Origin of the sequence: Flavobacterium sp. ALJ2 (assembly GCF_015594725.1) — a bacterium.
GTDB lineage: Bacteria > Bacteroidota > Bacteroidia > Flavobacteriales > Flavobacteriaceae > Flavobacterium.
This window is the reverse complement of the sequence record NZ_JADNRC010000010.1, coordinates 57,672-115,342: the sequence shown is the minus strand read 5'-3', so window position 1 is coordinate 115,342 and position 57,671 is coordinate 57,672. Positions and strand designations below refer to the sequence as shown.

General features: G+C 32.1%; 55 protein-coding genes and 4 tRNA genes (2 of these 59 cut by a window edge). 35 read left to right on the top strand and 24 right to left on the bottom strand.

All coding sequences use genetic code 11. The features are described from left to right. The 16 genes from IUY40_RS13015 to moaA form a co-directional block, all read left to right on the top strand. On the top strand, positions 1-533 hold the final stretch of the coding sequence (locus IUY40_RS13015) for an MFS transporter (protein ID WP_195737293.1). The gene continues 943 nt to the left of window position 1, outside the view; the window shows 533 of its 1,476 coding nt (coding positions 944-1,476); the start codon falls outside the window, past its left edge; the stop codon is at positions 531-533. Between the two features lie 20 nt (positions 534-553). After that, on the top strand, positions 554-2,146 hold the full coding sequence (locus IUY40_RS13010) for an MFS transporter (RefSeq protein WP_195737292.1): 1,593 nt from the start codon (positions 554-556) through the stop codon (positions 2,144-2,146). Positions 2,147-2,174: 28 nt separating this feature from the next. Further along, the gene (locus IUY40_RS13005) at positions 2,175-3,227 is read left to right on the top strand and encodes an MFS transporter (protein WP_195737291.1); all 1,053 of its coding nucleotides are present in this window, start codon (positions 2,175-2,177) and stop codon (positions 3,225-3,227) included. Between the two features lie 94 nt (positions 3,228-3,321). Further along, positions 3,322-5,538 (top strand): molybdopterin oxidoreductase family protein, encoded by a 2,217-nt coding sequence (locus IUY40_RS13000; RefSeq protein ID WP_195737290.1) that lies wholly within the window; start codon positions 3,322-3,324, stop codon positions 5,536-5,538. Between the two features lie 18 nt (positions 5,539-5,556). Further along, entirely contained in the window at positions 5,557-6,126 is a 570-nt protein-coding gene (locus tag IUY40_RS12995; RefSeq protein ID WP_039112845.1) for a 4Fe-4S dicluster domain-containing protein, read from the top strand. A gap of 11 nt (positions 6,127-6,137) precedes the next feature. Then, positions 6,138-6,650, top strand: coding sequence for a Rieske (2Fe-2S) protein (locus IUY40_RS12990; protein WP_086895093.1), 513 nt, complete (start codon positions 6,138-6,140; stop codon positions 6,648-6,650). 24 nt (positions 6,651-6,674) lie between these two features. Next, positions 6,675-6,923: a DUF6755 family protein gene (locus IUY40_RS12985; protein WP_195737289.1), complete on the top strand. Its 249-nt coding sequence runs from the start codon at positions 6,675-6,677 to the stop codon at positions 6,921-6,923. A 203-nt stretch (positions 6,924-7,126) separates the two neighbouring features. Then, positions 7,127-8,299, top strand: a complete 1,173-nt coding sequence (gene glp, locus IUY40_RS12980; RefSeq protein WP_195737288.1) for a gephyrin-like molybdotransferase Glp — start codon at positions 7,127-7,129, stop codon at positions 8,297-8,299. A gap of 8 nt (positions 8,300-8,307) precedes the next feature. Beyond that, positions 8,308-9,054, top strand: coding sequence for a sulfite exporter TauE/SafE family protein (locus IUY40_RS12975; protein ID WP_195737287.1), 747 nt, complete (start codon positions 8,308-8,310; stop codon positions 9,052-9,054). A 182-nt stretch (positions 9,055-9,236) separates the two neighbouring features. Beyond that, the gene (locus IUY40_RS12970; protein WP_195737286.1) at positions 9,237-9,818 is read left to right on the top strand and encodes a molybdenum cofactor guanylyltransferase; all 582 of its coding nucleotides are present in this window, start codon (positions 9,237-9,239) and stop codon (positions 9,816-9,818) included. Next, entirely contained in the window at positions 9,815-10,609 is a 795-nt protein-coding gene (gene cobA, locus IUY40_RS12965; protein ID WP_195737285.1) for a uroporphyrinogen-III C-methyltransferase, read from the top strand. The genes IUY40_RS12970 and cobA overlap by 4 nt, the downstream gene beginning before the upstream one ends. Then, positions 10,606-10,842, top strand: coding sequence for a MoaD/ThiS family protein (locus IUY40_RS12960; RefSeq protein WP_195737284.1), 237 nt, complete (start codon positions 10,606-10,608; stop codon positions 10,840-10,842). The genes cobA and IUY40_RS12960 overlap by 4 nt, the downstream gene beginning before the upstream one ends. Positions 10,843-10,853: 11 nt before the next feature. Further along, positions 10,854-11,930 (top strand): HesA/MoeB/ThiF family protein, encoded by a 1,077-nt coding sequence (locus tag IUY40_RS12955; protein ID WP_195737283.1) that lies wholly within the window; start codon positions 10,854-10,856, stop codon positions 11,928-11,930. A gap of 222 nt (positions 11,931-12,152) precedes the next feature. Beyond that, complete coding sequence (locus IUY40_RS12950; RefSeq protein WP_195737282.1) at positions 12,153-12,584, top strand: molybdenum cofactor biosynthesis protein MoaE; 432 nt, start codon at positions 12,153-12,155, stop codon at positions 12,582-12,584. 3 nt (positions 12,585-12,587) lie between these two features. Then, positions 12,588-13,502, top strand: a complete 915-nt coding sequence (gene moaCB / locus IUY40_RS12945; RefSeq protein WP_195737281.1) for a bifunctional molybdenum cofactor biosynthesis protein MoaC/MoaB — start codon at positions 12,588-12,590, stop codon at positions 13,500-13,502. Continuing rightward, complete coding sequence (moaA, locus tag IUY40_RS12940) at positions 13,489-14,496, top strand: GTP 3',8-cyclase MoaA (protein WP_195737280.1); 1,008 nt, start codon at positions 13,489-13,491, stop codon at positions 14,494-14,496. The genes moaCB and moaA overlap by 14 nt, the downstream gene beginning before the upstream one ends. A 261-nt stretch (positions 14,497-14,757) precedes the next feature. Here the strand turns inward: moaA and IUY40_RS12935 are convergent, their stop codons facing one another. The 4 genes from IUY40_RS12935 to IUY40_RS12920 all read right to left on the bottom strand — a co-directional run bounded on the left by IUY40_RS12935 (position 14,758) and on the right by IUY40_RS12920 (position 18,802). Then, the gene (locus tag IUY40_RS12935; protein WP_195737279.1) at positions 14,758-15,432 is read right to left on the bottom strand and encodes a hypothetical protein; all 675 of its coding nucleotides are present in this window, start codon (positions 15,430-15,432) and stop codon (positions 14,758-14,760) included. A gap of 233 nt (positions 15,433-15,665) precedes the next feature. Then, positions 15,666-16,934 carry an alginate export family protein gene (locus IUY40_RS12930; RefSeq protein WP_195737278.1) on the bottom strand — a complete coding sequence of 423 codons (1,269 nt, stop codon included), beginning with the start codon at positions 16,932-16,934 and terminating at the stop codon, positions 15,666-15,668. A gap of 422 nt (positions 16,935-17,356) precedes the next feature. Continuing rightward, entirely contained in the window at positions 17,357-18,046 is a 690-nt protein-coding gene (locus IUY40_RS12925; protein ID WP_195737277.1) for a response regulator transcription factor, read from the bottom strand. Between the two features lie 171 nt (positions 18,047-18,217). Then, the gene (locus IUY40_RS12920) at positions 18,218-18,802 is read right to left on the bottom strand and encodes a DUF4202 domain-containing protein (RefSeq protein ID WP_195737276.1); all 585 of its coding nucleotides are present in this window, start codon (positions 18,800-18,802) and stop codon (positions 18,218-18,220) included. A 218-nt stretch (positions 18,803-19,020) separates the two neighbouring features. Here IUY40_RS12920 and IUY40_RS12915 point away from each other — a divergent pair, with 218 nt between their 5' ends. Continuing rightward, positions 19,021-19,818, top strand: a complete 798-nt coding sequence (locus tag IUY40_RS12915; RefSeq protein WP_195737275.1) for an META domain-containing protein — start codon at positions 19,021-19,023, stop codon at positions 19,816-19,818. Between the two features lie 326 nt (positions 19,819-20,144). On the opposite strand, the gene IUY40_RS12910 is transcribed toward IUY40_RS12915, so the two are convergent. After that, entirely contained in the window at positions 20,145-21,413 is a 1,269-nt protein-coding gene (locus IUY40_RS12910) for a DUF2130 domain-containing protein (protein WP_195737274.1), read from the bottom strand. Between the two features lie 450 nt (positions 21,414-21,863). On the opposite strand from IUY40_RS12910, the gene IUY40_RS12905 reads away from it, so the two are divergent. Continuing rightward, positions 21,864-22,571: a class I SAM-dependent methyltransferase gene (locus IUY40_RS12905; protein WP_195737273.1), complete on the top strand. Its 708-nt coding sequence runs from the start codon at positions 21,864-21,866 to the stop codon at positions 22,569-22,571. Between the two features lie 143 nt (positions 22,572-22,714). On the opposite strand, the gene IUY40_RS12900 is transcribed toward IUY40_RS12905, so the two are convergent. The 4 genes from IUY40_RS12900 to IUY40_RS12885 all read right to left on the bottom strand — a co-directional run bounded on the left by IUY40_RS12900 (position 22,715) and on the right by IUY40_RS12885 (position 25,716). Next, complete coding sequence (locus tag IUY40_RS12900) at positions 22,715-23,695, bottom strand: zinc-dependent alcohol dehydrogenase family protein (protein WP_195737272.1); 981 nt, start codon at positions 23,693-23,695, stop codon at positions 22,715-22,717. Positions 23,696-23,702: 7 nt separating this feature from the next. Further along, positions 23,703-23,981, bottom strand: a complete 279-nt coding sequence (locus IUY40_RS12895; RefSeq protein WP_195737271.1) for a putative quinol monooxygenase — start codon at positions 23,979-23,981, stop codon at positions 23,703-23,705. After that, the gene (locus tag IUY40_RS12890; protein WP_195737354.1) at positions 23,978-24,589 is read right to left on the bottom strand and encodes an NAD(P)H-dependent oxidoreductase; all 612 of its coding nucleotides are present in this window, start codon (positions 24,587-24,589) and stop codon (positions 23,978-23,980) included. Before IUY40_RS12890 ends, IUY40_RS12895 begins: the two co-directional genes overlap by 4 nt. A gap of 140 nt (positions 24,590-24,729) precedes the next feature. After that, entirely contained in the window at positions 24,730-25,716 is a 987-nt protein-coding gene (locus IUY40_RS12885; RefSeq protein ID WP_195737270.1) for an aldo/keto reductase, read from the bottom strand. Between the two features lie 100 nt (positions 25,717-25,816). Between IUY40_RS12885 and IUY40_RS12880 the strand changes: the two genes are divergently transcribed. Next, a complete protein-coding gene (locus tag IUY40_RS12880; RefSeq protein ID WP_195737269.1) occupies positions 25,817-26,659 on the top strand; it encodes an AraC family transcriptional regulator in 843 nt (280 codons plus the stop codon). Positions 26,660-26,707: 48 nt separating this feature from the next. Here the strand turns inward: IUY40_RS12880 and IUY40_RS19480 are convergent, their stop codons facing one another. From IUY40_RS19480 to IUY40_RS12865, 3 genes are all read right to left on the bottom strand, one after another. Continuing rightward, positions 26,708-27,649 (bottom strand): hypothetical protein, encoded by a 942-nt coding sequence (locus IUY40_RS19480; RefSeq protein ID WP_229335549.1) that lies wholly within the window; start codon positions 27,647-27,649, stop codon positions 26,708-26,710. 98 nt (positions 27,650-27,747) lie between these two features. Then, on the bottom strand, positions 27,748-28,509 hold the full coding sequence (locus tag IUY40_RS12870) for a C40 family peptidase (protein ID WP_195737268.1): 762 nt from the start codon (positions 28,507-28,509) through the stop codon (positions 27,748-27,750). Positions 28,510-28,575: 66 nt separating this feature from the next. Next, on the bottom strand, positions 28,576-29,754 hold the full coding sequence (locus IUY40_RS12865; protein WP_195737267.1) for an acetyl-CoA C-acyltransferase: 1,179 nt from the start codon (positions 29,752-29,754) through the stop codon (positions 28,576-28,578). A 239-nt stretch (positions 29,755-29,993) separates the two neighbouring features. On the opposite strand from IUY40_RS12865, the gene IUY40_RS12860 reads away from it, so the two are divergent. The 4 genes from IUY40_RS12860 (at position 29,994) to IUY40_RS12845 (ending at position 30,390) form a co-directional block, all read left to right on the top strand. Then, positions 29,994-30,077: transfer RNA gene (locus IUY40_RS12860), tRNA-Ser, on the top strand. A 17-nt stretch (positions 30,078-30,094) separates the two neighbouring features. Next, positions 30,095-30,169, top strand: a tRNA-Pro gene (locus tag IUY40_RS12855). Between the two features lie 28 nt (positions 30,170-30,197). Beyond that, positions 30,198-30,271 (top strand) — tRNA-Arg (locus IUY40_RS12850). Positions 30,272-30,316: 45 nt separating this feature from the next. Then, a tRNA-Arg gene (locus tag IUY40_RS12845) sits at positions 30,317-30,390 on the top strand. Positions 30,391-30,477: 87 nt separating this feature from the next. Here IUY40_RS12845 and IUY40_RS12840 read toward each other — a convergent pair. Next, positions 30,478-30,615, bottom strand: a complete 138-nt coding sequence (locus IUY40_RS12840; protein ID WP_229335548.1) for a transposase — start codon at positions 30,613-30,615, stop codon at positions 30,478-30,480. A 438-nt stretch (positions 30,616-31,053) separates the two neighbouring features. On the opposite strand from IUY40_RS12840, the gene IUY40_RS12835 reads away from it, so the two are divergent. From IUY40_RS12835 to IUY40_RS12820, 4 genes are all read left to right on the top strand, one after another. Then, a complete protein-coding gene (locus tag IUY40_RS12835; protein WP_195737266.1) occupies positions 31,054-32,082 on the top strand; it encodes an META domain-containing protein in 1,029 nt (342 codons plus the stop codon). A gap of 342 nt (positions 32,083-32,424) precedes the next feature. Then, positions 32,425-33,657 (top strand): hypothetical protein, encoded by a 1,233-nt coding sequence (locus tag IUY40_RS12830; RefSeq protein WP_195737265.1) that lies wholly within the window; start codon positions 32,425-32,427, stop codon positions 33,655-33,657. Then, positions 33,648-34,679, top strand: coding sequence for a hypothetical protein (locus IUY40_RS12825; RefSeq protein ID WP_195737264.1), 1,032 nt, complete (start codon positions 33,648-33,650; stop codon positions 34,677-34,679). The genes IUY40_RS12830 and IUY40_RS12825 overlap by 10 nt, the downstream gene beginning before the upstream one ends. A gap of 165 nt (positions 34,680-34,844) precedes the next feature. Further along, positions 34,845-36,371 (top strand): MFS transporter, encoded by a 1,527-nt coding sequence (locus tag IUY40_RS12820; RefSeq protein WP_195737263.1) that lies wholly within the window; start codon positions 34,845-34,847, stop codon positions 36,369-36,371. Between the two features lie 345 nt (positions 36,372-36,716). Here IUY40_RS12820 and IUY40_RS12815 read toward each other — a convergent pair whose 3' ends face one another. Further along, complete coding sequence (locus IUY40_RS12815) at positions 36,717-37,013, bottom strand: hypothetical protein (protein ID WP_195737262.1); 297 nt, start codon at positions 37,011-37,013, stop codon at positions 36,717-36,719. A gap of 150 nt (positions 37,014-37,163) precedes the next feature. On the opposite strand from IUY40_RS12815, the gene IUY40_RS12810 reads away from it, so the two are divergent. Then, positions 37,164-37,817 (top strand): M15 family metallopeptidase, encoded by a 654-nt coding sequence (locus IUY40_RS12810; protein WP_195737261.1) that lies wholly within the window; start codon positions 37,164-37,166, stop codon positions 37,815-37,817. A 2-nt stretch (positions 37,818-37,819) separates the two neighbouring features. Here the strand turns inward: IUY40_RS12810 and IUY40_RS12805 are convergent, their stop codons facing one another. From IUY40_RS12805 to IUY40_RS12790, 4 genes are all read right to left on the bottom strand, one after another. Then, positions 37,820-38,386 carry a hypothetical protein gene (locus tag IUY40_RS12805; RefSeq protein WP_195737260.1) on the bottom strand — a complete coding sequence of 189 codons (567 nt, stop codon included), beginning with the start codon at positions 38,384-38,386 and terminating at the stop codon, positions 37,820-37,822. 4 nt (positions 38,387-38,390) lie between these two features. After that, the gene (locus IUY40_RS12800) at positions 38,391-39,569 is read right to left on the bottom strand and encodes a class I SAM-dependent methyltransferase (protein WP_195737259.1); all 1,179 of its coding nucleotides are present in this window, start codon (positions 39,567-39,569) and stop codon (positions 38,391-38,393) included. Positions 39,570-39,571: 2 nt separating this feature from the next. After that, positions 39,572-40,663: an AI-2E family transporter gene (locus IUY40_RS12795; protein WP_195737258.1), complete on the bottom strand. Its 1,092-nt coding sequence runs from the start codon at positions 40,661-40,663 to the stop codon at positions 39,572-39,574. Positions 40,664-40,793: 130 nt separating this feature from the next. Continuing rightward, the gene (locus IUY40_RS12790; RefSeq protein WP_195737257.1) at positions 40,794-41,708 is read right to left on the bottom strand and encodes a zinc metalloprotease; all 915 of its coding nucleotides are present in this window, start codon (positions 41,706-41,708) and stop codon (positions 40,794-40,796) included. Positions 41,709-42,026: 318 nt separating this feature from the next. On the opposite strand from IUY40_RS12790, the gene IUY40_RS12785 reads away from it, so the two are divergent. Further along, a complete protein-coding gene (locus IUY40_RS12785; protein WP_195737256.1) occupies positions 42,027-42,260 on the top strand; it encodes a hypothetical protein in 234 nt (77 codons plus the stop codon). 128 nt (positions 42,261-42,388) lie between these two features. On the opposite strand, the gene IUY40_RS12780 is transcribed toward IUY40_RS12785, so the two are convergent. Genes IUY40_RS12780 through tsaD form a run of 4 tightly spaced genes read right to left on the bottom strand, consistent with a single transcriptional unit; the run spans position 42,389 to position 45,305 of the window. Further along, entirely contained in the window at positions 42,389-42,886 is a 498-nt protein-coding gene (locus tag IUY40_RS12780; protein WP_195737255.1) for a TrmH family RNA methyltransferase, read from the bottom strand. A gap of 10 nt (positions 42,887-42,896) precedes the next feature. Continuing rightward, positions 42,897-43,535 carry a DUF4159 domain-containing protein gene (locus tag IUY40_RS12775; RefSeq protein ID WP_195737254.1) on the bottom strand — a complete coding sequence of 213 codons (639 nt, stop codon included), beginning with the start codon at positions 43,533-43,535 and terminating at the stop codon, positions 42,897-42,899. A gap of 33 nt (positions 43,536-43,568) precedes the next feature. Next, positions 43,569-44,279, bottom strand: coding sequence for a 16S rRNA (uracil(1498)-N(3))-methyltransferase (locus IUY40_RS12770; protein WP_195737253.1), 711 nt, complete (start codon positions 44,277-44,279; stop codon positions 43,569-43,571). A 3-nt stretch (positions 44,280-44,282) separates the two neighbouring features. Further along, positions 44,283-45,305, bottom strand: coding sequence for a tRNA (adenosine(37)-N6)-threonylcarbamoyltransferase complex transferase subunit TsaD (gene tsaD / locus IUY40_RS12765; RefSeq protein WP_195737252.1), 1,023 nt, complete (start codon positions 45,303-45,305; stop codon positions 44,283-44,285). 206 nt (positions 45,306-45,511) lie between these two features. Here tsaD and IUY40_RS12760 point away from each other — a divergent pair, with 206 nt between their 5' ends. The 5 genes from IUY40_RS12760 (at position 45,512) to IUY40_RS12740 (ending at position 53,729) form a co-directional block, all read left to right on the top strand. Then, positions 45,512-49,972 carry a translocation/assembly module TamB domain-containing protein gene (locus IUY40_RS12760; RefSeq protein WP_229335546.1) on the top strand — a complete coding sequence of 1,487 codons (4,461 nt, stop codon included), beginning with the start codon at positions 45,512-45,514 and terminating at the stop codon, positions 49,970-49,972. A gap of 292 nt (positions 49,973-50,264) precedes the next feature. Further along, positions 50,265-51,251, top strand: coding sequence for a 6-phosphofructokinase (gene pfkA / locus IUY40_RS12755; RefSeq protein WP_195737251.1), 987 nt, complete (start codon positions 50,265-50,267; stop codon positions 51,249-51,251). A gap of 95 nt (positions 51,252-51,346) precedes the next feature. After that, positions 51,347-52,351 carry a type I glyceraldehyde-3-phosphate dehydrogenase gene (gap, locus tag IUY40_RS12750; RefSeq protein ID WP_195737250.1) on the top strand — a complete coding sequence of 335 codons (1,005 nt, stop codon included), beginning with the start codon at positions 51,347-51,349 and terminating at the stop codon, positions 52,349-52,351. A gap of 136 nt (positions 52,352-52,487) precedes the next feature. Beyond that, entirely contained in the window at positions 52,488-53,339 is an 852-nt protein-coding gene (locus IUY40_RS12745) for an N-acetylglucosamine kinase (protein WP_195737249.1), read from the top strand. A 15-nt stretch (positions 53,340-53,354) separates the two neighbouring features. Beyond that, positions 53,355-53,729, top strand: coding sequence for a methylglyoxal synthase (locus IUY40_RS12740; RefSeq protein ID WP_195737351.1), 375 nt, complete (start codon positions 53,355-53,357; stop codon positions 53,727-53,729). 312 nt (positions 53,730-54,041) lie between these two features. On the opposite strand, the gene IUY40_RS12735 is transcribed toward IUY40_RS12740, so the two are convergent. Both IUY40_RS12735 and IUY40_RS12730 read right to left on the bottom strand, forming a co-directional pair. After that, the gene (locus tag IUY40_RS12735) at positions 54,042-54,422 is read right to left on the bottom strand and encodes a RidA family protein (protein WP_195737248.1); all 381 of its coding nucleotides are present in this window, start codon (positions 54,420-54,422) and stop codon (positions 54,042-54,044) included. Positions 54,423-54,470: 48 nt separating this feature from the next. Continuing rightward, positions 54,471-57,173 (bottom strand): putative LPS assembly protein LptD, encoded by a 2,703-nt coding sequence (locus tag IUY40_RS12730; RefSeq protein ID WP_195737247.1) that lies wholly within the window; start codon positions 57,171-57,173, stop codon positions 54,471-54,473. Positions 57,174-57,255: 82 nt separating this feature from the next. On the opposite strand from IUY40_RS12730, the gene IUY40_RS12725 reads away from it, so the two are divergent. Next, positions 57,256-57,671: the beginning of an N-acetylmuramoyl-L-alanine amidase gene (locus IUY40_RS12725; protein ID WP_195737246.1), read on the top strand. Its footprint extends 724 nt past the window's final position; the window shows 416 of its 1,140 coding nt (coding positions 1-416); its start codon is at positions 57,256-57,258; its stop codon lies off the right edge, out of view.

The following is a 57,671-nucleotide window of genomic DNA, read 5'->3' as shown; positions in this document are numbered from 1 at the left end:
ATGGTATTGTTACCGAGGTTTCTGTCGATGCTATAATCGTAAATGGAAAAGAACATAAAATCAATCCCAAAGCAACTTCAACAGATGATGATACAGCAATTTTTCCAGTAAAAAATTCTTGGCAGGAAATTGTTGTAGAACAAAATCAAGAAGTAAAAAAGAAAGAATTGCTAGCTCAGGGAATTACTCAAATTAAATTTAGCGCCAATCTTTGGGTCTATGTGATTTTGGTAATCCTAATAGGTATTTCATGGGGAATTGGTAAAGCAGCAGTTTATAAACACATCCCAGAATATTTTCCTAATGAAGTAGGAGTTGTTGGCGGAATGGTAGGTTTAATAGGTGGATTAGGTGGATTTGTAGGTCCAATTATCTTTGGTTACCTCCTTAATTATACTGGACTCTGGACCAGTTCCTGGATATTTATTTTCATAGTATCAGTGCTGTGTTTGTTATGGATGCACCGAACAATTATAAACGCAATGAGATCAAAATCACCAAATTTTACCAGAGAGATAGAAGATAAGCATTAAAAAATTAAATAAGATAGAATATGAAAACTTGGTTAGACAAATGGGAGCCCGAAGATGAAGCATTTTGGAGTTCTACCGGAAGTAAAATAGCATGGAGAACTTTAACAATAACAACACTTACTTTAATATTATCATTTGCTTCATGGTTTATGATGAGTGTTATTGCAGTTAAACTGCCTGGATTAGGGTTTCGTTTTACTAAAGATCAGCTTTTTTGGTTAACAGCAATTCCTGGATTGGCGGCAGGATTTTTAAGAATTATTCACACTTTTATATTACCAATATTTGGAACAAGACATGTGGTATCTTTTGCCACGCTTATTAAATTAATTCCTGTAATTGGAATTGGTTTTGCAGTAATGGATACAAATACACCATTTTGGATATTTGCAGTATTAGCCTTTACAACAGGTTTTGGAGGGGGAGATTTCTCCTCTTATATGCCAAGTACGAGTTTATTTTTTCCTAAGAGACTAAAAGGTACAGCTCTTGGGATTCAGGCAGGGATAGGAAACTTTGGTGTTTCGGTAGCACAATTTGTTACACCACTTATTATAAGTGTCAGTATTTTTGGAGCTGCGTCGGTATTTACAAGTATCGATCATAAAGAAGCAATCGTTGTATTTCAGAATGCTAGTATTGAAAAACAAAAAGAGGTTTTTGCAGCTTTAGATCCTGAGGTACAAGCGAGAATATTGACAAACGTAAAGAAAACGGTTATTGACTCCGTAAGCGCATCAATTAAGTCAGATGATAAAGTGGCTCTTTTTGCTTCATTGCCTTTAAAAGCAAAAGCTAAGGCTATTGCAAATGCAAACCCAAAGATGGCTGAAAAAATATTAAATGATATCAGTCCTAAAAATAATGCGGTTAAAAACACAGAAATATACTTACAGTCGGCGGCATTCTGGTATGTTCCTTTCTTAATCATATTATCAATTATTAGTTGGTTCTATTTAAGAAGTATTCCTATGAAAGCTTCTGTTAGAGAACAAATGGACATTTTCTCCAATAAACACACTTGGTATTGCACCATTACTTATGTGATGACTTTTGGAACATTTGCAGGTTTATCAGCAGCGTTTCCTTTAATGATTAAGTTCTTATATGGAGATTTTCCTAATGCACCAGATCCATTAGTTTATGCGTTTTACGGGCCTCTTATTGGATCAGCAAGTAGAATTGCTTTTGGTTTTATTGCTGATAAAGTGGGTGGAGCTATCCTTACTACAATTACAGGTTTAGGAATTTTGGCTGGATCAATTATATTAGTTACAGAAGGATTAGTAGCGCCAACAAGTATGGATCAATTCCCACTTTTTGTAACAGTAATTTTAGCAATGTTCTTTTTTACAGGAATAGGAAACGCTGGTACGTTCAGACAATACCCAATTATTTTTGCAGAAAACCAACGTCAGGCAGCAGGAGTTATTGGTTGGACAGCAGCAATCGCAGCATTTGGACCATTTATCTTTTCTAAATTAATCGGAAACAATCTTTCTGCTAATGGTACTGTAAATCAATTCTTTATTGGAGTTGCAATTTTCACTATCTTAGCTACAGGTATAAATTGGTGGTTCTATAATCGTAAAGGTTGTGAGAAACCGAGTTAAAAAGTAATTCATTAAATTTTAATTAAGAATGAAAAATAAAACGTTTAATACCAAAGCTTTACTTGTTGCAACTCTAGTATCTGCGCTAACTATAATACTTGTGTTTTACGGGTCTAGACAACTACAAAATTTTGATGCTGCATTAGTTACTTATTTATTCGGTACAGTGTTCGCCTTTTTCGGAATTGTATATCGTTATTCGGTTTGGATACAACGCCCACCTACATGGATGTATTTTAAGCGAAGCATCAAGTTCCTATTTACAGGAAAAATAGTCGAACATTTATGGTTTTTAGGAAAAGAATCGGTAGAGAATATAGTTGTTCAGAAATTTATTTACCCAAGAAGTAAATACCGCTGGATAGCTCACTTTTGTATTGCATTAGGGTGTATGTCGGCATTTGCAATCACCATTCCGCTTACGTTTGGATGGATACATTTTACATTGGCACCCGATTCAATTTCAATTTACGAAGCTCATTTTTTTGGTTTCAAAATGATGAATTTCAAAATAGGGTCTTTCATGGCATTTATGATTTTTCATGCTTTAAACTGGTCATCTTGGTTGGTTATAATTGGATCAGTTTATTATTTGCGAAGACGATTAACAAATCCGGGTTTAATAGCTACACAAACTTTTGAAGGAGATTTATTGCCACTTATTTTATTGATTGCAATATCAGTTACAGGATTATGTCTTACCTATTCTTATCAGTTTATGAAAGGATTTGCATTTGATTTCTTAGCTGTGCTTCATGCTGTAACGGTAATTATGTTTTTGATATGGATTCCTTTCGGGAAGTTTTTTCATATCATCCAGCGCCCAGCGCAAGTAGGTGTCCATATTTACAAGAAAGAAGGAATGAAAAAAGGAATGGCAGTTTGCCCGCATACGGGAGAAGAATTTGCAACCCAATTACACATTAACGATTTAAAGATTGTAACCAAACAATTAGGTTTTGACTTTACGCATGAAGATGGAACTTCACACCTTGATTTAAGCCCTGAAGGGAAAAGATCCCGTTTGGCGCAAGCACATTTAAGAGCAAGATTAGAAAGTGGCGGAAGCTTATTTGGATAATTTTTATTTAGTATTTAGTAGCAGTTTACAGTCGCAGTGTTCAGTCACAGTTTTGAACTTTAAACTTTAAACAAAAAAAACTTAAACAAAAAACATGGCAAAATTACCTGTATCAACCGAGAAGATAATAGCAGATTTTGGACCGCATTTAAATTATGCACCCAAAGATGGTTACGAAGGTAGAGATGAACCAGATGAAGTAGTAAAAACACATTGTTGTTTTTGCGGAATGCAATGTGGTATTCAATTATTAGTAAAAGAAAATAAAGTAGTAGGTTTTGAACCTTGGATGGAATTTCCTTTTAACGAAGGACGTTTGTGTCCTAAAGGAGTCCAACGCTATTTGCAAAATAATCACCCCGACCGACTTTTGCATCCTATAAAAAGAGTAGAAGGAAAAGGTTTTGAAAAAACTACTTGGGATGAAGCTATGGACAAAACCGTATCTGAAATAAAAAGAATTCAGGAAAAATATGGTAAACATGCTTTTTCTATGTTATCAGGAGTTTCACTTACCAACGAAAAAAGTTATTTGGTAGGGAAGTTTGCACGTGTAGCATTAAAAACCAGAAACTTAGATTATAACGGAAGACTTTGTATGGTGAGTGCAGGAGCAGGAAATAAAAAAGCTTTTGGATTAGATCGTGCTTCAAATAATTATTCCGATTTAGAATATGCTGAAGTTATTATTGTTACAGGAGCAAATATTAGTGAAACATTCCCAACATTAACCCATTGGATTTGGAAAGCCAGAGATAGAGGTGCCAAACTTATAGTTATAGATCCTAGAATGATTCCGCTGGCTAGAACAGCAGATGTTCATTTAGATGTAAAACCAGGAACCGATTCGGCATTATATGGGGCTATGCTAAAATATCTAGTGGATCACGATATGTTAGATCATGATTTTATAGACAATCACACATCAGGTTTTCAAGAAACAATAGACGCCGTAAAAGATTATACCTTAGAATGGGCAGAAGAAATTACAGGTATAGATAAAAATAAAATTAGAGAAGCTGCAGAATTATGGGGTAAAGCCAAAACGAGTTTTTTACTTCACGCACGCGGAATCGAGCATCACTCTAAAGGGGTTGATAATGTATTAGGTTGTATTAATCTGGTTCTGGCAACAGGAAGAATAGGAAGGCCTTATTGTGGTTATGGAACGATTACCGGACAAGGAAATGGTCAGGGAGGTAGAGAACATGGTCATAAATGCGATCAATTACCAGGAAACAGAGATATAGAGAACCCAGAACACCGTAAATATATTTCGGAAGTTTGGGGAATAGATGAGAAAGATATGCCCGGAAAAGGGCTTACGGCTTATGAAATCATTGAAGCAATTCATAGCGGAGAAATCAAAGGATTAATTTCGATTTGTTTTAATCCGTTGGTATCATTGCCGAATAATAATTATGTAAGATCTGCTTTAGAAAAGTTAGAGTTTTATGTATGTATCGATTTCTTTTTGAATGAAACTGCCCGTCATGCGGATATTGTTTTGGCAGGTTCTCTACAAGAAGAAGAAGAAGGAACAACTACATCGGCAGAAGGACGTGTTATCCGAATTCGCCAGGCAGTTACACCTCCGGGAGATGCAAGAACTGATACCTCAATATTTTTAGAATTAGCCAAAAGATTAGGCGAAGAAGATAAGTTTACCTACGAAAATAGTGAAGCCATTTTTAATGAACTTCGAGTTGCCTCAAAAGGAGGAACAGCCGATTATTTTGGAATATCATATAAAAAAATAGAAGATAATATGGGTGTTTTTTGGCCTTGTCCAACAGACGATCATCCGGGAACACCAAGATTATGGGAAGATAAAAAATTTGCAACTCCCGACGGAAGAGCGCATTTTAATCCAGCACCATATAAATTACCGGGTGAAGTTACCGACGAAGAATATCCTGTAATCCTTACCACAGGACGTGTTGTTTCGCAATATTTAAGCGGAACTCAAACACGACGAATAGGTAAACTGGTAGATCAGTTTCCAGAACCTATGGTAGAGATTCATCCCGAAATGGCTTTAAAATATGGTATAAAACAACGAGAGTTGGTAAGAGTAGCGACCCGAAGAGGAGAAGGTATTTTTCCTGCAAATATTGTAGAAACTATCCGAAAAGATACTGTTTTTATACCATATCATTGGCCTGGAGCCAAATCAGCAAACCAATTAACACCTGGGACCTTAGATCCAATATCTAAAATACCAGAGTTTAAAGTTTGTGCCTGTCTATTAGACCCGCAAGGAAAAATAGCGCCTCCATCTACAGAATCTGAAGCTTATGCAAGTGTTTAATCTATAAAAAACGAGATCATGAACCAGACTAATTTTAATACAAATGAAGAGTTTTTTGTAGATCTGCAACGCTGTATTGGTTGCAAGGCTTGCGAAATGGCTTGTGCAGAATGCGAAACTAATGGGCAAGAATCATTGATTAGCGTGAATTATGTCGAGCGTTCATCAACAATTCAAACTACAGTGCAGGTTTGTATGCATTGTGAGGATCCAGTATGTGCAAACGTATGTCCAGCCGATGCGATTTCGCAAGATGAGTTCGGAATCGTTCATACGGCCAATACCGAAAGATGTATTGGTTGTTCCAACTGCGTGATGGCATGTCCGTTTGGCGTTCCTAAAAAGATGGAAGAATACGACTTGATGATGAAATGTACGATGTGTTATGACAGAACAAGTGTGGGTAAAAAACCGATGTGTGCAACCGTTTGCCCAAGTGGAGCTTTGTTTTATGGAACAAGAGCCGAAATTGAGGAAATGAGACCCAATAGTACTCCAATCAATACTTTCATCTTCGGGAAAGAAGTAGTAAATACCAAAGTAAACATTATGATGCCTAAAGGCAGTAATGAATTAAGAATATATTAAATCTAAAATCCATGTCAAAAGAAGATAATTTAAATCAAAACTGGAAAAAAGATTTCCCAATAAAAAAGCAAGAATCTACTCAGGTAAGTCGACGTGATTTTGCTAAATTCCTGACTTTTGTTTCTGGAGGATTAATGGTCGGAAGCGGATTTGTTGCTGCCAAAGCCTATTTATTGCCAAAAGAAGGAGTACAAGGAGAACATTTTATTTGTAATAAAGACGAAGTTCCTGTAGGAGGAACAAGAGGATTTGTAATAGAAGGAAGTACTGTACCTTATATTTTGATACATCTGGAGAACGGAGATTTTAAAGCATACGAACAAAAATGTACGCATTTGTCTTGTTCTGTATTTTATAAGCCAGGAACAGGAATAATTCATTGCCCTTGCCATGACGGCTCATTTGATGCTGCGACAGGAGATGTAATTTCGGGGCCTCCGCCAAGAGCATTACCAAAATTAGAAGTATTTTTTAAAGACAAAGGTGTTTTTGTAAAAGAATTTATAGAACAGAAAGAAAGCTAGAACAACCCTAAAAAAAATAGTAGTATGAGTACTTTTAGAAGAAGTCAGAATCGTGCCAACCCAAATAAGTTGAATAATATACTTTCGACACTAATTTTTATTTTAATCTTAAATGTGAGTATCCAAATTTGGTTGTTATATGCTTCATTAAACAACGCATTGGATAATAACACAGAAATATTATTACCAGCATTTATAGCTTCTGCCGTATTGTTTTTAATAGGTTTTTCATGGTTGTATTATTTACCAGAAGGAAACTTTAAAAACAAATAGTTTAATCTCACAATAATTAATTGCTCACAATGCAGACCTTTGTCAAAGTTTTGAACTTAGACAAAGGTTGTATTGAATTTAAGTACAGTATTTAAAGAATTAAGCTTAAATTTATATTCCTTAAGATTTTTTGAATTTAGTAATGGATTTTACTAGATAAAAACATTTGTAATAAGTATTTTTACTTATATAAAACATCCACGATGATTCAAGTAGACAAAGCCTTATCAATTATTGCAGAGAATAGCATAAAAATGCCAGTTCGTAAAGTAAAAGTGAGTAAATCACTTGGTTATATACTAGCAGAAACAGTTTATGCACCTATTGCAATGCCACCATTTCGTCAATCGGCTATGGATGGTTATGCTTTTACACATTCAGAAAACAAGCAATACGATGTAATTGGTATTTCGCAAGCAGGGGATAATGGGAAACATAAAATTAAAGTTAATCAGGCAATACGAATTTTTACAGGCGCATTTGTTCCAGATTCTGTTGATACAGTTGTAATGCAAGAGCATGTTACTGTCAATGGAGATTCGATTATGATAGATAAAATGCCTAAAGCTAATGCAAATGTTAGAGCAAAAGGCGAACAGGTTAATGAAGGTGATATCATGCTCGAAAAAGATACGCTATTAACTCCAGCAGGAATTGGCTTTTTGGCTTGTTTAGGAATTACAGAAGTTGAGGTTTATGGTAAACCAAAAGTTGCAATTCTTGTTACTGGAAACGAATTAGTACAAGCAGGAAAAAAATTAAAATTAGGTAAGATTTTCGAGAGTAATTCGATTATGCTGCAAGCTGCTCTGGAAACAGCAGGAATTAAAAAAGTAAAAGTTTTTAGAGTAAAAGACAATTTAAAAGCTACTAAAAAAAAATTGAAAAAGCTTTTAGAAAAATACGATATGATTCTTGTTTCAGGAGGAATTTCGGTGGGTGATTATGATTTTGTTAAAGAAGCTTTATTAAAAAATGGAGTAGAAGAGTTATTTTATAAAATAAATCAAAAGCCAGGAAAACCTTTGTTCTTTGGAAATAAAGAAGAAAAATTAGTTTTTGCATTACCTGGAAATCCAGCCTCATCATTGACCAGTTTTTATGTGTATGTTTTACCAGCATTAAAAAAAATGATGGGATTTGAGGATATTCATTTAAAAAGAATTGTTCGAAAACTAAGTACAGCAGTAATCAATACTACAGGGAAAACATTATTTTTAAAAGCATTATATAATGAAACTCATGTAAGTGTATTAGACAGTCAGAGTTCGGCAATGTTAAATACTTTTGCTACAGCAAATTCCTTGCTTTTTGTACCTTACGATAGTACAGAAATTATAAAAGAAGAGAATGTAACTTTGTTACCATTAGATTAAATATAATTATGAACCTATTAACGACCGAAAATTTAATCATTTTTAGCATTGCTCTGGTAGTAATTGCTTTTTTATACTCAAGCGTTGGTCATGGTGGAGCTTCTGGTTATCTGGCACTTATGGCAATTTTTGCATTCCCGATTGGTATAATGAAACCTTCGGCATTATTGCTTAATTTGTTTGTGTCCAGTATTTCTTTCTTCTTTTATTATAAGATGAATTATTTTAAGCCCAAGCTCTTTTATCCTTTTGCAATAGCATCAATTCCCGCAGCTTTTATAGGAGGATTTGTAACATTAGACAGTACGGTTTACAAAGTAATATTAGGATTGGTTTTAGTATTTGCAGCATTTAGATTATTTGGCTTTTTTAATTTTAAAGAAAAAGAAGCTGTAGTAATTAAACTTCCTTTTGCTTTAGCATTAGGTTTCGGGATAGGATTATTATCTGGAATGCTAGGAATTGGAGGCGGAATTATACTAAGTCCGATTTTATTATTTTTAGGCTGGGCATCAGTTAAAGAGTCCGCAGCGGTTTCAAGTCTATTTATTTTCGTAAATTCACTAGCGGGAATAACAGGTTATTTTCTTGGAGGAAAAACCATTCCGATAGATAGTTTTTATTTAGTACCAATTGCGGTTTTCGGAGGAATCTTAGGAGGTTATTACGGAAGTGGGTATTTCTCTAATAAAACATTAAAATATGTATTAGGAGTTGTGATTTTATTAGCAAGCGTAAAATTGATATTTCCATAAAATAAAAAAAGTTATTTAACGCATAGAAACATAGATAGAAATTTTAAAGAAGGTTAAATAGATTAATACATTATTCTCACATAGCTATGTGAATTCATGTAAAGTGAAACGTTCTTTAGAGAATACAAAAAGCTATGCATCTATGTGTTAAAAAGAAAAGGTTAATTTATAAATAGTTTGATATGAAAGATCTGGCAGTTTTTATTCTATGTGGAGGAAAAAGTTTCCGGATGCAATCTGAGAAAGGATTGGTATTGTTTAAAGGTAAACCTTTTATAGAACATATCATCCAGGCTATTTTGCCAATTACAAAAAATATACAGTTGGTTACAAATGGGAATGATTATGACTATTTAGAGTATAATAAAATAAGTGATATCGAAATTGATAAAGGACCTTTAGGAGGGATTTACACTGCTTTGTATTATTCTGAAACTGAATTTAGCATGATTTTGAGTTGTGATATACCTTTAATATCTACCGAATTATTATCGGAGTTAATCGAAAAGCACGACAAAGAAGCAGCGATTACTGTTTTATCATCAGAGAGTCGAATGCATCCTTTGATAGGGATTTATGCCAAGAAAAATCTTCCGATTATAAAAGAAGCAATTGCTCAGGGAGATTTGAAATTAATGAATCTGATTGCCAAAGTACCACATCAAATTATAACTTTAGACGAAAGTCAAAGCCTTAATTTTACGAACATAAATTCCCCTGACGAATTAAATGACCTTAATGCTAATTTAAATTCGATGTTATGAAAATATCATTAAGACCTAAATTAACCGTAGTAGGAGCAGGACCAGGAGATGTCGAGTTAATTACGATGAAGGCCATAAAAACATTAGAAAGTGCAGATGTAGTTTTATATGATGCTTTGGTCAACGAAGAATTATTAAAATATGCAACAAATGCAGAAATTGTTTTTGTAGGGAAACGTTTGGGATGTCATGCTTACAGCCAAGATCAGATTAATGAATTGATTGTATCAATGGCAGATCGTTATGGTCATGTTGTTCGGTTAAAAGGAGGGGATTCTTTTGTATTTGGGCGTGGTATCGAAGAAATAGAGTATGCTCAAAAATTTAATCTGGAAACGGCAGTAGTTCCCGGAATTTCATCGGCTTTGGGAGTTCCTGCGTCAATAGGTATTAGTTTGACACAAAGAGAAATAGCCGAAAGTTTTTGGGTTATTACAGGAACAACTGCTGATCATAAGTTATCAAAGGATATAAATTTAGCATCACAATCGGCAGCAACGGTTGTTATCCTGATGGGAATGCATAAACTAGAAGAAATAATTGCATTATATCAAAAAAATAGAACAGATGATTTGCCTATAGCTATCATTCAAAACGGAACAAAAGATAACCAAAAGAAAGTGATAGGAACGATTAGTTCGATTGTTCAATTGGTTAAAGAAAAAGAAATAACTTCACCAGCAATAATCGTTATTGGAGAAGCAGTAAGGAATACACTAAAACTAAACTCCTACTTTAAAGAATATTTAGAAGATGAGTTTATTTATCAGAATTTAAATTTAAAGCCATGATAGAGGTTAAATATTTTGGTGCTGTCGCAGAAAAAACAAATTGCCCAACAGAAAAAGTTCCTTTGGGGAATTTATCATTGGAACAATTATTAAACGATTTAGATAAGAAATATCAGTTAAATACACTTTCGTTTAGTATAGCAATCAATCAGAAGATAGTCCCAAAAACTACTGATTATGAATTAAAAAGCAATGATATTATTGCTTTATTACCACCATTTGCAGGTGGATAAATACATTTAATATGTCAACATCACGATATAATAGACAAGTTATACTTCCGGAAGTAGGAGAAATTGGTCAGCAAAAATTACTTAAAGCCAAAGTATTAATAATTGGTGCAGGTGGTTTAGCTTCGGCTATATTGCCCTATTTAGTGGCTGCAGGCGTGGGAGAAATAGGGATCGTAGATGATGATGTAATCGAGTTGAGTAATTTACACCGTCAGGTTATTTATAAAAATGATGCCGTTGGAAAAAGTAAAGTGCTAGAGGCAAAGTACATGGCTACTGAATTAAACCCAACAGTAAAAATAAATGCTATATCCGAAAGGCTTTCGGGTGAAAATGCACTTGATTTATTTAAGCATTACGATATAATAGTTGATGCAACAGATAATCTATCAACAAAATATCTTATAAACGATGCTAGTTGCGTTGTAAACAAACCATTGGTTTACGGTTCAATTTACAGGTTTGAAGGGCAAGTTTCGGTCTTTAATTATAAAAACGGACCAACATATCGTTGCTTATATCCAGATGAAAATAGTCAGTCTTTAAATTGTAATGATGCAGGAGTAATCGGAATTTCAGTAGGTATTATCGGAATGCTACAAGCCAACGAGGTTATAAAAATGATTTTAGGAATAGGTGAGGTGCTGAGTGGTAAAATACTGGTTTATAATTTATTGAGTAATGAACAACAAAAGTATGACTTAGAAAAAAAAGAAAACTTAGTTATTGATAAATCTGCTTTTGAAGCAAAATATAAAGTAATTGCAAATCAAGCTGAAGAAATAACAGCCAATGCTATTTTGGATAAAATAGATGCAGACGAAGTTCTTTTTTTAGATGTTAGAAATTCAGGAGAACTACCGGAAATTAATTTCAAAAATAGAATTCAGATTCCGTTAATTAATTTAGAAGAAGAAATCGAAAAACTAAATAAAAATCAAACTATTTATGTTTTCTGTCAATCAGGAATAAGAAGTAAAAGAGCAACGGAATTACTTAAAAAGCATCAGTTCAAAAATGTAAAAAGTATTTTGGGTGGAGCTTTGGCAATGAAAGAATTGATTAAAGAAGGTTCAAAGGCTTTTTAAAAGGGACAAAGGTTCAAAGGTTTTAAAAAAGGTACTAAGGCTCTGAGGTTCTAAGTTTCTAAGCTTTGTGAACTTTTCGGTTAATTTTTTAGCCACAGATTTAAAAGATTAAAAGGATTTAAAAAATCTGTGAGAATCTGTGTAATCAGTGGCAAGAAGATAAAATAGAATTAGAGAAATTCGTGGCTAATTTTTTTATCTATGACATAAAAATAAAAAATAATGAGTAAAAATGTATTTGTAGAAGGACCAATTTCTTCTGAATTTATCGCCGAATCTATTGCGAAGCATCAATCGAAACATACCATTGGGGCGCATAATATTTTTTTAGGACAAGTTCGTGCCGATGTAATTCATGATAATAAAGTTGTCGCTATTGATTATTCGGCATATACCGATATGGCGAATGAAGCTTTGCACGCGATTCGCGAAAAAGCATTTGCTAAATATGACTTAACCTGTATGCATATTTATCATAGTTTGGGAGTCGTAAAAGCGGGCGAAATTTGTCTGTTTGTTTTTGTTTCAGCTACAAGACGCAAACAAGTTTATGAAGCTACAGAAGCTATTGTAAATTGGATAAAAACCGATGTGCCTATTTTTGGCAAAGAATTATTTGAAAACGATACTTTCACCTGGAAGCAAAATACCTAGAAAATGGTTGATATTACCCATAAAATAAATACATTACGTTCAGCAACTGCAACAGCAATTGTAAAAGTGAGCCAACAAGCTACCATAGATGCAATTGTGAATAATTTAGTACCGAAAGGAAATGTAATGGAAATGGCAAAAACGGCAGGATTATTTGCTGTAAAAAACACCCATCTATCCATTCCGGATTGTCATCCGATTCCAATCGAATTTACAGCTGTAGAATATAAAATTGAAGGCTTAACTATTGAAATTATTTTTAAAGTTAAAACGGTTTACAAAACTGGAGTCGAGGTCGAAGCAATGCATGGAGCCTCAATTGTGGCACTTACGATGTATGATATGCTTAAACCAATTGATAAAGAGATTGAGATATCTACCATAAAATTAATTAATAAAGAAGGAGGGAAATCATCATTTAAGAATCGTTTTCCATCAACTATAAAAGCCGCAGTTTTTGTATGTTCCGATTCTATTTTTGCTGGTGATAAAGAAGACCGTTCAGGTAAAATTATTGTCGAAAAACTAGAATCTTGTGGAGTAGAAACTACACATTATGAGATTATTCCAGATGAAGTTGATGTTATTCAGGAAAGAACTAAAGTTTACGCAAAAGAGAATCAGTTAGTGATTTTTACAGGAGGAACAGGTTTGTCCCCACGAGATGTGACTCCCGAAGCACTGGCACCTTTATTAGAAAGTCGTATTCCGGGTATCGAAGAAGCGGTTCGTAATTATGGGCAACAGCGTATGCCGTATGCCATGTTATCGCGAACAGTTGCAGGAACTCTAGGAAAGACTTTAGTATTGGCTTTGCCAGGATCAACAAATGGGGCAAGAGAATCGATGGATGCTATTTTTCCGCATGTTTTGCATGTATTTCATATTTTAAAAGGCAATAATCATGATGCCAAATAACACAGTTTTAACAGATGATTTTGGGCGCAAGCACAACTATTTGCGTATTTCTCTAATCGAGAAATGCAATTTGCGTTGTACGTATTGTATGCCTGCCGACGGAATTACATTAACTCCAAAAAATGAGTTGATGACTGCCGATGAGGTTTTTGCTATTGCACAAACATTTGTACAAAACGGTGTTGATAAAATCCGATTAACAGGAGGAGAGCCGCTTTTGAGAAAAGACTTTCCTGAAATTATTAAAAAATTAGCAACTCTTAATATTAAACTTTCCCTTACTACTAATGGAATTTTGATTGACCGACATTTAGACGTTTTAAAGCAATTTAATGTTCGGGATATTAATTTGAGCCTAGATACATTAATTGCTTCAAAATTTAGCTCTATAACACTTCGTAATCAGTTTGAGAAAGTAATTGATAATTTGCATTTGCTTTTAAATAATGATTTTAACGTAAAAGTGAATGTGGTCTTGATAAAAGGATTTAATGAAGATGAGGTTATTGATTTTATTAAACTTACTCAGTTTTTACCCTTATCAATTCGGTTTATAGAATTTATGCCTTTTGCAGGAAATGCTTGGGATAAAAGTAAAATGGTTTCTCAAAAACAGATTTTAGAAACGCTTTCAAATCATTACAATCCATCTCAAATTGAAAAGTTAGAAGATGAAAAAAACTTCACAGCAAGAACTTTTAAGATAAAAGAATATCAAGGTAGTTTTGGGATTATCAGTTCAGTTACAAATCCGTTTTGTGATAGCTGTAATCGAATTCGCCTTACAGCAAATGGTAAAATAAAAAACTGTTTGTTCTCTAATACCGAAACTGATTTATTGACTCCTTTTAGGAAAGGAGACATGATTACCGATTTGATTTCTGCTGCGATTAATAGTAAGAAAAAAGTGAGAGCAGGAATGACTACGATTAAGGAATTGAACAACCCAAATTTAAACCAAGACAATCGCAGTATGATTGCTATTGGGGGATGATTTTTTGCTTGCAAAGGATTTTGAGGTTCAAAGTTGCAAAAGTTCTGAGGTGCTAAGATTTTTAGTTTTTGTCAGGCGGAGTCGAAGCCCATTAGTTACATCTATATAAACCTTCTACTTAGTTTATCCTGAGTGAAGTCGAATGGACTCAGAAGGATAAACATTACTTTAATATTTAAACGTATATCAGGCAGAGTAAAGTTGAAACCTTTTCAAATAAAAATAGGGTTTAACTTTAAAAAGTTAAACCCTATCTCAAAATTATTTTTTCTTTTTCGATTTTGATTTTTTTGCCTTCTTTTTGGCTATTTTTTTCGCTTTAGCTTTTTCTTTAGCTTTCTTCGTTTTTTCTTTCTTTTTGGCTTTAGCTTTAAGTTTTGCTTTTTTAGCTTTCTCTTTCTTTTTATTCTTCTTAGCTTTTTCTTTTTTCTTAGCTAATTTCTTTTTTTCTTTCTCTTTGTCCTTATCCTTGTCTTTGTCTTTCATCTTTTTCTTCTTTTTATTTTTAGATTTTTCTTTAACGATTTCTCCTATTGCATCAACTAAATTACCCGTACTAGGCGCTTTTCCTTTTTTTTCTTTTTTTTCTTTTGGTGTTACAGTAGGTTTTTCTGCAATTGTTTTTTCTACTGCTTTTACAACAGGAGTAACTGCTTTTTTAGCGGGAATAGTTTGAGGAGTTTTTATAGGAACAGGTGTAGCCTCTGTAGTTTGTGCTTTAGCAACTGGTTTTATTGGGGTTGCTTTTTTCACAGGGGCTTTTGGAGCAACTTTTACTGGTGTAGTAGCTACTGTTGGCTTTATTGCACGAGCTCTTTGCGGACTTTTTGCAGGTGTTGTAGTTTCTTTCTTTTTGTCTTCTTCGATTGGCTGAACGTTGTCGCCCTTTGGTAAATCAGTATTTTGTAGAATACCTTCTGTTTCTTTTTTTTCCATATGTTATAGGCTTTATAATTGAAAACTTTTGAAGTTAGTAATAATGAAAGATTAGGTATGTGTCTAAATTGTTAACTTTCAGTTAAGTAAATATAATCAATATAAATGTACGACAATGTTAAGTTTTTCCTCAATCATGCGTCTTGGGGTTATTTTGCACATTTATATGCAAAAAAAAACCTTTTGCTTTGTGGCAAAAGGGAAGTTATAAAAGTTGATTTTAAAAAAGAGGTCTATTTTTTCCAGGTAAAAATTCTTGGGTTTACAGAAATCATTAACCAAGCCCAGTTATTGGTATGTCCCGCATATCCAGGAGCTTTTAAAATTTCTAAAGTTTTTGTACCAAACATTTGAGAATACCCTCCTGTAAGTGTAATATCCTTTTTGAAATTGAATCCAGCTGTAAAGTCTACCTCAGTTCCTAAATAAGAATCCATTTTTTTATTTTCCACAGCTACATCTGCAGCTGATAAGAATACGTGTGGCATTAATGTAAATTGCCATTTTTTTACATTGTAATTGAATTTCAAAGATGCATCTTGTAAACCAACGCCGTTTTGATGACCTCCTCCAACATAAAAATAATCCATATAACCGTTGAAATTATGATTGGTACCAAAAATTGGGTTGAATGATTTGATAACTGTACTTCCGTCATTTGTATCTTTTCCTGATAAATATTCGTAACCAATACCAGCTTTAAATGAATCTGTTACATTGTATACAAAGTTCACAGCTCCATCCCAAGCACTAACTTGTTTGTCTGCACTTTTTCCGGTTTGACCATAGAAACTTAAGTTACTATCAATTTTTTTTGTTTTATAAGTTAAATAAGTACCAAAAGTTTGTTTGTAATCTACCAATAATTTTTTATCGATATCATTATTAACATATTCATAACCTGTATTTAAAAGTAATAGGCTAACTCCTAAATTGTCTACATTAGTATGGTACCATGCATATTGCATCGCTTTATAATTGGCTACTGTATAAGGCGTTTGAAAGTTGTTTTCGGCATCAGAGTTATAGGCTAATCCCATATCAAGCTGATGGTTTTTTGGATGAAAAGAAACCATTAACGCATCATGACTTTGTCCTTGTTGTAACCAGTCAATTTCTCCCATAATACGTTGATTGTCATAAGAAAGTACTTGTCTACCTACTCTTGTGCTCCATTTTTCGTTTATATCATATTGTGCCCACGCTTCAAAAAAAGTAACCCCATTTTTATCTGAAGTTGCGGTTGTCGGTACATCTCCCCATGTTCTAACATTTTGAAGTGTTAATTTGACTTTTAGTTGGTCTTGCGTAAAGTTTAAATTTAATCTTGAGCGTTGTGAGATTTGAGAAGTTGCTTCCTGACCTTCTGGTATAAGAGTTTTATATCCGTTACGGTATTCAAAACGAGGTCTAAGTTGCAAATTTGCATCAAATTCCTGCGCTTGCAGACTAATGCTTATTCCGCCAAATATAAATAAAGCAATAATTTTTATTTTTTTCATGAGAAAGTTATTTTTATGTAGTACAAATTTAAAGGACTAGAAAGTCTTTTATTGTGATAAAAGTCATGAAATCAGTATTCTATAATAAAATATTGTTATTTATTATTTTACAGGATACCTCTTAACTTAATATTTTATTATGGTTAGATGCATTTTTATAAAGTAGGTTGCAAAAATAATAAATAGAAGAACTAGGGTAAAAGTGATTAATAAAGATATAATTTTATTTTTAACTGTAATAATTTTAATTAGTTATGATGTGTTTGTAGTAATAAAAGGAAATTGGAGAGAAGTTAATTATTGTACAGAAAATAATAATTAAGGCACGATAAAGAAAGAGTTTTAATCTTGATAGATATTTAATATTGTTTTAGGTAAAAAACTAATTTATGCACTTTAATAATAAGTATAAATACGTGTTTTTAGAACTGTGAAATAGTATCTGTTTTAATCTGTACCAAAGAATATTCGGTAGCTTTATTAGAGAGTTCCATTAAGTTTTTCACTTTAAGCTTTTTCATTAAATTAAAACGATGAACCTCGGCAGTTCTTTTACTAATATTAAGAGTTTCTGCAATTTCTTTGTTACCTTTTCCAGATAGTAGTAATCTAAGAATTTCTTTTTCTCTTTTAGTGATTATGACTTCATCGTTTAAAGATTGTCTTAAAGTGTCATTGAAGTTATTATTAAGAAGTTGTTTGATTAATATCGCCGATACATCTCCACTAAAGTATTTACCGCCTTGATTAACTGTATGTAGTGCTTTTAAGAATTCTTCTTTACTGGAACCTTTTAATAAATAACCATCTGCACCTGCTTTAATAGATTTTAATACATATTCTTCAGATTCATACATAGTGAGTATGATTATCTTAACAAGTTGGTTTTGTTTTCTAAGTTTTTCTACTACCTCTATGCCAGTTAAGTGAGGCATTCGAATATCTACTATAAGTAGATCAGGTTGTTTATTAGTAACAACTTCTAGCGTTTCTAAGCCATCAGCTGCTTCGCCAACAACCTCAATATTAGGTTCGTTCTTTAATAATGATTTAACCCCATCCCTTACAAATACATGGTCATCTGCTAGAACAACACGAATACTATCTGCCATTTTACTTAATTTTTAAATTAAATTTTACGTATAATCTGCTAGGTTATTATGCTAATATACGTAATTCTTAATTTTTTCAGATTTTTTTCAGGTCGTAGTTTATAAATTTTATTTTATTTTTTTAGATACGATTGATTTAAAATGCAAAATAGAGATAGAACTTATGATGAACTACAATCCTAAAGAAGCTTTTATTAATTCAAGATTTTCAGCGCTATAGTTTATTTTTAGCGCTTCTTGATGTCCTTTGTCAGACATTTTAGTCCAAGTTTTTTTGATGATATTTTTGAGTTTTTCTTCATCGTGTTTATGTACAAAAGGATCAAGATAATACTCTAGAAAGACAAGACAAATAACATCTTCTAGTAATTGGGTTTCTGTATCTTTTTTAAGTAATTTTTTTTCAATCAAAAAAGAAACACGAGCAATAAATTCAGCATTATAACCTGCTTTTTCTAGAATTACTGCTGTTGTTTTTGCATGGAATTTTTTTAATTCTTCTCTCCATTTTAAATATCCTATGCGATCCATCGAATAAGATTCGCGTGCAACTTTCCATCTGCATATGTGTTGTGCTTTGGAAGCAATTTGTATTTCTTCAGAAGCTTCGGGATAAAAATCCATTAATTTACTATACATTCTGTTAGAGTATAATAACTCTTTTGGATACATATTGTTTTTATAGGATTCTTGATTTGGATCTTGAGCATTTTCGGCATCAATCCATTCGCTTGCTTTCTGAAAAGGTGTTGTCATTTATAAGGAGATATATACAATCAAAGATACATAATTTAAGAGATATAAATAATCTAAAAGTCAATAGAAGTCCTAATTAGAGAGAATACAAATGAGTTAGTGATAATTATTGCAGATTGTTGTGTTTATTTTTTTATTGTAAATTAGCTAAAAATTATTTTATTTATTAAAGAGGTTAACGTCTTAAAAGTTAAGGTGTTAATTTTAAAATCCCACACATGAAAAAACTATTTTTATTAGTCTCCGTCGCAATTTTGTCATTCAGCTGTAAAACGGCAGTAAAACCTTTAACACAACCAAAGGAAGATAATCCCGCATCTATGAATACAAATAATGCAGACGAATATGATGGCTCTACGTTTTTTAAAGCCACAGGAAACGAACCTTTTTGGGGTTTGAAGATAGGAAAAGAAACAATCAGATTTACATCGCTGATAGAAGGATTAGAAGAGATTAATTCTCCTTACGTTGACCCAATAAGAGCTATGGATGCCAATGTTAAGTTATATCGTTTTAATACTAAAACAGGTAGTATGAGTATTACTATCCAACAAATGGATTGTACAGATACTATGTCTGGAGATAAATCGCCTTATAATGTTAAAATCGAAATTACCAATAATAGTGATGCAAGCGTAAAAAAGATCGAAGGTTGTGGAAGATACATCACCGATTATCGCTTACATGATATTTGGGTTTTGGAGCAATTAAACGGAAAAAAAGTTGCTATAACTGATTTTCAACGTGAATTACCAAGAATTGAAATTTATAGTGCCGAGAATAGATTTTCGGGATTTGGAGGTTGCAATCAAGTTAACGGAGGTATCTTTTATGAGAAAGATGTATTACGCTTTACAAATGTAGTTTCAACGGAAATGGCTTGTAATGCTGGCAACAATAAAGAAGACGAGTTTTTAAAAGCGCTTCAGAGTACAACAACTTATACAGTTGCAAATAACAGATTGTCCTTGTCAAACCCATCAGGATTACTTTTGGTTTTTAAGAAGGTTGACTAGTTATTATTTTAATTAATCAAGCTTCGACTTCGCTCAGCCTGACGAAATAGTTCATTGACACTATCTTGTCTTCCTGAGCGGAGTCGAAGCATTTTTAGATTTAGCTAATTTGGCTTTGATTTAGCTCAACTTGGCAAATTATTTTATTGACGTTATCTTGTCCTCCTGAGCGGAGTCGAAGGATTTTTAGATTTAGTTAATCTGGCTTTGATTTAGTTCAACTTGGCAAATTATTTTATTGACGTTATTTTGTCCTCCTGAGCGGAGTCAAAGTGCTTTACATTAACCTTAGCGCCTTAGCTACTTAGTTACTCAGCATCTTAATTTCACTCTAATTCCTCTGTTTGGTCATCAATAAAATCGAGTTCTAAAGCTCTTACGGTTTGAACTGCATTTCCCGCTATACCGCGTATAGATCCGTACATTCCTAAGGTATTATTGACTACTTTCTCTATTTGTTTTTCGCGTTGTTTCCAGATACGCTGCATGGCTCTTTTTTCGGAATCTAAGTCGCTTTGCATTTGTGTAAAACCTTCTACGATACCTTCAATCTGTAAACGGAATTCGTTACTGGTTAAGAAATCGTATAACATAGCCATTTTATCACCTTTGTTTTCTTGTGCCTGTACTGCTTGACTTACTTGTATTAATGATTGGCGTAAAACGGCACTTAATCCTTTAAATTCTTCGTAAGTACATATCCAGATTCCATCACGCATTCCCATACGATCCATTCCAGCAGGCATAACTTCGGTAACAAGCACTCCGATGTTGGCTTTTTTATCACGAATATCATTTTTAAATTTTTCAATCCAAGCAGGTTGGAAAGCCTTGGTACGTTTGCTTTCGTAATAAATAGATCCGCAATTTTGTAATTCGCGGGTGTTTACAATCTGTAAGCAATCGGCTCCATTAGCACCTTTTTTAACTTCATCGATACTATCTAACGGAAAATTAGAAGCAAGCCATTCTTCAATAGCCAATTCCATTACTTCACCTTGCAATTGCATAGAACCTTGTTCCTGCTTGCGTTTCATTTCTTCGATAAGTTTCTTTTGGTCGTCGGATTGTTTTTGGTATTCTTTTATCTTTAGCTCATTTTTTTCTTCCTCTTGTTTTCGAATTTTATCACGTTCAAGAACTAAAGCGGCATTGAGCTGTTTTTGTGATTCGGCTTCAATTGCTTCCTTCATTTCCAGTTTTTCACGTTGGAGTTTAGCAATTTCACCTTCCATTTTATTTAATTCCCGCAACTTTTCAGATTTCTCCGAAAGTTCTTTTTCCATCGAAAGTAAACGGTCTTTATTTTCTTCGTCGAGTTTTGTTTTAAGTTTTTCAGTAATTTCCTTTTCAGCTATCTTTTTCTCTCGGTCCAAGCGTTCTGTGAAAAGTTCGTTTTCTTGTTTCTTTTTGGCTTCAAATTCAGATTTGGCTTTTTCAAATTGTTCATTCTTAAGCTCTAACTCTTTTGTCTGAGCAGTAGCCTTTTGCTGAAATTCTTTACGTATGCTATCTTCTAACTGATGTTTTAGGATATCATTTACATCGATTATTGTTCCGCAATTTGGACACTGAATTGAAGATTGCTCAGCCATTTTGATAGTTTTATGGGTAATGATTATTTTTTGCTAAGGTATTTAAAAGTTAGCTATAAGCATAATGTTTTCTCTCTTCGGTTTTTTGTTTTTGATAAATAAACAGGCTTGTGTTTCGTATTATAATAGTAGGGTTTCATGAATTTAAGTTCAAGTAAAGTAATGTTTTTGGGTTAATTTAATAGCGTTTAATTCATGGGCTTGAGCCAAAAAAAAGTTTAGATAACGTAGTTTTATAAATTTGGTGTGCATTGATGAATTATGAAACAAGTATTTTTGAGTGATATATCAAAAGAATACTTTTGAAAAAAAATGTTTCAAGCAGATTTGGCAGATTGAGCGGGTTATTTTTTTAGCTACACTTGATAGCTATCGGGATAAAAAGATTTTAATATTTATGATTATCGGCTTAATCTACCAAATCTGTGTGAAAACCTAAAACAAAAAACTATGAAAAAATCAACTATTGCAGAAATAAGGGAACGTTTTGATAATGATGTCGAACGATTTTCAAATTTAGATACAGGGCAATTGTCTACTATTGATGCGAAAATTTCGTTAGAACTTATCACAGAAGCTTCAAAGAGGATTGTGCCTAATGCAAAAAATGTATTAGATATCGGTTGTGGTGCGGGTAATTATACGTTGATGATGCTTACAAAAGTTCCGAATTTAAATTGCACTTTGGTTGATTTAAGTAAACCAATGTTGGATAAAGCATTAGAGAGGGTTTCGGAAGCAACCAATAATAGGGTAGAAGTAAAGCAAGGTGATATTCGTGATGTAGAATTGCTAGAGAATCATTATGATATTGTTTTAGCTGGAGCAGTTTTGCATCATTTACGAGATGATGCCGATTGGGAGACAACTTTTACTAAGATATATAGATTATTAAAACCTGGTGGCTGTTTTATGATTTCGGATTTGATTACTCAAGATACGGAATTATTAAATGAATATACTTGGGAACGATATGGCGATTATTTAGAAGGGCTAGGAGGTAAGGAATACCGTAAAAATGTATTGGATTATGTCGCCAAAGAAGATTCGCCACGATCTATGAATTACCAATTGGATTTGATGAAAAAAATAGGTTTTACCAGTGTCGAAATTTTACATAAAAACATGTGTTTTGGTGCTTTTGGTGGGATAAAGTAATTTTTTTAAATATTGATAAGATGTTGGTTTGAGATAGGATATTTAAAAGGCTATAGCCAAATCGATAATAGATTTAGCTAAAGCCTTTTTTATTTATTTTACAAAGAATATTTGTAGGTCGGAAAATTTATTAGTTTAAAAATCTAAAGAATATCTACTACAATTTTTCCAATAGCAGAACCATCACTTACTGCTTTATGCGCTTCTATGGCATTGTCTAATGTGAATTTTCTAGAATCTAAAATTGGTTTTAATTTTCCTTCTTCAATTAGTTTTGCAGCCTGTTTAAGAATATCTCCATGATGTTTTCTTCCTTCTCCGCTTAACATTGGATGTAGAACAAATACTCCATGTAAGTTAGATGATCGAAGGGATCCTGTAGCTAAATTATGTGTTCCAAAAGCAGCACAGCTACTTATGTGACCATAATGACGAATTGCTTTAAATGAATCATCTAAAGATTGCCCGCCTACAGTGTCATAAATAATATCAAAACCGATTCCTTGTGTATGTTGATTAACATAATTTTCAACTTCAACAGATTTGTAATCAATAGGAGTTGCTCCTAATGATTTGGCAATAGCTGATTTTTTTAAAGAAACGGTTGTGTATACATCGGCACCAAAGATTTTAGCAAGCTGAATTGCCATATGACCTACACCACCAGCACCTCCATGAACTAGAACTTTGTCTCCTTTTTTTATAGTTACTCTATCTACTAAACCTTCCCAAGCTGTGAGTAAGACCAAGGGAACGGCTGCCGCTTCTCTCATTGTTAGATTTGTAGGTTTTTTTGCTAATAAATTAGCGTCTACAGCGATGTATTCTGCTAATGTTCCTTGAAGCCCTAAAACGCCTCCGGCAAGTCCATAAACTTCATCTCCAATGATGAAATCGCTAACATCTGTGCCGACTTCTTCAATAACTCCTGCAAGATCAGTTCCTAAAATTGCAGGTAATATAGGTGTAGCATAAGGTGCTTTACCAGTTCTAATTTTATTATCTATTGGATTAACTCCACTTGCGTGTATTTTAATTAAAACTTCTCCTGTTTTTGGAGTAGGTTTTTCAATTTGAGTGCTTACAAAATCTGATTCGTAAGTATTTATATAGAGTGCTTTCATTTTTATTTTATAATAATTGTATTGTTTTATAAACTTGAATTGGTGATGCTAGTAATGTTTCGCTGTTAGTAATAAAATCTTGTAAATACGACTGATTGTTGTGTATGTCAAGTCCAGTCTGACTTTTCCATTCTTCCCAAATGATAAAAACATTTTCGGTAGCGTGTAAATCATAACGAACACAAGCAGTTTCCTTTCTGGTTTGATTCACCAGATTTTCAATCATGGTTTTTACTTGTTCAATGTTTTCTTTTTTGCTTTTAATAATCGCTGTAATTGAAATCATGCTAATATAGTTTTAAAAAGTTGTTCTAAATGTGTAGTATATTCCTGTTTAAAGATAGCAATATTTTCTGGAGTTGCTCCTTTCTCAACATCGTGAAAATGAAAACTGTCTAATTTTTCCATTCCTGTAAATTTATTCATTTTATGAAAACCAAATAGTACTCCATCATCAACAGAGGTTTGTTCGAAAAACTCTCCTGGTAGTGTGAATGCTGTCTTAGGTGCATTCCAACTTGTAGTAAGCATATATTTACGTCCGTGTAAAAGCCCGCCAGTTCCGTAATTGATATCTGGATTTACACGGCTTCTTCCGTCATTTTTGTAAATTCCGTTGTTATGTCCCGCAGTAAAAACATCATCGATGTATTTTTTGAAACCATTTGGTAACTGAAACCACCAAATTGGTGTATGGTAGATAATTAAGTCTGCCCAGACAAATTTATCTGTTTCTTCCTGTAGGTTAATTTTGTCGTTTATATTGGTTGTTTTTATTTCGTATTTACTGTTTTGAGACAAAAAATCTGTTGTCCAGTCTTGAATGGTTTGATTAAATTTTCCTCCTGAGTGAGCAAATTTTTGCCCACCGTTTATTATAAATATTTTTTTCATCATTTTATATTCTAATGTATTAGTAACTCTTTTGTGTGAGGGGGAGTAGCGGTATCCTTTTATTTTTTTTCTTTAAAAAAATAAAAGATTTAGCGAATGACCCGACCCGCTTTTTTTAGCGGGTCACACCCTAAAGATTCTTATTTTGTTTTTAATATTGCTTGGTTAATGAAATCAAGTTCGGATGCTGATAAATCAAAATCCATTGCTTTTGCATTAGAAATTGCTTGTTCTGCATTTCGGGCCCCTGCTAACACTATTGTAATTCCTTTTTGTAAAGTTGTCCAACGCAAGACTAATTGGGCTAGTGTTGCATTTTTTGTATTGGCTAGTGAACTTAGTTCTTCGACTAATGTCTTTACTTTAGGAAGATCGAATTGACTAAAATAACCATTACGGTGATCATTATCTTTTAATTTACTATCAGTAAAATATTTACCAGTTAGTAAACCTCTTTCCATTGGACTGTATGCAATTATACCAATTTTTTGTGCTATTGCAAGCGGAACTAAATCGGATTCGATACTGCGATTTAGCATGCTGTATGATACTTGATTGGACGCTAATTGTATTGTTTTTTGTGCTTCTTGTATTTGTGTTTCACTATAATTACAGACTCCGGCAGCTTTTATTTTTCCTTGTTGGATTAATAATTCCATAGTTTCCATAGTTTCACTTATGGGTGTAGTTGCATCTGGCCAGTGTATTTGTAGTAAATCGATATAATCGGTTTGTAGCCGCTTTAAGCTTTCTTCAACTTCTTTGATGATATTAGCTTTAGAAGCGAATTTATATACTGGTATATTTTTACCATTGTCTTCGGCTTCAAAAAAGAATTCTCCTTTGCCTTGATTACTTCCATCCCAAACTAATCCAAATTTAGAAAGGATTTGTACTTTTGATCGGTTTTGAGATTTAAGTGCTTCACCAATCATTTCTTCGCTTAATCCAAAGCCATAAAAAGGGGCTGTATCAAGTGTTGTTACGCCATTATCGATTGAGGCATGTATTGATGCTATTGAATCTTTCTTTTCGTTTCCTCCCCACATTGTGCCTCCTATGGCAAATGCACCGTATGTAATTGCTGATAATTCGAGTTCTGTATTACCTAATTTTCTATATTCCATGATAGTATGTTTTTGTGCTTTAAAAATTATTCAGCAAAATTATACCTAATTTAAGAGTTTTAATTGGTATATGTTTTCGTTTATTAGGTATATTTGCAGCATGAAAAAAGAAAACTTATACGAGCCTTTTACAGTTTCATTTGAAACACTAACTGAATATCCCGATGTGGGTGACCGTCATAATTTTTTTGAATTGGTTTACGTATTGTCTGGAACAGGCTCGCAATGCATTAATAAAAATATATTTGAATATGATGGCGGGCATTTGTTTTTGCTAACACCTGAGGATTGCCATAACTTTACTATTAAGACTGAAACAGAGTTTTTTTTCTTACGATTTAATGATATTTATTTGAAAAACTCGAGCTTGCAGAATGAAAATATTCAACGATTGGAATATATTCTTCAAAATGCGAATCATCAGCCTGGATGCATCTTAAAAAATGATTCGGATAAAGTTTTGATTAAAACCATGATCGAAGCCATTATGCGTGAGCATCAGGATAAAGATATTTACAATAAAGAATTAATTCAGCAATTGGTAAATACTTTGATTATTGTTGTTGCCCGAAATATTGCGAAGTATCTGCCTGAGCAGGTAAATATTGGTTGTGAAGCAAAAGCGATGGATATTTTGCAATACATCCAGAATAATATTTATTATCCTGAGAAAATAAAAGCGGAATCGATTAGTGAGCATTTTGGAATTTCTGGGACTTATTTAGGACGTTATTTTAAGAAACATGCTAATGAAACGATGCAGCAATACATTAGCAATTATAAAACAAAACTAATTGAGCATCGCTTACAGTTTAGTGAAAAACGGATCAATGAGATTTCTTATGAATTTGGATTTACAGACGAAAGCCATTTTAATAAATTCTTCAAAAAACAAAAAGGAAACAGCCCTTCGGAGTTTAGAAAATTGGTGCGTCTTAATTAAATATGATTTGTGCTAAATGGTTTTGCCACAGATTAGAGGATAAAAAGCTTAGTTTTTGTTTAAATCTTCTTCTGCTGACCAAGTTGAGAATGCAGTATCTGCTCCGCCAATTTCTATTACTTGGTTTTTATAAGTCATTACGCCTAATCCATGTTCTGCGTCCCATGAACAGGAAAATAGATAACCAATATAGGGAATGTTATCTTTGAATATTGATGTTATATAGATTACTCCTGGTGATAATAAATTTGCAAAACCTTTTATCTCTGATATGTCTGGCATGAAATCTTCTTTTTTATCTTGTGGATAATTATAGATTTCTTGTAATTTGGGATATTTGTTTAGAAGCTCAGACAGGATGCCTTCTAGGATTGCTGTCTGATTGTTTTGTAAATATTGTATTCCGTTGTTGTGTTCGATAGAATGTTCTTCGATTTCATCTGAATCGTCGTCTAATATGATGTATTCTATAGTTTCTTCGTTTTCATTAAAGAATAATTGCCAGTCTTTTAGGTTGATTGTATTGTAATCTTCATCATCTTGTTTTCTGTTTGGAAGTTCTTTAGGGTTTTTAAGATGTTTATTAAAAAACTCAAAACAAAATGGTGCCCTAGTAAAGATGTATTCTGGGTTTTCTGTATAGGATAAATGAAAATATTCTAATGCTTTTTCTTCATTTCCACATTCTAAACAGCATTCGCCATTGTAATAATTATTAATATAATTGGGGTGTTTTTGAGATAGCGAATGAAGATTCATCATATCCAGCCACCTTTTCATATTGTTGTATTCTTTTAGTTTTATGTATTCATTAATCATTCGACCAATAAAAATACTTGCCTGATGGATTTTGTATTTTTCATCATCGGCCTGATGCCATTTTTCTTCAATATAATTAATTAAATCCTGAGATGTTAATGTGTTTTTCTTGAGTGAATACTTATCTAAAAAACTATCAATTTCTGCAATTATTTCTGGTGCATTTGACATTCTAATTGTTTTAAGTTAAGTCTGATTTTTATACGTAAATTACCTTGGCTATGTATAAACTAGCCCTGAGGTTTCTACGATTTGTAGAAGAAGAACTATTAGATAATCTTTTTGATAACACGCAGTTTGTGTGTGTGTCTGTTTGTTTCAGGATTGTAAATTCCTAAGTGGTCCAAACGGTCAATTCGTACTTTTCCACTGGCGTGAATAATGTAATTATTGTCCATGATTATACCTACGTGTGTGATGTTTCCTTCTTCATTATCAAAAAAGGCCAAATCGCCTGCTTCACTTTCTTCAATAAAACTCAATGGGTCGCCTTGCATTGCTTGTTGTGAGGCATCACGATGGATTTTATATCCGTTTAGTTTGTAAACCATTTGTGTAAAACCTGAGCAGTCGAGTCCAAAAGGAGTTTTTCCTCCCCAAAGGTAGGGTGCGTTTAAATACATATAAGCTGTATTTATTAAATTTATTTTTGGTTTTATACCGCTTGTTTTTGTGCCTTCGAATTCAAAATTAGAAGTGTTTATTTCGCTATTATTCAAAAAAGTTAGCGATGCGCCAAGAGGAATAGGTAGTAATACATTATCTGGTGATGTGATATAATCAATTAAATCGGCATTTAAAATTTGTACGTCTGATGACAACAAATTATAATTTGTCTCTGATATTATCTGGTATTGTTTGGAATCAACCCAACCTTCGTAATCGTCGAATTGGATTTTAATTTTAGACCATTGATTTTGCTGTTCCAGAATTTCAAAATGTTCTCCAAATAATACTTGGCTAACAATTTCGCTTCTATCACTCGGTTCAAATCGAACAGGCACTATGGCTAGATTACAAATTCCGAACATGTAGTGTATTTTATGAGTTAAAAATCAGGAGTTATTAATTAATAATAATTCCTGATTTATGATTATTTATGCTCTTTCGATAATAATTGCCGAAGCTCCACCGCCACCATTGCATATAGCTGCTGCACCGATTTTGGCATTGTTTTGTTCTAAAACATTGATTAAAGTTACGATAATTCGAACACCTGAACAACCTAGTGGATGTCCTAATGAAACGGCACCACCATTTACGTTTATTTTATCATTATCTAAACCTAGTATTTTTGAATTAGCTAATCCAACAACAGCAAAGGCTTCGTTGAATTCAAAATAATCTACATCATTAATTGAGATTCCTGCTTTATCTAATGCTTTTGGTAATGCTTTTGCTGGACTTGTTGTAAACCATTTTGGTTCTTGCGCAGCATCGGCATAACTTTTTATGTAGGCAAGAGGTTTTAATCCTAAAGCAATGGCTTTTTCTTCAGACATTAAAATTACAGCAGCAGCACCATCATTTATTGTTGAGGCGTTTGCGGCAGTTACAGTTCCATCTTTAGTAAAAACAGCATTTAACGAAGGGATTCTGTCTAGCTTTACATTAGTGTACTCTTCGTCTTTTGATACGATTACAGGGTCTCCTTTTCGTTGTGGTACTGCAACTGGAACGATTTCTGAGTCAAATTTTCCTGCATCCCAAGCTTTTGCACTTTTTTCGTAAGATTGAATTGCAAAATTATCTTGTTCTTCACGACTGATGTTATATTCAGATGCACATAAATCAGCGCAAACTCCCATTGCGTTGTTATCGTAAGCATCTACCAAACCATCTTTTTGCATTCCGTCAACCATTGTTGTTGGGCCAAACTTAGTTCCATTACGCATTTGTACGTAATGTGGAATCAAACTCATGTTTTCCATTCCACCAGCAATTACGATCTCGGCATCGCCACAAGCAATTGCTTGAGCGCCAAACATCACTGCTTTCATTCCTGATGCGCAAACTTTGTTTACAGTCGTGCAAACTACTTTCTCTGGTAATCCAGCAAATATTGCTGCCTGACGTGCTGGCGCCTGTCCAACTCCTGCTTGTACTACGTTACCCATGAATACTTCATCAACTAAATTGGGGTCTAATTGTATTTTCTCTAAAGCTCCTTTAATAGCTACAGCACCTAATTTTGGGGCTGTGACTGTAGATAATCCTCCCATGAAACTTCCGATAGGGGTTCTAACGGCAGAAACAATAACAACTCTTTTGTTCATTTTCTGTGTGATTTAGTTAATGAAGCAAATTTAATGTTTATTTAAACAAATTCAAATTTTGAGCGTTTTGATTGTGTTTTTTAATTATTAGTAAAATATTTTTTTTGTATTTGTTTGATAGTGAAGCTATTTTGAAAAAACATGAAAAAATATTGAAAAAAGTCTTCAAAATAGTTGTGGAATACATAATGTTGTCTTAGATTTGCAACCGCAAAACGAGACACGTTTCTCTGAGCTTAGGAGAGGTGCCAGAGTGGTAATGGAGCAGTTTGCTAAACTGTCATCGAGTGATCGGTGCCAGGGTTCGAGTCCCTGTCTCTCCGCTTAATAATTTTGCCTTCGGGGTGTAGCGTAGCCCGGTTATCGCGCCTGCTTTGGGAGCAGGAGGCCGCAGGTTCGAATCCTGCCACCCCGACAAACTTTTCCATAAAGTTTAAAAAAATGGACGCATAGCTCAGTTGGATAGAGCACCTGCCTTCTAAGCAGGCGGTCGAAGGTTCGAATCCTTCTGCGTTCACAAAAAGCCACTCATCGAGTGGCTTTTTTGTGTAAAATACAGGCCGGACGCATAGCTCAGTTGGATAGAGCACCTGCCTTCTAAGCAGGCGGTCGAAGGTTCGAATCCTTCTGCGTTCACGAAAAAAACCACTCAATTGAGTGGTTTTTTAGATCAACACGAAAAGCTGTGGAGCGATAAAATGAATCATGCGCAAAAGTTGGGGATTAGGCAAAAAGATTTGATAATCTGAATAAGAAGAAATCTATATTTCTTACTCCTCTAAATTGACTTCTAAATGCTTTTACTTTGGCATTAAAAGATTCCGCAGAAGTATTCGTACTTCTATTATCAAAATAGTTCAAGAAATCTTCTGTTGACTATTTTTAGATTTTTTACTCCATCAAAATTGCTGCCATTGGTAGTATTCCGGATTTAAAATTGATTATTTTATGATTTATTGTAGTTGCTTTAGAGAATATAGATATAGCTTCATTAAATAATTAAATTTTTTATTGTAATTTTAATAGCCCTTTAGGGAGGCAAAGGTGAAATGGAAACTGTTTTAGTGTTATTTATGTAATTGGCTAGCACATAGAAGTTTATTTTTTGAATTATTGGAGATAGTGTTTTAAAGACTATTAATAATTTTAGATTTTGGCTGTTTTGTGCTTGTTTATAGGTTATTCTTCGAAGCTTAAAGTTTCTTTAAAAAATAAAGTTTCTTTAGAATGGCACAATTAATGCAAGCAAAATAAAAGAATAATCAAATACTTCGTGAAGTATTATAAAATTTAAAAAGAATGAAAAAATTAAAATGCATGTTTATTTTTATGATGGTGACTTTAGTATCATCATTAAGCTATGGACAAGAAACATTAAAAATGTTTGTTAAAGAAAATAAAGTGCCTTGTCAAGGTGTTGCTCCTATGGAATGCTTGCAAATAAAATATAATAATAAGAGTGATTGGCAGTTTTTTTACGATCATATCGAAGGTTTTGATTTTGAAAAAGGGAATCGATATGAACTTATGGTTATCAGAACCAAAAGAGAAGGTGTTATTCCAGCAGATGCATCTTCATACGAGTATAAATTAAAAAGTATTATTTCTAAAACACCTGTAGTAAAGGAAAAAGGGATTTATGATACAAAAATGATATTAACTCGTTTAAACGGTAAAAATATAAATACAGGGAATGTGTATTTAACAATGAATGAAGCTACGGGAATGATTAACGGAAAAAGTGGTTGTAATAACTTCGGTGCAAAGTTCACTAAGCTTTCTTCAAAAAATCAAATAAAAATTGATTCTCCTTATGGAACTTTAATGTCTTGTGATGAAAAAAACATGAAATTAGAGCAAGATTTTACTAATGCAATAAAAGACAAAAAGTTTAAAATTGTAAAGAAAAATAACAAGGTGCAGTTTAAGAATTTGAAAAATAAAATCATCATGGAGTTTTCTATTCCTACCCAGAATGATGTTTGGAGTTTTATTGCTAAAAATAATTGGAAACTAATCATGTTAGAAAACGTAGGACAAGATTATGGACGTGCTTCTATTAAATTTGATCAAACTAAAAAGAAAGTGAACGGAAATACTGGATGTAATAACTTTTTTGGAACATACACTCTTAAAGAGAATGATCGTATTGTATTTAGTGGTTTAGGATCAACTAGAATGGCATGTATTGATGAAGAAGTTGCTAAAACAGAACGAAAAATGCTTTCTCTTTTAAGTGATAAAGAATTACGTTTTGATGTAGCAGAACAAACATTAAATTTCTATCTTGGTGATAGATTGATAATGATGTTTGGAACTGTAAAGTAAATTTTTAGTCTATTATAACAATAAAGCCTGACAATGTTCAGGCTTTGTTTGTTTATAGAAGTAATGCAAATCTAGCAAAACACAGATAGGTTTTTAAAACATATATATGGTGGATAGCCACTTTTTTTGTGTTTTAATTAGAGAGAACTTATGATATCTTAGAATTTATATTTATAGAATTACATCGGTAAACTAGTTTTTTATTGATGGAAATAGTTTAATTATCGTTTTTTATAAATAAGAAAAACAAATTTTTATTTAAAAAAGAATAGAAGATATTTGCGCTCTTTAGATTTAAAATCTAATACTCCAGAGCTCAAAACAAATTTAAATTAACCTACAATGATTACAAATTTTAAGAGTTGGTACTTTGCCAGCTTACTAATTTTTGGTTTTCTAGTTTTCACAAGCTGTGATCACGAAGACCAATCTACTGCATACGACGCCAAGTATTTACCGAGCATTGATGCAACAAATTTACCAATAGGAAATCATGCTATGACTATGTTTGAAGATGATGAAAGTTCATCGAAAATGTATGATAAACAAGATCGTTGGTTTCGTGTAAATCAGCCATTACAAGTGATTCAAAAAGGGAAAGATTCGGTGCAAATTTCTCTTTATTCTCCTGTCGGGCTTACAGATGTGAGAATCTACGCTAAATTAGCTAATTATGATAAAAGATTTTTAATTTACAATTTTACAAAAATCCCGGCTTTTCATCGTTCATTTCACCAAATTCCTTTAGTAGCTGGAAAAAATGATTATTTATTAGAAACAGGTAATGCAGTGACAATTGATAAAATTGATGGCTTTTCTTCTGGCGCAATCGAATTTTCGGTTGAATCAAGTGATCCTTTATTTGCAAAATTCAAAAAAATAAAGTCTTCGCATTTGGTCCAATTTCATGATGGGTACCATATTAACGAATTCGGTAAATATTTGCCAATGAATCCTGTTTTGGCCAAAGAAGCAATAGCAATGATTATTAATTATTCGTATGCTTTAAGTCATCCGATGTATTACGACACTTTTATTAATTTTGACAGGTATAAAAAAGAGCAAGCAGCCCAAGCTGGTACTGCTGTAAATGGCGCAACGTATTGGCATGGGAATACAGCTGATGCTAATGGTGTCTATGATTATCTTACTAAACTTGCTGTTGAAAAAATATATTTGGATTACCTTGATAGTAGAACCGTTTATATGGCGATGGTAGGAGGAGATTCAGCATGGGGCGGAGGGGCTTTAGCCTCTCAGTGGGAATCGGGTTATGTAACGGGTCATTGGGTAGGCGAAATGTCGGTTTGGTCACATGAATATTCACATCATATTGGTTTTAATCATAGTAGTAATCTAGCTAATAGTGGCGAAGGTGGTGGACAACAGGAAATGTTGACCCATTTTTATAAATATTTAATTCACTTAAAAGACCTTCCTTTTACTGATCCAGAAGTGTTAAAAGGCTGGACTAAGACAAAATACCTTACTGGTACTTATAAAAAACCTGTTTTTACGATTAATCCAAAAAATCCATTCTTATTAAAATATAAAGGAGAAGGAAAATGGAATTAACAAATAAAATCAAAATGAATAAATTAGTTTTTTCTATACTGTTACTTTGTGTTTTTACAAATTGTAGCAAGGATTCTTACGACGAAACCTCTCCAAATCATAGTTATTATTATCCTACAGATGAAGCATCAATTACTGCAAGCCAGATTGGAGATGGAAAAGGAACGCTAGATCCTAATGGAATAGCCATAGCAAATGATAAATTGTATGTTTGTAATGGAGATGTACTTGAAGTTTTTAATGCTCAAACATTAGTTCACTTAAAAACAATTACAAATTATACTAAAGGAGCTTCAACAGTTGCATTTACTAAGCTTACTTCGGTGTCTATTGATAATGGTAGAATTTATATTGGAAGTGCCGAATCAAGACTTTTTGTTATTGATGAAGTGACAAATGCAGGAATTAGTATCTTAGGAAACGGTCAATGGTGGAATACTTTTGTTCACGTTTTTGGAGTTGTAGTAAAAGACGGATTGGTATTCGTTAAAGAAAAAGAAACTAGTATTAAAGTTTTTTTAGTATCTCAAATTACAGATAAAAGTGAATGGAATTTAGCTCCTTTTGCTAAATTAAATACCTTAAAAGGATTTGATGAAGTTTATTCAATGGATGTCGCTGATGGGAACTTAGTAGTAGCAGGAAGAAATGCTAAAGGATATCTGTATTACAACATTGCAGGTATTCGTGCTAATGCTACAGCTTCATTAAAAGCTCCAATTCAGCCTGTTGTAGTGCCTTTTAACGAAGCAAAGCCATTGGCAGTTGCTATCTCTGCTGATTGGGCTGTAACGTCAGAGAATGTAGGTAATTCAAATTTTCTACGCCTTTATCCTAAAAAAGAGTTTATGGATAAAATTTATAATCCAAGAGTTAATGCCTTGGATATTATGGGACAAAATAATTTTGGAAGTATAGTAAGTATAGCACAACTTAACGACCATCTTTTTTTATCGGATTATACGAATAAAAAAATAAGAGTTATTAAACTTAATAAATCTGAAATTACAGAACAAAGATAGTTCTGTAATTTTATTGAATAAATTTTCTTTTAGCCCACTCTGTAGTGTGGGCTTTTTGTTTATTAAAGGTATAATTTGAAATTTAGAGCGTGATTTTATTATAGAAATAATCAAGTGAAGTAAATTTTATGGTTACTTTGTAATAAAATAATATAATTCATTATAATGAAGAAGTTAGAAAAAGTATCAAAAGGGGATAATAGCGTGAAAAATCAATGGCTTATACTTGCTATTATTATCACTGCACTTATTCCTGTAACTATTGATGCTACAATACTACATGTTGCTATTCCTACGCTTACATTATCATTGGGAGCATCGGGTAACGAAGTATTATGGATTATAGATATTTATCCGCTTATTATGGCAGGTTTGTTATTACCTATGGGGATTTTAGGAGACAAAATTGGACATAAAAAAGTACTGTTATTTGGTTTAACTATATTTGGAGTAGCCTCATTTTTGGCTGGATTTTCTTCTGCACCGATTTATTTAATACTTTCTCGAGCGCTTTTGGCTTTAGGAGGTTCAATGATTATGCCAGTTACTCTTGCTATAATAAGTCAAACTTTTACCAATGAAGCGCAACGTGGTACAGCATTAGGTATCTGGGCGGCTATAGGTACAGCTGGAGCGGCAGTTGGACCTGTAATTGGTGGAGTTATTGTAGAACATTATTGGTGGGGGGCTGTTTTTTTAATAAATCTTCCATTAATTTTGATTGTTATTCCCTTAATATGTATTGGTGTTCCCAAAGGAATTTCGAGTCCTGAGAAACCTTGGTTGTTAAAAGACGCAGCATTAGTGTTGGTTGGTGTGATTCTATTTATTTATGGTATTAAGACTATTTTTAAAGAAGATCATCCTTTGTGGATCAGTATTGCTGTTGGAATAGTTGGATTCCTCTTTTTGAGATTGTTTTTTAAAAAACAGAAGATTTCATCTTCACCAATGATTGATATGAAATTATTGAAAGATAGAAGAATTTTGTTAGGAATGTTACTTTGTTTTGTTCCTATGGCAGTTATAGTAGGTTTTGAGTTTTTATTGGCACAAGAACTTCAATTTGTACATAAGTTAAGTCCAATAGATGCGGGTCTATTCATGTTGCCACTTGTAGCTTCTTCTGCAGTAGCAGGCCCGCTAACAGGTTCGATATTGGGTAAAATTAGCTTTAAGAATCTAATAGTTACAGTATTGTCGTTATCGTCGTTATCATTTTTTATGTTAAGCCAATTAGATTTTAGCTCATTTACAGCTAGTTTATTGTTCTGGTTGATAGTTTTAGGATTTAGTTTAGGAGTGGTATTAATAGCTGGAACAACGGCTATAATGTCTGCAGCTCCACTTGATAAAGCTGGAATGGCTGGTTCAATGGAATCTATTTCTTATGAATTAGGTACTGGATTAGGAATTACTTTTTTTGGCATTATACTTTCTCAGATTTTTATTAAAAAGTTTACTGTTAGCGATCAATTATTTAATGGACTTCCAAAGCAGGTAAATAATTCAATAGGTGATGCAATGATTGTTGCCAATGAGTTGGGAGGAGAAAAAGGTGAGATAATTAAGAAAGCGGCAATGACAGCTTTTAAAGAGGCACATGATGTCGTTTTAATTCTAGCAGGTACGATACTGGCTGTTTTGACCTTGATTTTGCTATTCGTATTGTCAAAAGGAAAAAAACAATAAAAGAACATAAGGTAAAATATTATAAAAACGGAGTTGTTAGTAACTCCGTTTTTTAATTAAATAATATTAGTTTAGAATTCTAGTTTGCATATATTTAAGTGTTTTTAAAATGCTTGGAATATCTTTTGTACGTGACTCTGTCCAAAAGTACTTATCCTTATAATTTGTGTTTTTTACTGTAATAGTAAAAGTTTGAGTAGTATTATAAACATCAAACTTAAATTGGATTTCTTTAGTGTTAAAGATATATTTTACTGTCTTTTTCCTCCCGTTAGGATTAGATAAATTTGGAATTATATAACTTTCAAGCCAGTTGATTAATCCTGGAATTTCATCAATACCTATTCATGCGGTTTCTTTGGTGAATTGGTCTTGTTTATTCTGATATTGCTTTGTGATAAAAGTACTTTCAACCTCTATTCCGCTCATTTTTTTTTGATTTTGATTCAATTCAATAATCTCCGCTGGATAAAATGATACAGTTTCTCCAAGTCCAGATTTAAAAATAGTCTTTTCGCTTTCGACCAAATTAATTTGAACAGAACAAGCTTTCTCGATAAATTGAGAAGGTTCAGAATAGTTTATTTCTTGAGCGATTCCTAAAAATGGGAGGAAAAATAATAACAAAGTAAATCGTTTCATGATACACTGTTTTTTGATTTATACGATAGTTTTAAAAGCTGTTTTAAGAATAAATTTAATCGAATGAAGTGAGCTTCAATTTCTAGTTTCGATTTATTTATTACCTATATTTACTTTTGATAAAAATGTACAATCTAAAATGCCAATTCCATGCCAAAATTCAACAGAACTTTATTTCTTTTACTCTATATCTTAGGAATAATTTCTACAAATGCTCAGAGTAAGACATATGCAAATAATATCGATCAGGTAATTGCAGATACAACCTTTGTTAATTTAAAGGATTACAGCGGTGATTTTGTGTATGATATGAAATATGCCACAGAAGATAATTTTCTTAAAGCAAAAGTATATGATTGTGCTGAATGTTTTTTGCGTTTAAAAACAGTTAAAGCATTAGTAGAGGCAAATAAAAGTTTTATGAAGAAAGGATATAAAATCAAGTTATTTGATTGTTACAGGCCTTTATTTATCCAAAAAAGGATGTGGGAAATAGTTTCTAATCCTAAATATGTTGCAGATCCAAAAAAAGGCTCCATCCATAATAGAGGAGGAGCCGTTGATATTACGCTTGTTGATAGTAATGGTAAGGAATTAGATATGGGAACTTCTTTTGATTTTTTTGGAAAAGAAGCCAGTCACAGTTATGTGAATTTATTAGATGCTATTAAAGCAAACCGACAATTATTGAAAAAAATAATGATAAAAAATAATTTCAATTCCTTTGATTCAGAATGGTGGCATTATAATTTAAAAGCTGGACTTAATGATAAAGTATCAAATACAAAATGGAATTGTGATTAACCTTACTCTACACATTTTATATTATTAATAAAGTAACTTTCAGGATGATAGACTTTATTATCTAGTTCCGATGTGAATTCTTTTTTTAGAACATAATCTTCCACATCAGTTAAGTATTTAATACGAATCATTGAGATTGGAGAATTTTTTAAATCTTCAAAATTATCTTTCATAAACATAAAAATTCCAGTGTTTACACGATTGTCAAATCCTTTGTCATCACGAATTAATGTTCCACAACTTTCTTGATCGAGATGAATCAAAGTAACAATTTTCCCATTGCTTAATTGTAAATATAATCTTGAGTTTTTATCAAAGCAGTTAGCCTTTGTAAAGTCTTTACTTTTTTTTATCATTTGCATATTTAAAGTTGGTAAACCATCAGTTAATGCCAAAGAGAAAAAGATATAACTTGATGTTCCTGCAAAGTTTTTTTCAGAAATCATTGTTTCCTTTGTGGATTTGTATGTTCCTAAGGAATCGGTAACGTTTACACTATATTCACAATTTTTTTGTGCAAATAAATTAAATGTTAATAAGAAAAAAGTTAAAGTAATTAGTTGTTTCATTTTGTTATATTTTTTTACAAATTAAAACTATTTTATTGTTATTTCTGTCAGTTGTAAAAAAACAATACAAATTTCCTCCATCTTTTATTTTCCATTTTTTTCGAATAGTTTCTACATTATCAGGAAAGTTTCGAGTAGTTATATTAGCCTGTTGATTAGAAAGATGGAGCTTCATTTCATTTTTGGTATACGAAATTGCTTCTTTAATCTCAAATATTCTTCCTGGAAAAGCAATTAACTCGTCTGAAGTATATAAATGAGAGTGTTTATGTAGTTTATCTATTTTGTAAAAAGAGCTTACTTCATCAAATCCGCCTGATTTCATGATCGCACCATTGGGTTCATATAAGTATTTATGAGGTAAGCTGTAGCTAACAAATTCAGGCTCTTCGTTTAGTGTAAATTCAAAAGATTCTGTTTTGTCTTTTAAAATATTTGCAGTACTAAGAGTTATATTTCCTGAATACCCTTTGTGAATTTCCCAGAGTAATTCTTTAACCTCATTTTCGACAGCAATTATATGAATATTTTTTACATTTTTGAGTTCTGAAAGTCCAGCTGATATATCTAATAAAGGCGCTGTTTTTATTAAAATAGAATTAGAGTACTCAAAATAAAAATCTAATAAATGCGGAACATTCGGCAAGCAATCCTTTAGCATGAACACTTTGCCTTTGGCATCATTTCGTCTGGAGGGGTCAATATAAATCCAGTCCCATTTTTTATTTAGTTTTTTTAAAACCTCAAAACTATCTTCAGGATAACAGATATAATTATTGATATTTAACTGTTTGAAGTTATGTTGTACAATTGCGGATAAATCGGGGCTTATCTCACAATGTGCTACGTTTTTTATTTTTTTGGAGAAATAATAATCATCAACACCAAAACCTCCTGTTAGATCAATTAAACTATCTCCTGATACTAAACTGGCTTTATATTGTGCTGTTTTTTCAGAAGAGGTTTGCTCTACCGAAATTTTACTTGGATAAAGTATATTTTCGGTAGTAAACCAAGTAGGTAATTTATCTTTTGCTTTTGTTTTAGCCTCAATCTGATTCAAAATTGCAATCCATTCTATTTCTGGAAAAGGATTTTTTTGAAGTGCTAATTTTGAAATAGATTCATTTACTTTTTTATTTATAAAATCCTGAACAGAATGATGTAAAAGGGCTAAATTCAAGGCTATATTTTTTCAGTTAGTACAATAACAACTTTATTGTTAGGGAAAAATTCTTTGGCAATCACTTTTAGGCAAGTATAAAACGGGATTGCAATAATCATTCCGACAATTCCAAAAGTTATTCCGCTAATTAAAGTAATTAAGAATATTTCTAACGGATGCGAATTTACACTTTTTGATGAAATAATTGGTTGGCTAATATTATTGTCAATTGCCTGAACCAATAAAAATCCAATTACTATATATATAGTTTTAGGTAAAATTTCTGTTTGAAAATCGCCACCAATTAAACTCAACATTGTTAATATAGCTGCTAGGATAGTTCCTATTATAGGCCCTATATATGGAATGATATTTAGTACTGCACATAAAAAAGCAATCACAAATGCATTTTCACTACCGAAAATTACAAGTACAATAAAATATAGAATAAATACTACTGTTAATTGTATCAGTAGGCCTATAAAGTAGCGTGTCAGTAAATGGTTTATCTTCGTGATTGAGTTAAGAATTTTATCTTCATTGTTATCAGGAAGAATTCTTTTTGCATTTTCTTTAAATATATTTTGATCTTTAATAAAAAAGAACGTAATAAAAAACACAGATACTAATCCCATACCAAAACCTGCTAATGTGTTTAGAACTGTATTAATGAAGGATGTAAAGTAGCTAAAGTCTAGTTTAGAAGTTATTTCTGAATTTTTTAATAGCGATTGAAAATCAAGGTGTTGTAAATTAAAATAATTTTCAAAATCACGCTCAATTAATATAAATTGCTTTTGTAGACTATCTGTGTCAAGAAGTGATAAGTTATTAGCTTGCGATATTATCAACGGAACAAATAATAGTATAAAACCAATCATTAATAAGATGAAAAATACAATAGTTGTTATAGCAGCAAATGAACTGCTAAATTTTAATTTTTCTTTTAAGAATTTTACAAAGGGACTTGCTATTAAACATAATATGAGGGAAACGCATAAGTAGACTATTACGGTCTGTATTTCATATAAAAAATACAAAATCAGCGATATTCCCAAAATAGTTGCAATAGCTCTTAAAATCCCGTTTGAAATCACTTTAGATGTAATCATAGTTTATCTTTCTTTAGAGCATAAATATAGAAAAAATGAGGGAAGGATTACATTCTTAAACTAAAAAAAGCGAGATTTAATGATCTCGCTTTTAATAATTATTAACATGTTGATTTATAAGGTTTTATTTTTAGATACCAAAAGCAGCTCTAGGACCTCCTGTTAAGAATATGGCTGCCATTTTGTTTTTTTGACCTGTTGTAAACATATACATTCCGGCATCGTCTGTATAATCCATGTAGTTCATAGTCATTTCTACAGGAGTTCCTGTACATGTGCTATAATGAGGGTATGCAGGTATTCCATAATTAGCAGTGTTATGAACTGGAGTATCTGCTACTTGATCGTTTCCGCAATTCGCATCTCCCCAAATATGACGTAAGTTCATCCAGTGACCCACTTCGTGAGTTCCAGTTCTACCTAAGTTATAAGGAGCTGCACCAGCACCAGATAATCCGAAATATTGAGAGTCAATTACAACTCCGTCTGTAGCAGAAGCTCCACCAGGAAATTGAGCATAACCTAATATTCCACCACCAATTTTACAAGCCCATAAGTTAAGCTTAGTAGTTGGAGATGTTGGGTTAAGACCGCCAGAAGCAGTTTTTTTCATGGCATCATTAGTTCCCCATGAAGTTTTTGTTGTTGATTTTCTGATGATTTGATCTAAAACAAAACTAATTCCAACGTTAGCTTTAACTCCTGCAAATAATGCAGGAACGCTTCCGTAATCAGAGTTAGCAGCATTGAAATCTTTGTTCAGGACATCAATTTGTGTTTGGATTTGCGCATCAGAAATGTTTTCTGCAGCAGTTCTGTATAATACATTAACTACAACAGGAATTTGAACTTTTCCATTTACCAATTTACCACTTAGTATTTTGTTTTGTGTAAATGCTTCAATTTCATTCATTCTAATAGCCAAAGTAGGATCGGCTTTTAATTGAGCTTCAAGCACATCTTGAGTTGCACAACCACGTTGAGTAATTGCTGAAGCTTCTGAAGTTGTAGCTTCTGTTTGGTCGTTTTGACATGAGAATAGCATTAATGCTATAAATGCAGATAAAACAATTTTTTTTCATAATAGTTTGGGGGTTTGTTATAAAAATTAAGTTTAGTTAATAATTAATGCAATTTTATAACAAATATTTTAACAACCAAAATTTTATTATTATTTTATTTATAAGAATTTTATAATCCCTTGCATGGCGTAGTTCTTACTAAAATTAATTATTTAAAATTATAAAGAAAATTCTTTCTTTGTTTAATTTGATGTGAGTTGTAATGTTGTTTTTTATGTTGTTTGTGAATACTTTTTTAGAAAATTAGATTAGAGAATTTATAAAGCATATTTAATGTCTAAATGGAAGAGATTTTTCTAGGTGAAAGCAACCATGAAATTCCATCTTCTTCCTGTTTAACATGCCATACTATCATACCCAATGCTTCTTCATTTAGAGTAAATTCAGACGAAAGCATAAAAGGAGGTATCCAAATGAGTTGTATTTTACCATCTCCATTCCAACCAGCTTTTCAGAATAATTCTTTTGCTACTTGTATGTATGGATCTGCATTTGGCAAAAGTCTTGAGGACTGAATGTAAAGTTTAAATTATCAATCCATTCATGAGTAAATAAATTAAAAAATATCAATTCATCAGGTTGGTATTTAATTACTTCTTCTCTTTTTATTGAATATGCTATTACTATTTAGGGACTTAATCCTTTATAAAGAAGTTAATTCATATAAAGCTATACTGGCAGCTTGAACAACATTCATACTACTGTTTTTCCCAAACATATTAATATGAACAATTTGATTTGAAATTTTTAAAAGTTCAGTTGAAACCCCATCAATTTCACTTCCAATTAAAAGAGCAATTTTTTGTTTTTCAGGAATCTTTACTTCTTTTAAAGGCTTGCTGTTGCTTGCAATTTCTAAAGCAATAATTTCGAAGTTATCTTGAAGTAAATGATTGATAAGTTCGTTAGTATCTTCGATTACTATATGCGGTACATGAAGGTGAGTACTTCTTGAAGTTTTATTGATTTTTCTTGGATTTAGAGGGATATCTTTTCCTAAAAAAATAATATTTTCAACTCCAAAGGCTTCACTTATTCTAAAAAGAGAACCAATATTTTGCTGAAAATAAATATGATCACAAACTAGAGTTATTGGAAACGTTTTTCTTTCGAATTGTATTTCTTCGTGTGTTAATTGCACTTGACTTAAATTAATTGGTAAAGATATAATTGATAATGTTTGCTCCCATTTTTAATGCTTTTTGGCGTATTTCAAGAGGGTCGTTATGAACTTCGGCATCTTCCCAGCCATCACCAAGGTCACATTGGAAGGTATAAAGTAATACGAGTTTGTTTTTGATGAAAATCCCAAATGCCTGAGGTCTTTTTCCGTCATGTTCATGAATTTTAGGTAAACCACTAGAAAAAAGAAAAGGTTTTTGAAAAATAGCATGATTAGCAGGAAGTTCAATCAAATCATTGTTTGGAAATATTTTTTTTATTTCTTTTCGGATGTATTGGTCCATTCCATAATTATCATCAATATGAAGAAATCCTCCACCATATAAATAATTGCGAAGGTTAGTCACATCTGCATCGTTAAAAACAACATTTCCGTGACCAGTCATGTGCACAAAAGGGTAGGATAGTAAATCTGGATTGCTAGGTTCTACAGTTCCTGGTTTAGCTTTAATACGGGTATTTATATTAGCATTACAAAACTTTATCAAATTAGGTAATGAAGTAGGATTTGCATACCAATCACCTCCGCCACTATATTTTAATAACGCAATTTCTTGTGAAAAAGAAGAGATGGAGATAAATAAAAAAAGCAAAAAAAGTTTCTTCATGATGACTAAGTCAAAAATTAGTATTTTTTATATCTAAATTGTTTCATTAAAAAAAGCAACACTATGGCAAGCAACCATTGCTGCGGTTTCTGTACGTAATCTGGTATTACCTAATGATACTGGTTGAAAGTTGTTTTCGATGGCTAAAGCGATTTCCTTTTCCGAAAAATCTCCTTCAGGACCAATAAGTAATGTAATATTCTCATTTGGTTTTAAAATTGATTTCAGCGATTTTTTATCAGTTTCTTCACAATGTGCAATTAATTGCAGTCCTTCATTTTTACGTTTTATAAATTCCTTAAACGAAATAGCCTCATTAAGTTTAGGAAGATATAATTCGTTTGATTGTTTCATTGCTGATAAAATTATTTTTTCGAAACGCTCCATATTAATTACTTTACGCTCAGATCTATCGCAAATGATAGGAGTAATTTCATGAATTCCTATTTCAGTAGCTTTTTCTAGAAACCATTCGTAACGATCATTCATTTTTGTTGGAGCAACAGCAAGATGCAAACGATATTTTGGCTCAGGAGCTTTTTCAAATGAAATTATCTTCACAGTACACTTATTATCAGAAGCCAATGTGATTTCGGTTTCAAATAAATAGCCTAATCCATTTGTAACATGTAATATATCAGAATCTTTTTTTCGTAAAACTTTTATAATGTGTTTGCTTTCTTCTTTGTCAAAAGAAAATTCCTGAGTTGTTTCGTCAATATTAGGGTTGTAAAATAATTGCATAGTTTAAAATTGTATTCGTGCTTTAGAAACAACAGCTGCTGTTTCAAATTGTTCTGATAAATATTTTTGATAACCCACAATTCCAATCATTGCAGCATTATCGGTAGTGTATTCAAATTTAGGAATATACGTTTTCCAACCGTGTTTTTTTTCGCTTTCTTTCAGTCTATTTCTTATGCCAGAATTAGCCGAAACTCCACCGCCAATTGCTATCTGAGAAATTCCAGTTTCCTTTACAGCCAATTTTAATTTGTCCATTAAAATTTCGATAATTGTATATTGAATAGAAGCACAAATGTCATTTAGGTTTTCTTCTATGAAATTTGGGTTTTCTAATTTTTTCTTTTGGATAAAATATAAAATAGCCGTTTTTAAACCGGAGAAACTAAAGTCTAGTCCAGGAACTTTTGGTTTTGTAAAAGCAAATGCTTTAGGGTTGCCTAATTGTGCATATTTGTCGATAAGCGGACCACCAGGGTAGGGAAGTCCTAAAATTTTGGCACTTTTATCAAATGCTTCACCAACGGCATCATCAGTTGTTTCTCCAATAATTTGCATATCAAAAAAACTATTTACTTTAATAACTTGTGTATGGCCGCCACTTATTGTCAGTGCTAAGAACGGAAAAATTGGTTTGTCATAGCCTTCTTCATCGATAAAATGAGCCAGAATATGAGCATGCATATGGTTAACAGCAATTAACGGAATTTTTAAAGCGAGTGCCAATGATTTGCTAAAAGAGCTTCCTACTAGCAATGAGCCCATAAGTCCAGGGCCTTGTGTAAAAGCTATTGCTGATAATTGTTCTTTTTTTATATTTGCTTTGCGAAGTGCAGCATCAATCACAGGGACGATGTTTTGTTGGTGTGCCCTAGACGCAAGTTCAGGAACAACACCGCCATATTGCGTATGAATCAGTTGGTTGGCAACAACATTTGATAGTACTTTGTCGTTAAGTAAAACGGCAGCAGCAGTATCATCGCAAGAACTTTCGATAGCAAGAATAAAAACCTCAGGATTTTGCATGTAAAGGCACGAATTTTGAATTATATTTGACGAATCAAATTTTGATTTTTTTTTATTTAAAAGTAGGAGCCAAAATTAAAGAATTTTTATCAAAGGAACCATCCTTTGTTTGCTCTAAATTAAATTTAAAGAAAAACTAAAAAACAATCGGTATCAGAAAAATAAAAAAAATAGTATCTCGTTCCTTAATCGGACTAATTCTGCTTTTGTTAGTACTGGCTATCGCATTGTCTTTACCAGTGGTTCAAACCAAAATAGCAAATTATATTACCGATACTTTAAATTCTGATTTTGGTACGCATATATCAGTCGATAGAGTTTCTGTAAGTGTTTTTGGTGGAGTAAAACTTAGGAAAGTTTTAATAATGGATCACCATAAAGATACTTTAATCTATTCTGATTTAATTAAAACAAATGTTTTAGGGGTCAAGAGAGTTCTTGATGGGGATTTAATTTTTGGTGAAATTCGTTTGACAGGTTTACTATTTAACTTGAAAACTTATAAAAATGAAAAGAAAACCAATCTTGATGTTTTTATTCATTCATTCGAAACAGAAAATCCAACAGAACCTTCTGCTAAAAAATTCTTGCTTACTGCAAAGGATGCTTATATTACCAATGGACATTTTATTTTAACAGATGAGAATCGTGTCATTCCAAAAGATGTCGATTTCACAAAGTTAAATACACATATAAGTGATTTTAAACTTCATGGACCAGATGTAAGCACGAGGATTCACAAATTATCATTTTTAGACCACAGAGGCTTGTATGTAGCTAATTTAACATCAAGATTTAGCTATACTAAGAAGCAAATGAAACTTGAAAAATTATCTATTTTAACTAAATACTCTAAAATAGAAGGAGCTGTTACATTGAATTACCATATTGAGGATTTTGCTGAATTTACAGATAAGGTTCAGTTTGATGTTACGTTGGATTCTGCTAATATAGGTTCAAATGATATTCGTTATTTTTATAAAGAGTTAGGAAAAGATCAATATTTTAGAGTAAAATCAAAAATAGAAGGTACTTTAAATGATCTGAACCTTAAGCGACTTACATTATCTGATTTACATAAATCTAATATAATTGGAAACATAAATTTTAAAAATCTTTTTGGAAAAAATGGACAAGAGTTTCTAATGAATGGAAAATTCGAGAAACTTTCTTCTAGTTATGATAATTTGGTGGTTTTATTGCCAAATGTGTTAGGTAAAAAATTACCTAAAGAATTACAACGAATTGGGAAATTCTCGATTGATGGTAAAGCAAAAGTATCTAAAACTTCATTAGATACTGATTTTTATATGACAACCGATTTAGGAAACGGTCTTATCGATTTGAATATGAATAATATTGATTTTATCGATAAAGCTTCTTATTCGGGGAATATTGTTTTAGAAAATTTTGATGTGGGTGCTTTGTTAGGTCGAAAGGACATTGGGAAGACAACGCTTAATATTGATGTCGATGGAAAAGGATTTACAGAGAAATATTTAAATACAGTTATTAAAGGAGATGTTCAGAAGTTTAATTACAATAATTATACTTATAGTAATATAGTGCTAAATGGAAATTTTAAATTACCACATTATAAAGGGAAGCTTTCTGTAAATGATCCAAATTTGAATATGACCTTTGATGGTTTGGTAGATTTAAGTAGAAGGGATAGTAAGTATGATTTTCATATTAATGTTGAAAATGCGGATTTACACAAGCTTAAGTTTATGAAAGATTCTATATCTGTTTTTAAAGGAGATGTAGTAGTTCAGGTTTCTGGAAATACAATTGAAAATCTTCAGGGTAATATTAATGTTAATGATGCCGTTTATCAAAATCAAAAATCAACTTATATTTTTGATAATGTTAGTGTTAGTTCAAATTTTGATGCTGATAAAATACGCACAATAACAATAAATTCGACCGATGTAGTCAATGGAGTAATTATAGGTAAATTCAAATTTAACCAGTTAGAAAACTTAGTTACAAACTCTGTAGGTAGTTTATATGCCAATTATAAACCATTAAAAGTGAGTAAAGGTCAGTTTTTACGTTTTGATTTTACTATTTATAATAAAATAATTGAGATATTTTATCCAGATATTGAACTTGCAACCAATACGGTTGTAAGAGGGAAAATCGATGCCGACAAGCAAGAGTTTAAGCTTAAATTTAATTCACCTCAAATTAAAGCAGCACAAAATACATTTGATAATATAAGAGTTGCAGTAGATAACAAAAACCCTTTGTATAATACTTATATAGAACTTGATAGTATTAAAACAAAGTACTATAAAGTGCGTGATTTTAGTTTGATAAACGTGACTATGAAGGATACTTTATTTGTAAGATCTGAGTTTAAAGGTGGTTCAAAAGGAGAAGATTATTTTAATTTTAATTTATATCATACTATTGATAAAAACAAAAATAACATTGTCGGAATTAATAAATCCGAGTTGAAGTTTAAAGATTATATGTGGTATCTGAATGAAAAGGATGAGCCAGATAATCAGATAGTTTTTGATAAGGGATTTAAAAATTTCAATATTGATAATATTGTTTTATCTCACGAGAATCAGCAAATAGAATTGGTAGGACAAATAAAAGATGGAGATTATAAAGACTTGAAGTTAAGCTTTAAAGATGTAGATCTTAATAAAATTACGCCAACTAATGATAAGCTTGTTTTAAATGGAGACATTAATGGAGAGATTAATTTTAAACAAAAAAAGGATGTTTTCCAGCCAACAGCTTCAATTCAAATAAATAAATTGAATGTAAATAAGACCAATTTAGGTGTATTGAATTTTAATATTATTGGAGATGAAAATCTAAGGAAGTTTACAATAAATTCATCTGTAGAAAATGATAAGTCGGAGCTGTTTAAGCTATTTGGTAGTTTTGAAATTATTAATAAAGAGACTATACTTGATTTACAATTAAAATTTGACACATTCAATTTAGCTTCCCTAAGTACTCTTGGAGGAGATGTGTTATCGAATATTAGAGGATTTGTTTCCGGAAATGCCGCCATAATTGGAAATTTAAAAAGACCAGATGTAAATGGACGTTTGTATTTAGATAAAGCAGGAATGACAATTCCTTATTTAAATATAGATTATCAATTAAGTGATAAAACAATTGTCGATGTAACCGGTGAAAAGTTTTTATTAAGAAATAATACGATTACTGATACCAAATACGGTACCAAAGGGATTTTAAACGGAATGATAGAACATAATAATTTTACCGATTGGAAACTAGATCTGGATATTAGTTCGAAAAGATTATTAGCATTAGATACTAAGGATAGTGAAGATGCAGCTTATTTTGGTACAGCATTTATTAATGGTAGAGCAACTATTAAAGGACCCACTTCGTCCTTGTTTATTAAAGTAGATGCAAAATCAGAGAAAGGAACATCTGTAAAAATTCCGATTAACGATGCACAAACGATGAGTGATAATAATTTCATTCATTTTGTTACTGCTAAAGAGAAATACAATCTTGCAAATGGAATTATTGAAACAACAAGAAATTATAATGGTCTTGAATTAGAGTTTGATTTTGATATTACACCAGAGGCCGAAGTTGAAGTAATCTTAGATAGAAATTCTGGACATGGAATGAAAGGAAAAGGATATGGATCACTATTGTTTAAAATAAATACTTTGGGTAAGTTTAATATGTGGGGGGATTTCCAAGCATATGAAGGTACTTATAACTTTAAATATGGAGGATTAATCGATAAGAAGTTTATTGTGAAAAAAGGAGGCTCTATTTCATGGGAGGGAAACCCAATGAAAGCGCAGTTAAATCTTGAAGCAGTTTATAAAACATCGGCAAACCCTGCAGTATTATTAGAGAATTCTTCTTTTAGTAAAAAAGTACCTGTAGAGGTAGTTATTGGTATTCGTGGGGATTTAACAAGTCCAGAACCTGATTTTAATATCGATTTCCCAACAGTTAGTAATGTGTTAAAATCAGAGATTCAATATAAATTGGTTGATAAAGATGTTCGACAAACACAAGCTCTTTATCTATTGTCTTCAGGAGGATTCTTGAGCCCAGAAGGGGTGAGCCAATCTGATTTTTCTAGTAGTTTGTTCGAAACAGCCAGTAATTTATTAGGTGGAATAATTCATTCAGATAGCGATAAAATTGATATTGGATTTACATATACTTCAGCAGATAGAAGACTTGGTCAGGAGGCAGATGGTCAATTTGCAGCAACAATTTCATCTCAAATTAATGAAAGAATTACTATAAACGGAAAAGTAGGAGTGCCGGTAGGAGGTATTAACGAATCGGCTATTGTAGGTGATGTCGAAGTACAATACAGGGTTAATGAAGACGGAACTATGAACTTGCGTTTATTTAATAGAGAAAATGATATTAACTATATAGGTCAAGGAATTGGTTATACCCAAGGTATGGGGATTTCTTATGAAGTCGATTTCGATACGTTCAAAGAACTAGTAAATAAAATCTTTAAGAACCATAAATTAGAACGTGCAATAAAAGGTTTAGACTCTAATAATGATTTTCAGGATTCATCTATAAATCCTGATTATCTTGATTTTTCGAAGTCAAAAAAAACTAATAAAAAAGAAAAAGAAAAGGTAAAACCAAATAATCAAGGATTAGTTCCTGAGGAAGATTAATACACTAAGATGTGTTAATGTGTTTTAGTTTTGTTAATATTTTTTTTAGGCCTCTTAATTTTCTTATCTTTAAATTTGATTTTATTCAAAATTTCACAACAATTCAATCGAGTATTGTTATTTTTAAATTATCAATTAAAATAAATGACTTTTTTTATTTTATTGATTTTTTTTAGTATCCGAAAACTTATTAACGAAAACGTTTGAATTTAACATTTTTCATTAACTTATTTATAAATATAGCCCAAATAGTGGTGAATGTTTGCTAATTTTACACTTTAATACTTAAATAATGCCAAAAACAATAAAAAAAGTTGGTGTTCTTACATCAGGAGGAGATTCACCAGGAATGAATGCAGCTATTCGATCAGTAGTTCGAACTTGTGCTTATCATAACATCGAATGTATCGGAATTTATAGAGGCTATCAAGGAATGATTGAAGGTGACTTCAAAGAGATGGGACCTCGAAGTGTAAATAATATTGTAAATAAAGGAGGGACGATTTTAAAATCGGCTCGTTCATTAGAATTTAAAACTTCAGAAGGTAGAAAAAAAGCACATGAAAATCTTGTAAAAGCAGGAATCGATGCTTTTGTTGTAATTGGAGGTGACGGAAGTTTTACTGGAGGTTTACTATTCAATTCAGAATATAATTTCCCAATAATGGGAATCCCAGGAACAATAGATAACGATATTTTTGGTACGAGTCACACTTTAGGGTATGATACGGCTTTAAATACAGTTGTAGATTGCATTGATAAAATACGTGATACAGCAAGTTCACATAATCGTCTGTTTTTTGTAGAGGTTATGGGAAGAGATGCTGGTCATATAGCCCTTAACGCTGGAATTGGAGCAGGAGCAGAAGAGATTCTTATTCCTGAAGAAGATTTAGGGTTAGACAGATTACTAGAATCACTTCAAAAAAGTAAAGCTTCAGGAAAATCATCAAGTATAGTTGTAATTGCTGAAGGAGATAAAATTGGTAAAAACGTATTTGAATTAAAAGATTACGTCGATGCTAATTTACCAGAATATGATGTTAGAGTTTCTGTACTAGGACATATGCAAAGAGGAGGCTCTCCTTCATGTTTTGACCGTGTTCTTGCAAGTAGATTAGGCGTAAAAGCTGTAGAATCTTTACTTGAAGGAAAATCAAATTATATGGTTGGTTTACAAAATGATAAAGTTACGTTAACTCCTTTAGATCAGGCTATTAAGGGTAAAACTGTAATAGATAGAGAATTGCTACGCGTTTCTGAAATTATGTCAACATAAAAATATAGAATAAAAATAAAATTGAAGTTTATTGTGAGGAAATTAGACTTTGAAAATAAGTAGAATAAACAGAAAATAAATAAAAATTTAGAAAAATGTCAAAAGTAAAATTAGGAATAAACGGATTTGGAAGAATTGGAAGAATTGTTTTTAGAGAGTCTTTCAATAGAGATAATGTAGAGGTAGTAGCAATCAATGATTTGTTAGATGTAGATCACTTAGCCTATTTATTAAAATACGATTCAGTTCACGGTCGTTTTAACGGAACTGTAGAGGTAAAAGAAGGAAAACTTTTTGTAAACGGAAATCATATTCGTGTTACTGCAGAAAGAGAACCAGCTAACCTAAAATGGAATGAAGTAAATGTAGATGTTGTTGCTGAATGTACTGGTTTTTTTACAACTATCGAAACAGCAAATGCTCACATTACAGGAGGTGCTAAAAAAGTAATAATTTCTGCTCCATCTGCAGATGCTCCAATGTTTGTAATGGGAGTAAACCACGAAACAGCAAAAGCTTCAGATACAGTAGTTTCTAATGCATCATGTACTACAAACTGTTTGGCTCCTTTAGCTAAAGTTATTCATGATAACTTTGAAATCGTAGAAGCTTTAATGACAACTGTTCATGCAACAACTTCAACCCAAATGACAACTGACGGTCCTTCTAGAAAAGACTGGAGAGGTGGACGTGCAGCAAACTTAAATATTATTCCTTCATCAACTGGAGCAGCAAAAGCTGTTGGAAAAGTTATCCCATCATTAAACGGAAAATTAACAGGTATGTCAATGCGTGTTCCTACTGCCGACGTTTCTGTTGTAGATTTAACTGTAAAAGTTGCTAAAGAAACTTCATATGAAGAAATTATGGCAGTTTTGAAAAAAGCATCAGAAACTACAATGAAAGGAATTTTAGGATATACTGAAGACTTAGTTGTGTCTCAAGATTTTATTTCTGATCCTAGAACTTCTATTGTAGATGCTCACGCAGGAATTGGATTGAACTCTACTTTCTTTAAATTAGTATCTTGGTATGATAATGAGTACGGATACTCCAGCAAATTAATTGATTTATCTGTGCACATCGCAGGTCTTAAATAATTTTATATACATTTCAAAATCCCGTTATTGAATAGATAGCGGGATTTTTTATTATTTTGTTTGACTCTCAATAATGTGAATAATTACACTTAATATTGTAAGATGAAAAACTAAACCGAAAACTAAATAAAATAAAATGAAATTAATAGTTGATAGTGGTTCTACTAAAGCAGATTGGATAGCAATTGATGATAATGGCAAGATATTATTCACAACACAAACCTTAGGTTTAAATCCTGAAATTCTTAATGGAGATGAAATCGTAACACGATTAAATGATCGTTTTGATATATTACAAAATAAAAACACAGCTACACATTTATTCTTTTACGGAGCAGGATGTGGTACAGATAGAATGAAAATTGCTTTATCGCAAATTTTTCAAAAATATTTCGTTAACGCAATTGTTGATGTTCATGAAGACACATATGCGGCAGTATATGCGACTACTCCAAAAGGAGAGAAAGCAATTGTTAGTATCTTAGGAACAGGGTCTAATTGTAGTTATTTTGATGGTAAGCAATTGTACCAAAAAGTACAATCATTAGGTTATATCGCAATGGATGATTGTAGTGGTAATGTTTTTGGGAAAGAATTAATTAGAAAATATTATTTTAATAAAATGCCTCAGGATTTGGCTGTTGAATTTGCAAAAGAATACAACTTGGATCCGGATTTTATTAAAAACAAATTATATAAAGAACCAAATCCAAATGCTTATTTAGCTACTTTTGCTAAGTTCTTAATTAAGCATAAAGACTCTGAGTTTTGTAGAAAAATCATCTTTAAAGGGATGAAATCATTTGTTAAAAATTATATCAAACAGTTTGATAATTGTAAAGAAGTTCCAGTTCATTTTGTAGGTTCAATTGCTTACTATTTAAAAGATGAATTACAAGAAACTTTTGATAAATACGAATTGAAATTAGGTAATGTTTTAAGACGTCCAATTGATGGGCTTATTGCATATCATATTTCTAACAAATAAAAGTAGATGAAAAGTATGGAGATTGCTATTATAGCCCATGATGGTAAGAAAGCAGACATGGTTCAGTTTTTAAATAAAAACAAAACACTCCTACTTAAGGAAAATATTAAACTTATCGCAACAGGAACTACTGGGAGTAAAGCTATAAATGCTGGTTTTAAAGTTCGAAAGATGCTTTCAGGCCCTATGGGAGGAGATGCTCAAATTGCTGCAAGAGTAGCTGAGGGTAAAACACAGATGGTTTTCTTTTTTAAGGATCCGCTAGCAAGCCATGCTCATGAAGTCGATATTAATATGTTAATCCGTGTTTGTGATGTGCATAATGTACCATTGGCGACTAATGAAGCTTCTGCACAGTTGTTACTCAATGCTATCGCGTTACAATTGTAAAAATCTATATTAAATTTTATAACGAACCGTTTCAATATTTGAGGCGGTTTTTTTGTTTCTTACTCGGATCTATTTTAATTTATAAAAGAGGTATCGTAAACCCAATAGGTGTTTTTGATAAAAATAAAGAAGATGTGGTTCTATTTTTAAGTAAAAACAGAATCAATTTAAAAAATAAAGAGAACAGAGAATTTGGGTTTAGAATAAATTTAAAATTTTCCTTTAAGAATGATTGGAAAGATTTGTATGTGTGATGTAATAATGTGCCGCAGGTTACCTTTGTACTTTGGCACATTATTATAATGCTAATTGTTATCGTACTGCAATTATAGAAATTTCTACATTTACGTTTTTAGGCAAGCAAGCTACTTGAACTGTTTCGCGTGCAGGAGCAGTTTTTTCGTCAAAATAAGAACCATATACGCTATTGATAGCAGCAAAATTGTTCATGTCTATTATAAAAATAGTTGCTTTTACAATATGATCAAAAGTCATGTTTGCAGCTTCTAGAATAGCAGCAATATTTTGCATTACTTGTTTGGTCTCATCAAGAATATTATCTGTAATCAATTCTCCTGATTGAGGATTAATAGCAATTTGACCAGATGCATAAAGTGTGTCGTTCTTTAAAACAGCTTGGTTGTATGGACCAATAGGGGCTGGAGCATTTTCGGTAAATATGATTTTTTTCATGATTGTATCAATTTATATTAAATGTGTTTTATTTGTAGCAGCATTAACTTATCTGTTTATAGTGCTTCTTTTGTTCCATTTGATATCGCTAAGAACTCCAGATTTTATTCCGATGAAGAAGTTCCAGTTTGAATATGGGCCAATTGGAGTCCAATTAAAATCCATTCTCCAGCTTAATAAATCTCTTTCAAAGCGAAGTTGGGTAAAAGTAACGCCCTTTTGTACAAAATCATAACCTGTAGATATACCACCTTTCCATTTAGGGGTAATATCCATATTTGCAGAAATCATTATAGAGTTTCCGATGATTTTGTTTTCTCTCATGGCATTTCCATATGTTAGGGAGTAAGCTAGTGTCATGTCCCATGGAAGTTTTGCGTTGAAAAATTCGGTTATTTCGTTATCCTTTTCTTCTGAACCATCAAACTGACTTTTACGTTGATCATTTAAATCATTGCTTCTTCCAAATAAATCATCTTCACGACCACCATTTCTTGTGTTTTGACTATTGTCTTCTTTTTTACTTTTTTCTTTATTCGAAATAGAGTAGTTTAATGTCATGTTTGCACTAGTCATTCTGAATAAACTTCCTCCATTATCTATGTTGAAAATGTTCATTTGTTTACCAGAATTGTCTATCGCATAAGGATTTAATGTGGCTCCAAAATTAACATTCATTTTATTGTCAAGAAGTTGGGTTCCACCACTAACTCTTAAAGGCTGCCATGCGAATGATGTAATTCCGTCTGCATTAAAGTTATAACTTGTAGAGAAGTTTAAATTGTTAAGCAACATTATTTTTTTAGGCTCTGTTTTTGTGCTGTCTTTATCAGTAACTTTTGCTTCAAAAGTATTACTTAGATCAAATCCTACAATATTAGAGTTGCTGTTACCTGGCGCTCCAAATATACCTCCTTCAAAACGGCTGTATTCTTTAATTATAGTTCCACTAGCATCACTAGCATACGTATCGTAATATTTCTCAAAACTAGGAGTGTATCCATACGAAACTGATGGACGCATTACGTGGCGAATGGCTTTTATTTTTTTGTCTTCACCAAAATTAAAAGTACCGTATATGGTAGTACCAAGGCTTGAGCTAAATGAGTATGTTCTATAAGCATCAAAACCGTTTACTGCCTTTTCAACAACCTTACTTTGTTCTGTATCATATGTTTTATTTATAGTGCTTGTTTGCCATACTTCTTGATAATTTGCAGTTGTACTAGCGCTAAAATATTTAAATAATTTAAAATTGGTGCTTATTGGAATACTGTGCTTGGCTCCGATTTTTGCATTGTCAAACATTTGAGGTTTAAAAAAAAGAGAATCGGTTGTTACGATACTATTTTTACCACTTAGGTTGTATTGAAAGTTGATGTTTTTAATAAATCCTTTTTTAACACCATTCTTTCCTACAAATGGGTAAATTCTATCTACACTTGCCTCTAGCGTTGGTAAAGTCATATTGATGACTTGTGTTTGAGTATTTTGTGAATGTGTGGCGGTTAACGATGTACGTATTTGTGGTAAAGTATTAAAGGTTTTACTATAGGAAACGGATGAGCTTAATGTATTATTTAAGTTAGATCCAATATTAGCCTGGTTTATAGATTGTTTAAAGTATTTACTACTACCCATATTTACCGAAGCAGAAAAACTTGAATTTGGGCTTGCTTTTGTGTCCTTAGAATGGGACCACTGGATATTGTATATATTTTGTTTAGAATAATCTGGGTATCCTCTTTCGCTAGATATTAAATTTTCAAAACGAATATTTATATTACCTCTATATTTATATCTTTTTGCATAAGCAGATTCAAAACGCATAGCGTAGCTTCCGTTTGTGTAATAATCTCCTAAGACAGTTAAGTCATAATTATCGCTCAAAGCAAAATAATAACCACCGTTTTGTAATGAGAATCCTCGAGTATTTGAGTCATTATAACTTGGTAGAATTAAACCAGAAATACTTTTTTCTGAAGACATAGGAAAATAAGCAAAGGGTAAAGCAATTGGAGTAGGGACATCAGCAATTACCATATTGGTTAATCCAGTGATTACTTTTTTCCCAGGAATGAATTTAACTTTATTTGTTTGAAAATAGTATTCAGGGTTATCAATATCTTTTGCAGTAGTAAATCGAGCTCCTTTTAAGAAATAAACAGAGTCGTTTTCTTTTTTTGTAATGTTGGCTTTTATTCTAAACTCACCTTGTTCTGATCTTGAATTCCAAATTAAAGCTTTTTTAGTTTTAAAATTAAACCGAATAGAGTCTGGCTCAACAGCACTTGCCCCTTGTTTAAAATTAGGATATTGAGTATACACACCTGCAGAATCTTTTAGTCGACCCGCATAAACTTCATTTTTTTCGTAATCTAAAACAATGATACCCGATTTTAACTCAACATCTTGGTAATACAATTCAGCTTCATTATATAAGGTAATGAGCTTGCGCTTTTGATCAATCTTTGCATAATCCTTAGCTTTGTATTTTACTTTGCCATCCAGAAAAGCTTTTTTGGGTTTTATACTATCTACCTTTATAGAGTCTATAGTTGTTATTGTTTTTATGCTATCTAGCTGTTTACTAGCGTTTGTAGCTTTCTTTTTTTTGTTCGTATCTTGTGAATATACTTTACCACATCCTAGTGTTAGGAAAAATGATAATAAAACGATATTAAATAAGTTTGTATGCAAAGGTTTAAATACTATTTTTGTAAAAATATGGCTTGTTTTTTGACATGTCAAACTTACATATAATTTTTTGTCAAAAATAGTCAATTGAAAAAATTATAGTGTTGTATTTTATTAAAATTAACTTTTGGATTATATGGATATATTTAACAAAAATAGGGTAATATTTAGTTTTTTTCTAATGATAATGTCATTTTGCGCCTATAGTCAATCTAACGTTTTTAAAGTAACTTTAGATGCAGGGCATGGTGATCATGATTTTGGAGCAGTTTACAGCGGACGTATTGAGAAAAATATTGCTTTGGCAATAGTATTAAAAGTTGGAAAAATATTGGAGTCTTATCCAAATGTTAGTGTAATATATACTCGTAAAACAGATGTGTTCATAGGATTGATTGAAAGAGCGAATATTGCTAATAGAGCAAATTCTAGTATTTTTGTATCTATACACTGTAATGCAAATAAAAATGCGGCAGCATTTGGGACTGAAACCTATGTAATGGGAATGAATAAAGCAGCGTCTAATCTTGAGGTTGCTAAAAATGAGAACTC

What these genes read in the sequence shown, in the direction of transcription:
- IUY40_RS13010 (WP_195737292.1), top strand. Translation starts at nt 554, where the DNA reads ATGAAAACTTGGTTAGACAAATGGGAGCCCGAAGATGAAGCATTTTGG.
- IUY40_RS13005 (WP_195737291.1), top strand. Translation starts at nt 2,175, where the DNA reads ATGAAAAATAAAACGTTTAATACCAAAGCTTTACTTGTTGCAACTCTA.
- IUY40_RS13000 (WP_195737290.1), top strand. Translation starts at nt 3,322, where the DNA reads ATGGCAAAATTACCTGTATCAACCGAGAAGATAATAGCAGATTTTGGA.
- IUY40_RS12995 (WP_039112845.1), top strand. Translation starts at nt 5,557, where the DNA reads ATGAACCAGACTAATTTTAATACAAATGAAGAGTTTTTTGTAGATCTG.
- IUY40_RS12990 (WP_086895093.1), top strand. Translation starts at nt 6,138, where the DNA reads ATGTCAAAAGAAGATAATTTAAATCAAAACTGGAAAAAAGATTTCCCA.
- IUY40_RS12985 (WP_195737289.1), top strand. Translation starts at nt 6,675, where the DNA reads ATGAGTACTTTTAGAAGAAGTCAGAATCGTGCCAACCCAAATAAGTTG.
- glp (WP_195737288.1), top strand. Translation starts at nt 7,127, where the DNA reads ATGATTCAAGTAGACAAAGCCTTATCAATTATTGCAGAGAATAGCATA.
- IUY40_RS12975 (WP_195737287.1), top strand. Translation starts at nt 8,308, where the DNA reads ATGAACCTATTAACGACCGAAAATTTAATCATTTTTAGCATTGCTCTG.
- IUY40_RS12970 (WP_195737286.1), top strand. Translation starts at nt 9,237, where the DNA reads ATGAAAGATCTGGCAGTTTTTATTCTATGTGGAGGAAAAAGTTTCCGG.
- cobA (WP_195737285.1), top strand. Translation starts at nt 9,815, where the DNA reads ATGAAAATATCATTAAGACCTAAATTAACCGTAGTAGGAGCAGGACCA.
- IUY40_RS12960 (WP_195737284.1), top strand. Translation starts at nt 10,606, where the DNA reads ATGATAGAGGTTAAATATTTTGGTGCTGTCGCAGAAAAAACAAATTGC.
- IUY40_RS12955 (WP_195737283.1), top strand. Translation starts at nt 10,854, where the DNA reads ATGTCAACATCACGATATAATAGACAAGTTATACTTCCGGAAGTAGGA.
- IUY40_RS12950 (WP_195737282.1), top strand. Translation starts at nt 12,153, where the DNA reads ATGAGTAAAAATGTATTTGTAGAAGGACCAATTTCTTCTGAATTTATC.
- moaCB (WP_195737281.1), top strand. Translation starts at nt 12,588, where the DNA reads ATGGTTGATATTACCCATAAAATAAATACATTACGTTCAGCAACTGCA.
- moaA (WP_195737280.1), top strand. Translation starts at nt 13,489, where the DNA reads ATGATGCCAAATAACACAGTTTTAACAGATGATTTTGGGCGCAAGCAC.
- IUY40_RS12935 (WP_195737279.1), bottom strand. Translation starts at nt 15,432, where the DNA reads ATGGAAAAAAAAGAAACAGAAGGTATTCTACAAAATACTGATTTACCA.
- IUY40_RS12930 (WP_195737278.1), bottom strand. Translation starts at nt 16,934, where the DNA reads ATGAAAAAAATAAAAATTATTGCTTTATTTATATTTGGCGGAATAAGC.
- IUY40_RS12925 (WP_195737277.1), bottom strand. Translation starts at nt 18,046, where the DNA reads ATGGCAGATAGTATTCGTGTTGTTCTAGCAGATGACCATGTATTTGTA.
- IUY40_RS12920 (WP_195737276.1), bottom strand. Translation starts at nt 18,802, where the DNA reads ATGACAACACCTTTTCAGAAAGCAAGCGAATGGATTGATGCCGAAAAT.
- IUY40_RS12915 (WP_195737275.1), top strand. Translation starts at nt 19,021, where the DNA reads ATGAAAAAACTATTTTTATTAGTCTCCGTCGCAATTTTGTCATTCAGC.
- IUY40_RS12910 (WP_195737274.1), bottom strand. Translation starts at nt 21,413, where the DNA reads ATGGCTGAGCAATCTTCAATTCAGTGTCCAAATTGCGGAACAATAATC.
- IUY40_RS12905 (WP_195737273.1), top strand. Translation starts at nt 21,864, where the DNA reads ATGAAAAAATCAACTATTGCAGAAATAAGGGAACGTTTTGATAATGAT.
- IUY40_RS12900 (WP_195737272.1), bottom strand. Translation starts at nt 23,695, where the DNA reads ATGAAAGCACTCTATATAAATACTTACGAATCAGATTTTGTAAGCACT.
- IUY40_RS12895 (WP_195737271.1), bottom strand. Translation starts at nt 23,981, where the DNA reads ATGATTTCAATTACAGCGATTATTAAAAGCAAAAAAGAAAACATTGAA.
- IUY40_RS12890 (WP_195737354.1), bottom strand. Translation starts at nt 24,589, where the DNA reads ATGAAAAAAATATTTATAATAAACGGTGGGCAAAAATTTGCTCACTCA.
- IUY40_RS12885 (WP_195737270.1), bottom strand. Translation starts at nt 25,716, where the DNA reads ATGGAATATAGAAAATTAGGTAATACAGAACTCGAATTATCAGCAATT.
- IUY40_RS12880 (WP_195737269.1), top strand. Translation starts at nt 25,817, where the DNA reads ATGAAAAAAGAAAACTTATACGAGCCTTTTACAGTTTCATTTGAAACA.
- IUY40_RS19480 (WP_229335549.1), bottom strand. Translation starts at nt 27,649, where the DNA reads ATGTCAAATGCACCAGAAATAATTGCAGAAATTGATAGTTTTTTAGAT.
- IUY40_RS12870 (WP_195737268.1), bottom strand. Translation starts at nt 28,509, where the DNA reads ATGTTCGGAATTTGTAATCTAGCCATAGTGCCTGTTCGATTTGAACCG.
- IUY40_RS12865 (WP_195737267.1), bottom strand. Translation starts at nt 29,754, where the DNA reads ATGAACAAAAGAGTTGTTATTGTTTCTGCCGTTAGAACCCCTATCGGA.
- IUY40_RS12835 (WP_195737266.1), top strand. Translation starts at nt 31,054, where the DNA reads ATGAAAAAATTAAAATGCATGTTTATTTTTATGATGGTGACTTTAGTA.
- IUY40_RS12830 (WP_195737265.1), top strand. Translation starts at nt 32,425, where the DNA reads ATGATTACAAATTTTAAGAGTTGGTACTTTGCCAGCTTACTAATTTTT.
- IUY40_RS12825 (WP_195737264.1), top strand. Translation starts at nt 33,648, where the DNA reads ATGGAATTAACAAATAAAATCAAAATGAATAAATTAGTTTTTTCTATA.
- IUY40_RS12820 (WP_195737263.1), top strand. Translation starts at nt 34,845, where the DNA reads ATGAAGAAGTTAGAAAAAGTATCAAAAGGGGATAATAGCGTGAAAAAT.
- IUY40_RS12815 (WP_195737262.1), bottom strand. Translation starts at nt 37,013, where the DNA reads ATGAAACGATTTACTTTGTTATTATTTTTCCTCCCATTTTTAGGAATC.
- IUY40_RS12810 (WP_195737261.1), top strand. Translation starts at nt 37,164, where the DNA reads ATGCCAAAATTCAACAGAACTTTATTTCTTTTACTCTATATCTTAGGA.
- IUY40_RS12805 (WP_195737260.1), bottom strand. Translation starts at nt 38,386, where the DNA reads ATGAAACAACTAATTACTTTAACTTTTTTCTTATTAACATTTAATTTA.
- IUY40_RS12795 (WP_195737258.1), bottom strand. Translation starts at nt 40,663, where the DNA reads ATGATTACATCTAAAGTGATTTCAAACGGGATTTTAAGAGCTATTGCA.
- IUY40_RS12790 (WP_195737257.1), bottom strand. Translation starts at nt 41,708, where the DNA reads ATGCTATTCTCATGTCAAAACGACCAAACAGAAGCTACAACTTCAGAA.
- IUY40_RS12785 (WP_195737256.1), top strand. Translation starts at nt 42,027, where the DNA reads ATGGAAGAGATTTTTCTAGGTGAAAGCAACCATGAAATTCCATCTTCT.
- IUY40_RS12775 (WP_195737254.1), bottom strand. Translation starts at nt 43,535, where the DNA reads ATGAAGAAACTTTTTTTGCTTTTTTTATTTATCTCCATCTCTTCTTTT.
- IUY40_RS12770 (WP_195737253.1), bottom strand. Translation starts at nt 44,279, where the DNA reads ATGCAATTATTTTACAACCCTAATATTGACGAAACAACTCAGGAATTT.
- tsaD (WP_195737252.1), bottom strand. Translation starts at nt 45,305, where the DNA reads ATGCAAAATCCTGAGGTTTTTATTCTTGCTATCGAAAGTTCTTGCGAT.
- pfkA (WP_195737251.1), top strand. Translation starts at nt 50,265, where the DNA reads ATGCCAAAAACAATAAAAAAAGTTGGTGTTCTTACATCAGGAGGAGAT.
- gap (WP_195737250.1), top strand. Translation starts at nt 51,347, where the DNA reads ATGTCAAAAGTAAAATTAGGAATAAACGGATTTGGAAGAATTGGAAGA.
- IUY40_RS12745 (WP_195737249.1), top strand. Translation starts at nt 52,488, where the DNA reads ATGAAATTAATAGTTGATAGTGGTTCTACTAAAGCAGATTGGATAGCA.
- IUY40_RS12740 (WP_195737351.1), top strand. Translation starts at nt 53,355, where the DNA reads ATGGAGATTGCTATTATAGCCCATGATGGTAAGAAAGCAGACATGGTT.
- IUY40_RS12735 (WP_195737248.1), bottom strand. Translation starts at nt 54,422, where the DNA reads ATGAAAAAAATCATATTTACCGAAAATGCTCCAGCCCCTATTGGTCCA.